The sequence below is a fragment of the Streptomyces sp. NPDC025806 genome, assembly GCF_055558275.1.
The window spans coordinates 166,163-223,012 of record NZ_JBVHMU010000006.1 but is presented as its reverse complement, the minus strand read 5'-3'; the positions used below and the strand labels follow the sequence as shown (position 1 = coordinate 223,012).

At 73.1% G+C, this 56,850-nt stretch carries 49 protein-coding genes (2 of these 49 only partly in view); 26 read left to right on the top strand and 23 right to left on the bottom strand.

Features of this window, described 5'->3' with window-relative positions; genetic code table 11:
- The 5 genes in view from ACZ4E1_RS16460 to ACZ4E1_RS16440 are tightly spaced (at most 5 nt apart) and all read right to left on the bottom strand, a layout consistent with a single transcriptional unit that may run on beyond the window.
- Positions 1–229, bottom strand: the start of a protein-coding gene (locus tag ACZ4E1_RS16460; RefSeq protein WP_467539789.1) for an acyl-CoA dehydrogenase family protein. It extends 935 nt beyond the left edge of the window; only the first 229 of its 1,164 coding nucleotides appear in the window; it begins with the start codon at positions 227–229; the stop codon falls past the left edge of the window.
- A complete protein-coding gene (locus ACZ4E1_RS16455; protein WP_467539788.1) occupies positions 229–2,097 on the bottom strand; it encodes an acetyl/propionyl/methylcrotonyl-CoA carboxylase subunit alpha in 1,869 nt (622 codons plus the stop codon). The genes ACZ4E1_RS16460 and ACZ4E1_RS16455 overlap by 1 nt, the downstream gene beginning before the upstream one ends.
- A gap of 5 nt (positions 2,098–2,102) precedes the next feature.
- A complete protein-coding gene (locus tag ACZ4E1_RS16450; protein ID WP_467539787.1) occupies positions 2,103–3,707 on the bottom strand; it encodes an acyl-CoA carboxylase subunit beta in 1,605 nt (534 codons plus the stop codon).
- Positions 3,704–5,410 (bottom strand): acyclic terpene utilization AtuA family protein, encoded by a 1,707-nt coding sequence (locus tag ACZ4E1_RS16445; protein WP_467539786.1) that lies wholly within the window; start codon positions 5,408–5,410, stop codon positions 3,704–3,706. Before ACZ4E1_RS16445 ends, ACZ4E1_RS16450 begins: the two co-directional genes overlap by 4 nt.
- A complete protein-coding gene (locus ACZ4E1_RS16440) occupies positions 5,407–6,204 on the bottom strand; it encodes a TIGR03084 family metal-binding protein (protein ID WP_467539785.1) in 798 nt (265 codons plus the stop codon). Before ACZ4E1_RS16440 ends, ACZ4E1_RS16445 begins: the two co-directional genes overlap by 4 nt.
- 386 nt (positions 6,205–6,590) lie before the next feature.
- On the opposite strand from ACZ4E1_RS16440, the gene ACZ4E1_RS16435 reads away from it, so the two are divergent.
- On the top strand, positions 6,591–6,884 hold the full coding sequence (locus ACZ4E1_RS16435) for a hypothetical protein (RefSeq protein WP_467539784.1): 294 nt from the start codon (positions 6,591–6,593) through the stop codon (positions 6,882–6,884).
- Positions 6,885–6,897: 13 nt separating this feature from the next.
- On the opposite strand, the gene ACZ4E1_RS16430 is transcribed toward ACZ4E1_RS16435, so the two are convergent.
- Positions 6,898–7,857, bottom strand: coding sequence for an EamA family transporter (locus tag ACZ4E1_RS16430; protein ID WP_467539783.1), 960 nt, complete (start codon positions 7,855–7,857; stop codon positions 6,898–6,900).
- Between the two features lie 164 nt (positions 7,858–8,021).
- Between ACZ4E1_RS16430 and ACZ4E1_RS16425 the strand changes: the two genes are divergently transcribed.
- On the top strand, positions 8,022–8,903 hold the full coding sequence (locus tag ACZ4E1_RS16425; protein ID WP_467539782.1) for a LysR family transcriptional regulator: 882 nt from the start codon (positions 8,022–8,024) through the stop codon (positions 8,901–8,903).
- Here the strand turns inward: ACZ4E1_RS16425 and ACZ4E1_RS16420 are convergent.
- Positions 8,900–11,710: an FAD-binding and (Fe-S)-binding domain-containing protein gene (locus tag ACZ4E1_RS16420; RefSeq protein WP_467539781.1), complete on the bottom strand. Its 2,811-nt coding sequence runs from the start codon at positions 11,708–11,710 to the stop codon at positions 8,900–8,902. The two genes, ACZ4E1_RS16425 and ACZ4E1_RS16420, sit on opposite strands and share 4 nt — an antisense overlap.
- A 145-nt stretch (positions 11,711–11,855) precedes the next feature.
- On the opposite strand from ACZ4E1_RS16420, the gene ACZ4E1_RS16415 reads away from it, so the two are divergent.
- The 7 genes from ACZ4E1_RS16415 (at position 11,856) to serC (ending at position 18,519) form a co-directional block, all read left to right on the top strand.
- The gene (locus ACZ4E1_RS16415) at positions 11,856–13,349 is read left to right on the top strand and encodes a sensor histidine kinase (RefSeq protein ID WP_467539780.1); all 1,494 of its coding nucleotides are present in this window, start codon (positions 11,856–11,858) and stop codon (positions 13,347–13,349) included.
- Complete coding sequence (locus ACZ4E1_RS16410) at positions 13,346–13,777, top strand: roadblock/LC7 domain-containing protein (RefSeq protein ID WP_467539779.1); 432 nt, start codon at positions 13,346–13,348, stop codon at positions 13,775–13,777. The genes ACZ4E1_RS16415 and ACZ4E1_RS16410 overlap by 4 nt, the downstream gene beginning before the upstream one ends.
- The gene (locus ACZ4E1_RS16405) at positions 13,774–14,133 is read left to right on the top strand and encodes a DUF742 domain-containing protein (protein WP_467539778.1); all 360 of its coding nucleotides are present in this window, start codon (positions 13,774–13,776) and stop codon (positions 14,131–14,133) included. Before ACZ4E1_RS16410 ends, ACZ4E1_RS16405 begins: the two co-directional genes overlap by 4 nt.
- Positions 14,114–14,767 carry a GTP-binding protein gene (locus tag ACZ4E1_RS16400; protein ID WP_467539777.1) on the top strand — a complete coding sequence of 218 codons (654 nt, stop codon included), beginning with the start codon at positions 14,114–14,116 and terminating at the stop codon, positions 14,765–14,767. Before ACZ4E1_RS16405 ends, ACZ4E1_RS16400 begins: the two co-directional genes overlap by 20 nt.
- Entirely contained in the window at positions 14,764–16,002 is a 1,239-nt protein-coding gene (locus tag ACZ4E1_RS16395; protein ID WP_467539776.1) for a cytochrome P450, read from the top strand. Before ACZ4E1_RS16400 ends, ACZ4E1_RS16395 begins: the two co-directional genes overlap by 4 nt.
- Before the next feature lie 38 nt (positions 16,003–16,040).
- Positions 16,041–17,282 carry a cytochrome P450 family protein gene (locus ACZ4E1_RS16390; RefSeq protein WP_467539775.1) on the top strand — a complete coding sequence of 414 codons (1,242 nt, stop codon included), beginning with the start codon at positions 16,041–16,043 and terminating at the stop codon, positions 17,280–17,282.
- 118 nt (positions 17,283–17,400) lie between these two features.
- Complete coding sequence (serC, locus tag ACZ4E1_RS16385) at positions 17,401–18,519, top strand: phosphoserine transaminase (RefSeq protein ID WP_467539774.1); 1,119 nt, start codon at positions 17,401–17,403, stop codon at positions 18,517–18,519.
- Between the two features lie 89 nt (positions 18,520–18,608).
- On the opposite strand, the gene ACZ4E1_RS16380 is transcribed toward serC, so the two are convergent.
- A complete protein-coding gene (locus ACZ4E1_RS16380; RefSeq protein ID WP_467539773.1) occupies positions 18,609–19,628 on the bottom strand; it encodes a WD40 repeat domain-containing protein in 1,020 nt (339 codons plus the stop codon).
- Between the two features lie 79 nt (positions 19,629–19,707).
- Between ACZ4E1_RS16380 and ACZ4E1_RS16375 the strand changes: the two genes are divergently transcribed.
- Positions 19,708–20,364, top strand: coding sequence for a GDSL-type esterase/lipase family protein (locus tag ACZ4E1_RS16375; protein ID WP_467539772.1), 657 nt, complete (start codon positions 19,708–19,710; stop codon positions 20,362–20,364).
- Between the two features lie 13 nt (positions 20,365–20,377).
- Here ACZ4E1_RS16375 and ACZ4E1_RS16370 read toward each other — a convergent pair whose 3' ends face one another.
- Positions 20,378–22,246, bottom strand: a complete 1,869-nt coding sequence (locus ACZ4E1_RS16370) for a protein kinase domain-containing protein (protein ID WP_467539771.1) — start codon at positions 22,244–22,246, stop codon at positions 20,378–20,380.
- A gap of 176 nt (positions 22,247–22,422) precedes the next feature.
- On the opposite strand from ACZ4E1_RS16370, the gene ACZ4E1_RS16365 reads away from it, so the two are divergent.
- The gene (locus ACZ4E1_RS16365) at positions 22,423–23,412 is read left to right on the top strand and encodes an aldo/keto reductase (protein WP_467539770.1); all 990 of its coding nucleotides are present in this window, start codon (positions 22,423–22,425) and stop codon (positions 23,410–23,412) included.
- Positions 23,413–23,544: 132 nt separating this feature from the next.
- Here ACZ4E1_RS16365 and thpR read toward each other — a convergent pair whose 3' ends face one another.
- The 3 genes from thpR to ACZ4E1_RS16350 all read right to left on the bottom strand — a co-directional run bounded on the left by thpR (position 23,545) and on the right by ACZ4E1_RS16350 (position 26,206).
- Positions 23,545–24,102, bottom strand: coding sequence for an RNA 2',3'-cyclic phosphodiesterase (thpR, locus tag ACZ4E1_RS16360; protein WP_467539769.1), 558 nt, complete (start codon positions 24,100–24,102; stop codon positions 23,545–23,547).
- A 251-nt stretch (positions 24,103–24,353) separates the two neighbouring features.
- Complete coding sequence (locus tag ACZ4E1_RS16355) at positions 24,354–25,700, bottom strand: MFS transporter (RefSeq protein WP_467539768.1); 1,347 nt, start codon at positions 25,698–25,700, stop codon at positions 24,354–24,356.
- A gap of 68 nt (positions 25,701–25,768) precedes the next feature.
- Complete coding sequence (locus ACZ4E1_RS16350) at positions 25,769–26,206, bottom strand: MarR family winged helix-turn-helix transcriptional regulator (protein ID WP_188337615.1); 438 nt, start codon at positions 26,204–26,206, stop codon at positions 25,769–25,771.
- A 213-nt stretch (positions 26,207–26,419) separates the two neighbouring features.
- On the opposite strand from ACZ4E1_RS16350, the gene ACZ4E1_RS16345 reads away from it, so the two are divergent.
- Positions 26,420–26,602: a ribbon-helix-helix protein, CopG family gene (locus ACZ4E1_RS16345; RefSeq protein ID WP_188337616.1), complete on the top strand. Its 183-nt coding sequence runs from the start codon at positions 26,420–26,422 to the stop codon at positions 26,600–26,602.
- Here the strand turns inward: ACZ4E1_RS16345 and ACZ4E1_RS16340 are convergent.
- Complete coding sequence (locus ACZ4E1_RS16340) at positions 26,587–27,195, bottom strand: hypothetical protein (RefSeq protein ID WP_467539767.1); 609 nt, start codon at positions 27,193–27,195, stop codon at positions 26,587–26,589. The two genes, ACZ4E1_RS16345 and ACZ4E1_RS16340, sit on opposite strands and share 16 nt — an antisense overlap.
- Positions 27,196–27,299: 104 nt before the next feature.
- Positions 27,300–28,745 (bottom strand): NCS2 family permease, encoded by a 1,446-nt coding sequence (locus ACZ4E1_RS16335; protein WP_467539766.1) that lies wholly within the window; start codon positions 28,743–28,745, stop codon positions 27,300–27,302.
- Positions 28,746–28,995: 250 nt separating this feature from the next.
- On the opposite strand from ACZ4E1_RS16335, the gene ACZ4E1_RS16330 reads away from it, so the two are divergent.
- Together ACZ4E1_RS16330 and ACZ4E1_RS16325 are read left to right on the top strand one after the other, a co-directional pair.
- Complete coding sequence (locus tag ACZ4E1_RS16330; RefSeq protein WP_188337619.1) at positions 28,996–29,271, top strand: DUF2530 domain-containing protein; 276 nt, start codon at positions 28,996–28,998, stop codon at positions 29,269–29,271.
- A gap of 30 nt (positions 29,272–29,301) precedes the next feature.
- Positions 29,302–31,701 (top strand): HAD-IC family P-type ATPase, encoded by a 2,400-nt coding sequence (locus tag ACZ4E1_RS16325; protein ID WP_467539765.1) that lies wholly within the window; start codon positions 29,302–29,304, stop codon positions 31,699–31,701.
- A gap of 16 nt (positions 31,702–31,717) precedes the next feature.
- Here ACZ4E1_RS16325 and ACZ4E1_RS16320 read toward each other — a convergent pair whose 3' ends face one another.
- The 5 genes from ACZ4E1_RS16320 to ACZ4E1_RS16300 all read right to left on the bottom strand — a co-directional run bounded on the left by ACZ4E1_RS16320 (position 31,718) and on the right by ACZ4E1_RS16300 (position 39,055).
- Positions 31,718–32,668, bottom strand: coding sequence for a hypothetical protein (locus ACZ4E1_RS16320; protein WP_467539764.1), 951 nt, complete (start codon positions 32,666–32,668; stop codon positions 31,718–31,720).
- A 126-nt stretch (positions 32,669–32,794) separates the two neighbouring features.
- A complete protein-coding gene (locus ACZ4E1_RS16315) occupies positions 32,795–33,643 on the bottom strand; it encodes a DUF5707 domain-containing protein (protein WP_467539763.1) in 849 nt (282 codons plus the stop codon).
- 192 nt (positions 33,644–33,835) lie between these two features.
- Positions 33,836–36,970, bottom strand: a complete 3,135-nt coding sequence (locus ACZ4E1_RS16310) for a sacsin N-terminal ATP-binding-like domain-containing protein (protein ID WP_467539762.1) — start codon at positions 36,968–36,970, stop codon at positions 33,836–33,838.
- Between the two features lie 395 nt (positions 36,971–37,365).
- Positions 37,366–38,055 carry a hypothetical protein gene (locus ACZ4E1_RS16305; protein ID WP_467539761.1) on the bottom strand — a complete coding sequence of 230 codons (690 nt, stop codon included), beginning with the start codon at positions 38,053–38,055 and terminating at the stop codon, positions 37,366–37,368.
- 73 nt (positions 38,056–38,128) lie between these two features.
- Positions 38,129–39,055: a DUF3027 domain-containing protein gene (locus ACZ4E1_RS16300; RefSeq protein ID WP_467539760.1), complete on the bottom strand. Its 927-nt coding sequence runs from the start codon at positions 39,053–39,055 to the stop codon at positions 38,129–38,131.
- Positions 39,056–39,435: 380 nt separating this feature from the next.
- Here ACZ4E1_RS16300 and ACZ4E1_RS16295 point away from each other — a divergent pair, with 380 nt between their 5' ends.
- The 5 genes from ACZ4E1_RS16295 to ACZ4E1_RS16275 all read left to right on the top strand — a co-directional run bounded on the left by ACZ4E1_RS16295 (position 39,436) and on the right by ACZ4E1_RS16275 (position 43,759).
- Positions 39,436–40,776, top strand: a complete 1,341-nt coding sequence (locus tag ACZ4E1_RS16295; protein ID WP_467539971.1) for an MFS transporter — start codon at positions 39,436–39,438, stop codon at positions 40,774–40,776.
- A gap of 135 nt (positions 40,777–40,911) precedes the next feature.
- The gene (locus ACZ4E1_RS16290; protein ID WP_467539759.1) at positions 40,912–41,391 is read left to right on the top strand and encodes a DUF2771 domain-containing protein; all 480 of its coding nucleotides are present in this window, start codon (positions 40,912–40,914) and stop codon (positions 41,389–41,391) included.
- On the top strand, positions 41,361–42,050 hold the full coding sequence (locus ACZ4E1_RS16285; RefSeq protein WP_467539970.1) for a futalosine hydrolase: 690 nt from the start codon (positions 41,361–41,363) through the stop codon (positions 42,048–42,050). Before ACZ4E1_RS16290 ends, ACZ4E1_RS16285 begins: the two co-directional genes overlap by 31 nt.
- Positions 42,047–42,913: a 1,4-dihydroxy-6-naphthoate synthase gene (locus tag ACZ4E1_RS16280; RefSeq protein ID WP_467539758.1), complete on the top strand. Its 867-nt coding sequence runs from the start codon at positions 42,047–42,049 to the stop codon at positions 42,911–42,913. The genes ACZ4E1_RS16285 and ACZ4E1_RS16280 overlap by 4 nt, the downstream gene beginning before the upstream one ends.
- Before the next feature lie 99 nt (positions 42,914–43,012).
- Positions 43,013–43,759, top strand: coding sequence for an SDR family oxidoreductase (locus ACZ4E1_RS16275; protein ID WP_467539757.1), 747 nt, complete (start codon positions 43,013–43,015; stop codon positions 43,757–43,759).
- Positions 43,760–44,157: 398 nt separating this feature from the next.
- Here ACZ4E1_RS16275 and ACZ4E1_RS16270 read toward each other — a convergent pair whose 3' ends face one another.
- On the bottom strand, positions 44,158–44,541 hold the full coding sequence (locus ACZ4E1_RS16270) for a cold-shock protein (protein ID WP_467539756.1): 384 nt from the start codon (positions 44,539–44,541) through the stop codon (positions 44,158–44,160).
- Between the two features lie 124 nt (positions 44,542–44,665).
- On the opposite strand from ACZ4E1_RS16270, the gene ACZ4E1_RS16265 reads away from it, so the two are divergent.
- Positions 44,666–44,923, top strand: coding sequence for a hypothetical protein (locus tag ACZ4E1_RS16265; protein ID WP_467539755.1), 258 nt, complete (start codon positions 44,666–44,668; stop codon positions 44,921–44,923).
- On the opposite strand, the gene ACZ4E1_RS16260 is transcribed toward ACZ4E1_RS16265, so the two are convergent.
- On the bottom strand, positions 44,896–45,561 hold the full coding sequence (locus ACZ4E1_RS16260) for an HAD family hydrolase (protein WP_467539754.1): 666 nt from the start codon (positions 45,559–45,561) through the stop codon (positions 44,896–44,898). The genes ACZ4E1_RS16265 and ACZ4E1_RS16260 overlap by 28 nt on opposite strands.
- Before the next feature lie 80 nt (positions 45,562–45,641).
- On the opposite strand from ACZ4E1_RS16260, the gene ACZ4E1_RS16255 reads away from it, so the two are divergent.
- Genes ACZ4E1_RS16255 through ACZ4E1_RS16240 form a run of 4 tightly spaced genes read left to right on the top strand, consistent with a single transcriptional unit; the run spans position 45,642 to position 49,547 of the window.
- Positions 45,642–46,646 (top strand): FecCD family ABC transporter permease, encoded by a 1,005-nt coding sequence (locus ACZ4E1_RS16255; RefSeq protein WP_467539753.1) that lies wholly within the window; start codon positions 45,642–45,644, stop codon positions 46,644–46,646.
- Positions 46,643–47,701: a FecCD family ABC transporter permease gene (locus ACZ4E1_RS16250; protein ID WP_467539752.1), complete on the top strand. Its 1,059-nt coding sequence runs from the start codon at positions 46,643–46,645 to the stop codon at positions 47,699–47,701. Before ACZ4E1_RS16255 ends, ACZ4E1_RS16250 begins: the two co-directional genes overlap by 4 nt.
- The gene (locus tag ACZ4E1_RS16245) at positions 47,698–48,534 is read left to right on the top strand and encodes an ABC transporter ATP-binding protein (RefSeq protein ID WP_467539751.1); all 837 of its coding nucleotides are present in this window, start codon (positions 47,698–47,700) and stop codon (positions 48,532–48,534) included. The genes ACZ4E1_RS16250 and ACZ4E1_RS16245 overlap by 4 nt, the downstream gene beginning before the upstream one ends.
- Positions 48,535–48,569: 35 nt before the next feature.
- Positions 48,570–49,547: an ABC transporter substrate-binding protein gene (locus ACZ4E1_RS16240; protein ID WP_467539750.1), complete on the top strand. Its 978-nt coding sequence runs from the start codon at positions 48,570–48,572 to the stop codon at positions 49,545–49,547.
- A 5-nt stretch (positions 49,548–49,552) separates the two neighbouring features.
- On the opposite strand, the gene ACZ4E1_RS16235 is transcribed toward ACZ4E1_RS16240, so the two are convergent.
- Positions 49,553–50,542: a hypothetical protein gene (locus tag ACZ4E1_RS16235; protein ID WP_467539749.1), complete on the bottom strand. Its 990-nt coding sequence runs from the start codon at positions 50,540–50,542 to the stop codon at positions 49,553–49,555.
- Between the two features lie 283 nt (positions 50,543–50,825).
- On the opposite strand from ACZ4E1_RS16235, the gene ACZ4E1_RS16230 reads away from it, so the two are divergent.
- Positions 50,826–53,282 carry a helicase-associated domain-containing protein gene (locus ACZ4E1_RS16230; protein WP_467539748.1) on the top strand — a complete coding sequence of 819 codons (2,457 nt, stop codon included), beginning with the start codon at positions 50,826–50,828 and terminating at the stop codon, positions 53,280–53,282.
- Between the two features lie 64 nt (positions 53,283–53,346).
- Positions 53,347–54,990 carry a DNA repair helicase XPB gene (locus tag ACZ4E1_RS16225; protein WP_467539747.1) on the top strand — a complete coding sequence of 548 codons (1,644 nt, stop codon included), beginning with the start codon at positions 53,347–53,349 and terminating at the stop codon, positions 54,988–54,990.
- A 331-nt stretch (positions 54,991–55,321) separates the two neighbouring features.
- Here the strand turns inward: ACZ4E1_RS16225 and ACZ4E1_RS16220 are convergent, their stop codons facing one another.
- Positions 55,322–56,850: the 3' portion of a heavy metal translocating P-type ATPase gene (locus ACZ4E1_RS16220; protein ID WP_467539746.1), read on the bottom strand. 736 nt of this gene lie beyond the right edge of the window; 1,529 of the gene's 2,265 nt are visible here — the last part of the coding sequence; its start codon lies off the right edge, out of view — the gene reads right to left on this strand; the stop codon is at positions 55,322–55,324.

Sequence of the window (56,850 nt, the reverse complement as noted above, 5' to 3'; positions counted from 1 at the left end):
ACTCCTCCAGGACGATGGACAGTTCGTAGATGCCGCCGCCTCCGCCGCCGTACGCCTCGGGCAGGTTCACGCCGAGGTAGCCGAGCTTGGCGGCCTCGGCCCACAGCTCCTCGGGGTGGCCGTCGGCTCCGGTGACGCGGGTCATGTAGTCGCGGCCGTACCGCTTGCCGAGTGCGGCGACGGCGGCGCGCAGGTCCTGGTGCTCCTGGCTTTCGAGGATCGTGCTCATCAGGGCGTTTCCTCCACTACGAGGGCCACTTCGGCCAACAGGGATCCCACCTCGACCTGGCGGCCGACGGCGGTGTGCAGGGCGGTGAGCGTGCCGGTGGCGGGGGCGCAGATGCGGTGCTCCATCTTCATCGCCTCCAGCCAGATCAGGGGCTGCCCCTCGGTGACGGCGCCGCCCTCGGCGAGGCCCGCAGCGATCCTGACCACGGTGCCGGGCATCGGGGCGAGCAGGGAGCCGGGGGCGCGCTGCTCACGCGGGTCGGTGAAGCGGGGCAGGGCGGTGAGGGCGGTGCCGTTCACGTACACGCGGTCGCCGTACGCGGCGACCGCGAACCGGCGCCGGACGCCGCCCGCCTCCAGGACGACGAGTCCGGGCGAGGCGGAGACGACCTGGACGCCGTCGGCCTCGAAGCCGCCCGCGCGGGTGTGCCGGTAGCGGACCTCGTGCACGGTGCCGGCGGGTTCGGTGCGGTAGGCGCGGGTCTGGGGCTGCGAGGGGACGTTGCGGAAGCCGCCGAAGCGGGAGCGGGCACGGGTCGCGGCGGCCAGGGCGGCGGCGAGCGGCGCGTACGGGTCCTCTTCGGGGGCGGTCAGCTCGTCGAGGTGCCGCTCGTAGAAGCCGGTGTCCATGCGGGCGGCGGTGAACTCGGCGTGCCGCAGGGACCGTACGAGCAGGTCGCGGTTGGTGACGGGGCCGTGCACCTCGGCCCGCTCCAGGGCGCCGGCCAGGGCGCGGACGGCGGCGGCGCGGGTGGGGGCGTGGGCGACGACCTTGGCGAGCATGGCGTCGTAGTGCACGCCGATCGTGTCGCCGTCGGTGTACCCGGTGTCGAGGCGGACGACGCCGGGCACTGCGAGGCGGTGCAGGGTGCCGGTCTGCGGGGCGAAGGCGGCGGCCGGGTCCTCGGCGTAGAGGCGGGCTTCGACGGCGTGGCCGCGCGGGGCCGGGGGCTCGGGGTCCAGGGCCTCGCCCTCGGCGATCCGCAGTTGCAGGGCGACGAGGTCAAGACCGAACACGGCCTCGGTGACGGGGTGTTCGACCTGGAGCCGGGTGTTCATCTCCAGGAAGTGGGCGGCCCCGTCGGCGACGAGGAACTCGACGGTTCCGGCGCCGACGTAGTCGACGGCCCGCACGGCGCGCTCGGCCAACACCTCCACCTCTTCGAGGAGTTCGGGACTCAGCCCGGGCGCGGGCGCCTCCTCGATCACCTTCTGGTGGCGGCGCTGGAGGGAGCAGTCGCGGGTGCCGAGCGTCCACACGGTGCCGTGCGTGTCGGCGAGGACCTGCACCTCGACGTGGCGCCCGCCCTCGACGTACGGCTCGACGAACACCTCGCCGTCACCGAACGCGGACAGGGCCTCGGCGCGGGCGGCCTCCAACTCGGCTGCCAGTTCGGACAGTTCGCGTACGACCCGCATGCCACGGCCGCCGCCGCCCGCCGCCGCCTTCACCAGCACCGGCAGATCGGCCTCGGTGACCTCGCCCAGCGGCGTGATGCCCATGAGCTGCTTGGCGCGCGTCTTGGACGCCATGGCCTCGATCGCGGCGGGCGGCGGACCGATCCAGACGAGACCGGCGTCCATGACCGCGCGGGCGAAGTCCGGGTTCTCGGAGAGGAAGCCGTACCCCGGGTGCACGGCGTCGGCGCCCGCGTCGAGCGCGGCCTTCACGACGAGCTCGGCGCGCAGATAGGTGTCGGCGGGGGTGGCGCCCGGGAGCCGTACGGCGAGGTCGGCCTCGCGGACGTGGAGGGCGTCCGCGTCCGGGTCCGAGTGCACGGCGACGGTACGGATGCCCAGGTCACGGCAGGTACGGAAGACGCGGCAGGCGATCTCGCCGCGGTTGGCCACAAGAACACTGGTGATCACGGAGGTCACATCCTGAAGACGCCGAAGCCGCCGCGGGCGCCCTCGTACGGTGCGGTGTGGATCGCGGACAGGCAGATGCCGAGGACGGTGCGGGTGTCGCGCGGGTCGATGACGCCGTCGTCGTAGAGCCGCCCGGACAGGAACATCGGCAGGGACTCGGACTCGATCTGCTGCTCGACCATGGCGCGCAGCGCGGCGTCCGCGTCGTCGTCGTACGGCTGCCCCTTCGCGGCGGCGGACTGCCGGGCCACGATCGACAGGACGCCGGCGAGCTGCTGCGGGCCCATGACGGCGGACTTGGCGCTGGGCCAGGCGAACAGGAAGCGGGGGTCGTAGGCGCGCCCGCACATCCCGTAGTGCCCGGCGCCGTAGGAGGCGCCCATGAGGACGGACAGGTGCGGGACGCGGGAGTTGGAGACCGCGTTGATCATCATCGCGCCGTGCTTGATGATGCCGCCCTGCTCGTACTCCTTGCCGACCATGTAGCCGGTGGTGTTGTGGAGGAACAGGAGCGGGATGTCGCGCTGGTTGGCGAGCTGGATGAACTGGGCGGCCTTCTGCGACTCCTCGCTGAAGAGCACGCCCTGCGCGTTGGCGAGGATGCCGACCGGGTAGCCGTGCAGGCGGGCCCAGCCGGTGACGAGGCTGGGCCCGTACAGCGGCTTGAACTCGTCGAAGTCGGAGGCGTCGACGATCCGGGCGATGACCTCGCGCGGATCGAAGGGCACCTTCAGGTCCTCGGGGACGATCCCGAGCAGCTCCTCGGGGTCGTACTTGGGCGGCTCGACGTCCACAGGCTGGGGATCGGGGTGCGCCTTGCGGTGGTTGAGGCGGGCGACGACGCGGCGGGCCTGGCGGATCGCGTCCTGCTCGTCGAGCGCGAAGTAGTCGGCGAGGCCCGAGGTGCGGGCGTGCATCTCGGCACCACCCAGCGACTCGTCGTCGCTCTCCTCGCCGGTCGCCATCTTCACGAGCGGCGGTCCGCCGAGGAAGACCTTCGCCTTCTCCTTGACCATGATCACGTGGTCGGACATACCGGGGACGTACGCGCCGCCCGCCGTGGAGTTGCCGAAGACGACGGCGACGGTGGGGATGCCGGCGGCGGACAGCCGGGTGATGTCCCGGAAGATGGCGCCGCCGGGGATGAAGATCTCCTTCTGCGAGGGCAGATCGGCGCCGCCGGACTCGACGAGGGAGATGCAGGGCAGCTGGTTGGCGTACGCGATCTCGTTGGCGCGCAGGGCCTTCTTCAGGGACCAGGGGTTGCTGGCGCCGCCGCGCACGGTCGGGTCGTTCGCCGTGATCAGGCACTCGACGCCCTCGACGACGCCGATGCCGGTGACGAGGGAGGCGCCGACCGTGTAGTCGCTGCCCCAGGCGGCGAGCGGCGACAGTTCCAGGAACGGGGTGTCGGGGTCGAGGAGCAGCTCGATGCGCTCGCGGGCGAGGAGCTTGCCGCGCTTCCGGTGCCGGGCGACGTACTTGTCGCCGCCGCCCCGGACGGCCTTGCCGTGCTCGGCGTCGAGCGCGGCGAGCTTGTCGAGCAGGGCGGTGCGGTGGGCGGCGTAGTCGTCGGACCGGGTGTCCAGGGCGCTGGCCAAGGCGGTCACAGGAGGGCCTCCGGGAGGTCGAGGTGGCGGGAGCGCAGCCATTCGCCGAGGCCCTTGGCCTGCGGGTCGAAGCGGGCCTGGGCGGCGACGCCTTCGCCGAGGAGGCCCTCGACGGTGAAGTTCAGGGCGCGCAGGTTCGGCAGCAGGTGCCGGGTGACGGTCAACTCGGCGGTCTCCGGGAGGAGTTCCTGGAGCCGTTCGACGGTGAGGGTGTGAGCGAGCCAGGGCCAGGCCGCCTCGGTGACGGCCCAGACGCCGATGTTGGCGTCGCCGCCCTTGTCGCCGCTGCGGGCGCCGGCGATCCGGCCGAGGGGGGCGCGGCGGGTGGGGCCCGGGGCCGGCGGCTCGGGCAGGGCGGGCGGGGCGACCGGGGCGAGGGGCAGGGTCGGGCCCTCGTGCGCGGACACGTCGCGGCGGGTGCCGTCGGGCAGGACGGCGACGTGCGGGACGTCGGCCCGGTCGACGTACGCGGCCTCGAACACGCCGTACGGGGCGCCCCGGCCGGGCGGCGCGGTGACGTGGAACCCGGGGTAGGAGCCGAGGGCGAGTTCGACGGCGGCGGCGCTGAGGGCGCGGCCGACGGCGTCCTGGTCCTGGTCGCGCACCACGAGCCGGAGCAGGGCGCTCGCGGTCTCCTCGGTGGGGGCGTCGGGGTGGTCGGTGCGGGCCAGCTCCCAACGGACGTGTTCCGGGCGGGACTTCGCGGCGTCGAAGGCGGCGTCTATCTGGGCCCGGACGAGCTCGGCCTTGCGGTCGATGTCGAGTCCGGTGAGGACGAAGACGACCTCGTTGCGGAAGCCGCCGAGCCGGTTGAGGCCGGTCTTGAGGGTCGGGGGCGGGGCCTCGCCGCGCACGCCGTGGATCCGGACCCGGTCGGGGCCCTGCTGTTCAAGGCGGACGGTGTCGAGGCGGACGGTGACGTCGGGGCCCGCGTACCGGGCGCCGCCGGTCTCGTAGAGGAGCTGGGCGGTGACCGTGCCGACGTCGACGAGTCCGCCGGTGCCGGGATGCTTGGTGAGGACGGCGGACCCGTCCTCGTGGATCTCGGCGAGCGGAAAGCCGGGGCGGAGGAAGAGGTCGGCGGCGTGCTCGGTGAACTGGGAGTAGTTCCCGCCGGTGGCCTGCGTCCCGCACTCCAGGACGTGCCCGGCGACGACGGCTCCCGCGTGCCGGTCGTACACGTCCGGCGCCCAGCCGAAGTGCCAGGCGGCGGGCCCGGCGACGAGCGCGGCGTCGGTGACGCGGCCGGTGACGACGATCTCGGCGCCGGCCTCCAGGCAGGCGGCGATCCCGGCGCCGCCGAGGTAGGCGTTGGCGGTGAGGGCGCCGGGGAAACGTCCGGTGGCGAGGAGGTCGTCGCCCTCGACGTGGGCGACCTGTACGGGGATCCCGAGCCGCGCGCCCAACTCCCGGATCTGCTCGGCGAGTCCGGCGGGGTTCAGCCCGCCGGCGTTGGTGACGATCCGGGTCCCGCGCTCCCGGGCGAGCCCGAGGCACTCCTCCAGCTGGCGCAGGAAGGTGCGGGCGTATCCGCGCGCGGGGTCCTTGAGGCGGTCGCGGCCGAGGATCAGCATGGTCAGCTCGGCGAGGTAGTCGCCGGTGAGCACGTCGAGCGGGGCCTCGCCGCCGGTCAACATCTCCTTCATGGCGTCGAAGCGGTCGCCGTAGAAGCCGGAGGCGTTGCCGATGCGCAGGGGGTTCACCGGGCGCTCCCCTGGGCCGGGCGCCCCTTCCCGGGCGGACCGGCGAAGGCCTGGGCGATGTCGAGCCAGCGGTCGGCGTCGGGGCCCTCGGCGTGCACGCCGAGGTCGGCGCGGTGGGCGCGCTGGGTGACGAGCAGGCAGAAGTCCAGCGCGGAGCCGGTGACGCGCTGGGCGGCGTCCTCGGGCCCGTACGTCCACGGGGTCCCGCTCGGCAGGGTCAGCTCAACCCGGAACTCCGCGTCCGGCACGGGCAGTCCGTGCGCCCCGAACGCGAAGGGGAGGGCGCGGACGCCGATGCGGGCGATGTGGCGCAGGCGGTCGGTGGGGGTGCGGGTGACGCCGAGCGCGTCGGCGACGTCCTGGCCGTGCGCCCAGGTCTCCATGAGCCGGCCCGTGGCCATCGACGCGGCGGACATCGGCGGCCCGTACCAGGGGAACTTGGCCCTGCTCCCGGCCGCGTCCCGGAGCGCCTTCTGGAGCCGCGCCCGCCCGTCCCGCCACCCGGCGAGCAGCTCGGCGGGCGGCTGCGCCGCCCCGGCCTCGGCCCCCTCGTCGACGAACGTGTCGGGCGCGGCGAGCGCCTTCTCCACCAGCCCGGCGAACGCGTCCGGGTCCTCGACGGCGAGCAGCGCGGAGTGGTCGGTCCAGGCGAGATGGGCGATCTGATGGGCGACGGTCCACCGCGGCGCGGGGGTCGCCCGCGCCCACCGCTCCTCGTCGAGCCCGGCGACGAGCCGGTCCAGCTCCTCGCTCTCGTCCCGCAGGTCATCGATCACGGACGGCTCTTCGGACACGGTGCGCTCCCTCGGGCAGGGTGGTCTGCGATGTGTGCGGGGCGGTGCGTGGGGCTGCTCGGAGCATGGCAGCGCGGACAGAAACAATCAAGCGTGCTTGCATGGAAAAATGCGAGTGACATCCCGCGGTCGGGCTTACGGGGCAGGGGCGTTGTCAGTGCCCCTCACTACGATGGGGACAACTGATCGCACTCCCGAAGGCGGCTCGGCGATGACCATGGACATACGGCGCCCCGGCGTCCAGGCCGGGTGGCAATAGGCGCGCCTGGCCGGCGCGCTCCTGTTGCACCGCCCACAGGGCGGTGACGCCGTGACTCCGCTCCGGCGGCGGGTACGCCTGCCGCGGCACGGGTCGACGGCGCTCCAGCGGAGAATCGGGAGGCCCTTTGTCCAGCACCAGTTCCCTGTCCAGCACGAGTTCCTCGCCCGGCACCAGCCCCTCGTCCGGCGGCGGCGCGAACGCCGGTGCCCCCACCCACAGCGGCTGCGACCACCGCGTCTACAAGGTGGTCGTCATCTCCCTGATCGCCGTGGTCGCCGGGCTCACGACCGCCATCGGCTGCGCGGCGCTCGGACAGCGCGCTCTCGACGCCGCCCAGTCGGGCGGCGGCGCGCTCGCCTTCGTCTTCGGCGCGGGCATGCTGATCGTGGGGTACGCGGGGCGTGGTCACCAGCCGTAGCCCCGCCCCGGGCTCAGTCCCGCGGCACCGGCACCTTCTTCGCGCCGGTCACCTGGGTGCGGACCGCGCCCATGCTGGCCGCGATCACCAGGGCGATGGCGAGGGCCTCCAGCCAGGTCAGGGCCTGACTGAGGATCAGGAAGCCCGCCAGGGCCGCGATGGCCGGTTCGAGGCTCATCATCACGGCGAAGGTGGAGGCGGGCAGGCGGCGCAGCGCCATCAGTTCGAGGGTGTACGGGAGGACCGAGGACAGGATGGCGACCGCCGAGCCCAGGGCCACGGTCTTCGGGTCCAGCAGGCGGGTGCCCGCGGTCGCGATGCCGAGCGGGAGGCAGAGGACCGCGGCGACCGCCATGGCCAGGGCGAGGCCGTCCGCCTGGGGGAAGCGGCGGCCGGTGCGGGCGCTGAAGACGATGTACAGGGCCCAGCACGCGCCCGCCGCGACGGCGAACACGACGCCGACGGGATCGAGGCCACCCAGGCCGTCACCCGCGCCGCCGAGCAGGAAGACGCCGCACAGGGCGAGTCCGGCCCACAGGAAGTTGATCGCCCGGCGCGAGGCCAGCACGGAGAGGGTGAGCGGGCCGAGCACCTCGAAGGTGACGGCCAGGCCCAGCGGAATACGGGACGCGGACTGGTAGAAGAGCAGGTTCATGCCGCACATGGCGACGCCGAACGCGAGGACCGTGCCCCAGTCCGCGCGCGAGTGCCCGCGCAGGCGCGGCCGGCACACCACCAGCAGCACGATCGCCGCCACGATCAGGCGCAGCGTGACCACGCCGACCGCGCCGGCGCGCGGCATCAGTGTCACCGCGAGCGCGCCGCCGAACTGGACGGACACACAGCCGGCCAGGACGAGGCCCACCGGGCCGAGGGCCGCGGCGCGCCGCGAGCCGGAGGGCGCCCCGTCCGTCGCGGTGCCGTCGGCCGCGAGGGCCGTTCGCGGCCGACTGTCCGTGCGCGAGCCGTTCACAAGGCCTCGTGCCTCCCCACTGACTACCTACTACCGAGCGAGTTCAATATTGTGGACTTTACCGTCCAGGAGAATGCACTGCATCCTCATTCCCGTCCTCCACGCTAGAGCCGCCGGGCATGGCGCGTGAAATGCCTCGTGTGCTCCCGTTATGCTCCACGAGCATGAGCCGGGACCACACCGTCGAACTGCGGCACCTGCGCTGCTTCCTCGCCGTCGCCGAAGAGGCCAACGTCACGCGCGCCGCCGCCCGCCTCGGCCTCACCCAGCCCGCCGTCTCCCGCACCCTCGCCGGACTGGAGACATCGCTCGGCGTGCGGCTCGTGGACCGGTCGACGCATCACCTCGCGCTGACCCCGGAGGGGCACGCGTTCCGCGAGAAGGCGATCGCCGCCGTCGCCGCGTTCGAGGACGCGCTCGCCGCCGCCCGCACCCCCTCGCGCCCGCTCCGCCTCGGGCACGCCTGGTCCGCCGCCGGCGCCTACACGACCCCGCTGCTGCGCCGCTGGCGGCAGGAGCACCCGGACGTGCCGCTGGAGCTGCTGCGCATCGACGACCGGACGGCCGGGCTCACCCGCGGCGCCGTCGACGTCGCCCTGCTGCGCGGCCCCGTCGAGACGCCCGGCCTGGTGACCGAGCTGCTGCACGAGGAGGCGCGCGTCGCGGCCGTGCCCTCCGACAGCCCGCTCGCCCGGCGCCCCGCGCTCCGGCTCGCCGACCTCCGCGACCAGGTCATCGCCCTGAACACGGTGTCCGGCACGACCGCTCTCGAACTGTGGCCGCCCGCCGTGCGCCCCACCGCCGCGCTGACCGTCGCCAACACCGACGACTGGCTCGCCGAGATCGCCTCCGACCAGGCCGTCGGCGTCACCTCGACCGCGACCGTACGGATGCATCCGCATCCCGGCGTCGTCTACGTCCCGCTCACCGACGCCCCGCCGCTCCCGGTCCATCTGGCCCGCCGCCCCGGCCCCGGCCACCCGTCCGCCCCCGACCTCCTCGCCCTGGCCCACGAGGTCACGCGGGACGGGGCCGAGGGGGCCTAGGCCGGGTCCAGGTGGTCGGCCAGCACCTCCGCGAGGTGCCGGCCGCGCACACCGCCGAGCTGTTCCAGTTGGGTGCGGCAGGAGTAGCCGTCGGCGAGGACGACCGTGCCGGGCGCCGCCGCGCGCACCGCCGGGAGCAGGGACTCCTCCGCGCAGGCCGCCGAGACGTCGTAGTGGCCGTCCTCGAAGCCGAAGTTCCCGGCGAGGCCGCAGCAGCCGCCGCTCAGCTCGCCGGTCAGGCCCGCCTTCTCGCGCAGCCGTTGGTCGGCCGCGTCGCCGAGCACCGCGTGCTGGTGGCAGTGGGTCTGGCCGGTGACGGGGCGGTCGACGCGGGGCGGCGTCCAGTCGGGGGCGAGGCGTTCGAGGGCCTCGGCGAAGGTGAGCACGCGGTCCGCGAGCAGCCGGGCCCGCGGGTCGTCGGGGAGCAGTTCGGGCAGGTCGGAGCGGAGGGCCGCGGCGCAGGACGGCTCCAGGACGATCACCGGGAGGCCCGCGTCGAGCGCCGGGCGCAGCGTGTCGAGGGTGCGGCGGAGCACGGCCTTCGCCCGGTCCAGCTGGCCGGTCGACACGTACGTGAGGCCGCAGCACACGCGGCCTTTCGCGCGGGGCGCCGGCAGCGGGGTGATCCCGGCCGCCGTCAGGACCCGTACCGCCGCGTGCCCGGCCTGCGGGGTCAGGTGCTCCGTGAACGTGTCCGGCCACAGCACCGCCCGGCGCTCCGTCCCGGCCGGGGGCCGCCCCGGGCGCCAGTCCGCGCTGAAGGTCCGCGGGGCGAGGCGCGGGATGTCCCGCCGGGCCGCGATCCCGCCCAGCTTCTTCACCAGAGACGCCCATACGCATACGGAGGAGAGGGAGTTGACGAGTCCTGCCGTGCGGGTGCGTTCCACCAGGCGCAGCCAGCGCGGCAGCCATCCGAGGGCGTAGTGCGCGGCGGGGCGGCGGCGGCCCGCGTAGTGGTGGTGCAGGAACTCCGCCTTGTACGTGGCCATGTCGACGCCGACCGGGCAGTCGGAGCGGCAGCCCTTGCAGGACAGGCAGAGGTCGAGCGCGTCCCGCACCTCTTCCGAGCGCCAGCCGTCGGTGACGACCTCGCCCGCGAGCATCTCGTGCAGCAGCCGGGCCCGGCCCCGTGTCGAGTGCTCCTCCTCCCCGGTCGCCCGGAACGACGGACACATCACGCCACCCGAACCCACCTGCTCGGTACGGCACTTGGCGACGCCGACGCAGCGCCGGACCGCCGCCGAGAAGTCGCCGCCGTCCTGCGGATAGCCGAAGACGACGTCGACCGGCTCGCGGGGCAGCGGGGCGAAGCGCAGGTTCTCGTCGAGGCGGGCGGGGCGGACGAGGATGCCGGGGTTCAGCAGGTCCGCCGGGTCCCAGGCGCCCTTGACCTGCTCGAACAGGCCGACGAGCCGCTCCCCGTACATCTTCGGCAGCAGTTCGGCGCGGGCCTGGCCGTCGCCGTGCTCGCCGGACAGGGAGCCGCCGTGCGTGACGACGAGCGCGGCGAGGTCCTCGGAGAAGCGCCGGAAGCGGCGCACGCCGGTCTCCGACAGCAGGTCGAAGTCGATGCGGACGTGGATGCAGCCGTCGCCGAAGTGGCCGTACGGGGTGCCGCGCAGCCCGTGCTCGGCCATGAGTCCCCTGAAGTCCCGTAGGTACGCGCCGAGTCGGGCGGGCGGAACCGCGCAGTCCTCCCAGCCGGGCCAGGCCTCGCTGCCGTCCTGCATGCGGGTCGCGGTGCCGGACGCGTCCTCGCGGATCCGCCACAGCGCGCGCTGCCCGGCCGGGTCGTCGACCACAAGCGCGTCCACGACGTCGGCCGCCCGCACGATCCGCCCGGCGGCGTCCCGCGCCTCGGCCGGGGTCCCGCCCCCGGTCTCCACGAACAGCCAGGCGCCGCCCTTCGGCAGCGCGGAACGGTCCGGTACGAGGTCTGCGGCCATGCCCTCCACGGTCAGCGGCAGGTACGGGAGCAGGCCCGCCGCCGCCTCGGCTGCCGCGCTCTCGTCCGCGTACGCCAACACGGCGAGGGCTGTCGCGCGTGGCTTCTCAACGAGTTTCACGGTCGCCTCGGTGACGAGCCCGAGGGTGCCCTCGGTGCCGCAGAAGAAGCGGGCCAGGTCGGTGCCGTGCTCGGGGAGCAGCGCGTCCAGGGCGTAGCCGGAGATGCGGCGCGGCAGTCCCGCGTAGGGGGCGAATCCGGTGCGGATCGTGGCCAGTTCGCGCTGGACGAGCGCGTGCAGGGCGTCCGGCGCGCCCTTCCAGCCCTGCCCGAGCCGGTACGCCGTGCCGTCGGACGCGAGGACGTCGAGGCCCGCCACGCTGTCGGCGGTCGTGCCCCAGGCCACGGAGTGCGAGCCGCACGAGTTGTTGCCGATCATGCCGCCGACGGTGCAGCGGCTGTGGGTGGACGGGTCGGGGCCGAAGCGCAGGCCGTGCGGGGCGGCGGCGGTCTGGAGCCGGTCGAGCACGACTCCCGGCTGCACCCGGGCCGTTCGGGCCTCCGGGTCGAGGTCCACGACCTGGTTCATGTACCGGGTGAAGTCGACGAGGAGGCCGGTGCCGGTCGCCTGGCCCGCGATGGAGGTGCCGCCGCCGCGGCCCACGACCGGGACGGCTCTGCGCCGGCACACCTCCAGGGCCGCGGCCACGTCGTCGCCGTCCCTCGGGGCGACCACCCCGAGCGGCACCCGGCGGTAGTTGGACGCGTCCATCGTGTTCAGGGCCCGCGCGGTGACGGAGAAGTCGACCCCGCCGCGCACGGCCGCCCGCAGTTCCCGTTCCAGGCCGTCCAGATCGTCCATGCCCTCCAGGATGCAGCCCCCATGTGCCCTCGGCACGGCAGGACTGCGCCCACTTTTTCACCATACGGACATACACGTTCCCAAACCGATCACCAACTCTCCTATAGTGACCGGAAATTGACCCCCTCCCCCGAGGACCCGACCGATGACCGCGCCCCACCGGCCGCCCGCACGCCCGGCCGCGCTCACCCTGCTGGCCGCCCTCCTCGTCACCGGAGCGCTCGGCACGGGGGCGGTCGCCCTCGCGCCGGACTCCGTGCGCACCCCGCTCGGCTGGGGCGCCGCCGTCGCCGCGCTCGCGTTCTCCGCCCTGGCCGGATACGCCGCCCACGCCCGCCACAGCGCCGACGCGCTTCGCCGCCGCGTCACGGAACTGCGCCACGCCGCCGACCGGAGCGCCGCCGAACAGGCCCGCCTCATCGCCGAACAGGCCCGCACCGCCGCCGAACTGACCCAGGCCAGGGACACCCACGCCGCCGACGCCGCCGAACTCGCCGGGCAGCTGCGCACCGCCCGCGCCGAACGGGCCGCCGCGCTCGCCGCCTGCGCCAACGCGGCCGGACGCATGCAGGCCCTCGCCACCGGCATGCTCGCCGACCTGCGCGAGATGGAGCACCGGCACACCGACGAGGACGTCCTCGCCGACCTGCTCCACCTCGACCACCGCACCGCCCAGGCCGGCCGGCTCGCCGACTCGGTCGCCGTGCTCACCGGCGCCCGCTCGGGCCGCCGCTGGGCCCGCCCCATCGCCATGGAGTCGATCCTGCGCGGCGCGATGGGCCGCATCGGCGGCTACCAGCGCGTGCGCGTGCACGCCAACACCGCCGCAGCCGTCGCGGGCCACGCCGCCGAAGGCGTCATGCACGCCCTCGCCGAACTCCTCGACAACGCCGCCAACTTCTCGCCGCCCACCGCCGAGGTGCACGTCTACGTCGAGGAGGTGCCGGCCGGCGTCATCGTCTCCGTCGAGGACTCCGGGCTCGTGATGGGGCCGGTGCAGCTGCGCCGCGCCGAGCACGCGGTGTCCGGCGAGGCGGCCGGGGCGACGGGCCTGGGCGGCCTGTCCGGCACCCGGCTCGGGCTCGCCGTCGTGGGCCGGCTGGCCCGCAAGCACGGACTGACCGTGTCGTTCCGGCCGTCCGCGCGGGGCGGCACGGGGGTGCTGCTGCTCATCCCCCAGGAACTGCTCTCCCGGACACCCGAGCCGACGCCGACACCGACGCTTCAGCTCAAGGTCCCGTCGCCCGCCGCCGCGCCGGACGCCGCCCCCGAGCCCGTGGAACACGAGGCCCTGGCGCACGCGCCCGCCACCCAGGACGCCCTGCCCGTACGCGGCGAACGCGAGGCGGCGACGACCGGTACGGCCACGGATCCGGAACCGGCCCCGGGTGACAGCGGGCTGCCCAAGCGGGCGCGCGGCCGGACCCTCGCCGCCGCCGAGCGCGCGCAGGCCCGCGCCGCCGAGGCCGCCGCACCCGACGAGCGCACCCGGGCCACCGGGGCGGCCGGCGCCGAGCCCGGGGCCCCGGCCTCCGCCGCCGCCCGCTTCAGCAGCTTCCGCCAGGCGGTCCGCGCCACCGCGCCCCGCGCCGAAGACCCCGTAGAACACCAGCAGGAAGAAGAGGACACCCCCCGATGAGCGGGACCACCACCGGCACCGGCCTGACCTGGCTGCTCGAAGGCCTTCTCAAGCGCACCCCGGGCACCCGGCACGCCCTGGTCCTGTCGCGCGACGGCCTCAAGCTGTGCCACACCCCCGAGCTCTCCACCGACCAGGCGGACCAGCTCGCCGCGATCGCCGCCGGGATCCAGTCCCTCGCGCACGGCGCGTCCGCCGAGTTCGGCGACGGGACCGGCGGAGTGCGCTCCTCGATGACCGAGTTCCACGGCGGCACCCTGTTCATCGTCGGGGCCGGCGAGGGCGCCCACCTCGCGGCGATCGCCGACGAGGACGCCGACGCCGGCCTCGTCGGGCACACCATGTCCGAGCTCGTCGAGCAGCTCGGCGAGCACCTGCGTGCCGAGGCCCGGCAGCCGGACGCCCCGGCCGGGCTCCCGGCGTCATGAGCCGCCCCGGCCGGGACGACGCCCCCGACCGCCTCTACACCCTCACCGGGGGCCGCAGCCGGCCCGCGAGCGACGTGCCCTTCGACCTGGTGTCGCTGATCGTCGCCGAGTCGGACCCGGGGCCCGGCATGCCGTCCGAGCACGCCACGATCCTGCGGATGTGCGGCCGGCCGACCGCGGTGGTGGAGGTGGCCGCCGAGCTCGGCCTGCCGGTCAGCATCGTGCGCGTCCTGCTCTCCGACCTCCTCGTGCAGGGCCGCATCAGCGTCCGTCACCCGCGGATCGCCGCGTCCCCCCACCGCCTTCCCGATCCCGACATCCTGGAGCAGGTGCTCGTTGGACTCCGCAACCTCTGAACCGCCGCGCGCCCGCCGGGAGCCGGCGGCCGGCGCCGACAACGGCCTGAAGGTCGTGATCGTCGGCGGCTTCGGCGTCGGCAAGACCACCCTGGTCCGCTCCGTCAGCGAGATCCGTCCCCTCAACACCGAGGAGACGATGACGCAGGCCGGGCAGGGCGTCGACGACCTCGCCGACCTCGACGGCGTCCGTACGAAGACCTCGACGACCGTCGCCTTCGACTTCGGCCGCATCACGCTCGACGAGCACAACGTCCTCTACCTGTTCGGCGCCCCCGGCCAGGAACGCTTCTGGTTCCTGTGGGACCGCCTGTTCTCCGGGACGCTCGGCGCGGTCGTCCTCGTCGACTCGCGGCGCATCGAGGACTCCTGGTACGCGATCGACCGCCTGGAGCACCACGGCACGCCGTTCATCGTCGCCCACAACGACTTCGGCGGCCCCCACCACACCCTGGACCAGCTGCGCGAGGCCCTCGACCTCGACCCCGAGGTGCCGCTCGTCCGCTGCGACGCGCGCACCCGCGCCTCCAGCAAGGACGTCCTGATCACGCTCCTCGAGCACCTCAGGACGCTCTACGCCCCGCACGCCACTCAAGCCCGTCAGCCGCACGTGCCTCAGGAGACCGCCCCGTGACAAGCCCCGGCTGCCCCGCGTCCGAGCACGGCACCGCGCCCGTACCCCTGTCCGGCCCCCGCTTCGCGACCGAACCCGCCACCCTCTACCGGGAGATGCGCCGCGACCACGGCGCCGTCGCCCCCGTCGTCCTCGACGGCGACATCCCGGCCTGGCTGGTCCTCGGCTACCGCGAACTGCACCAGGTGACCGGCGACCCGACCCTGTTCAGCCGCGACTCCGACCTGTGGAACCAGTGGGACAACATCCCCGCCGACTGGCCGCTGCTGCCGATGATCGGCCGCAAGCAGCCGTCGATCCTCTACACGGTCGGCGAACGGCACCGCCGGCGCGCCGCGATGATCAGCCACGCCCTCGAAGCCATCGACCCCTTCGAACTCAAGGCGCACGCCGAGCAGTTCGCCGACGAGCTGATCGACGGCTTCTGCGGCAAGGGCGAGTGCGACATCGTCGCCGACTACGCGATGCTGCTGCCCGTCCGCGTCCTGGCCCGCATCTACGGCTTCTCCGACGCGCAGGGCCCGGGCCTGGTCACCGCGATGAACGACATGATCGACGGCCGGGAACGCGCCCTCGCCGGCCAGCAGCACCTCGCGCAGTCCATGGTCGGACTGCTCGCCGCCAAGCACACGGCGCCGGGCGAGGACGTCGCCTCGTACATGCTCCAGGACCCCTCCGGCTTCACCGACGAGGAGGTCGCCCAGGACCTCATGGTGATGATGGCGGCCGGACACCAGCCCACCGCCGACTGGATCGGCAACTCGCTGCGCCTGATGCTCACCAACGACCGGTTCGCCGCGTCCCTGTTCGGCGGGCGGCACAGCGTCGCCGAGGCGATGAACGAGGTCCTGTGGGAGGACACCCCGACGCAGAACGTCGCCGGGCGCTGGGCCACCCGCGACACCCGGCTCGGCAACCGTCACATCCGCTCCGGCGACCTGCTCCTGCTGGGGCTCGCCGCGGCCAACGCCGACCCGCAGGTCCGCACCGACGCCTCCGTCCTCACCGGCGGCAACAGCGCCCACTTCTCCTTCGGACACGGCGAGCACCGCTGCCCGTTCCCCGCGCAGGAGGTCGCCGAGGTCATCGCCCGGACCGCCATCGAGGTCGTCCTCGACCGGCTGCCCGACATCGACCTCGCGACGACGGCCGACGCGCTCACCCGGCGGCCCTCGCCGTGGCTGCGCGGCCTCACCGACCTCCCGGTCCGCTTCACGCCGACGCCGGCCCTCTGACGCCACCCACTCCCGTCCAGGACTCTTGGAGACCACCCATGACGACTTCCGCTTCCGCGTGCCCGCACGCCTCCGCCGGCCGCATCGCCCTCGACCCGTTCGTCACCGACCTGGACGGGGAGAGCGCCAAGCTGCGCGCTGCGGGGCCCCTGGTGGAGGTCGAACTGCCCGGCGGTGTACCCGTCTGGGCGGTCACGCACCACGCCGAGGCCCGCCAACTCCTCACCGACAAGCGCCTGGTGAAGGACATCGAGGTGTGGGGGGCCTGGAAGCGCGGCGAGATCCCCGCCGACTGGCCGCTGATCGGCCTCGCCAACCCGGGCCGCTCGATGCTCACCGTCGACGGCGAGGACCACCGCCGGATGCGCGCCCTGGTCGCCCAGGCGCTGACCGTGCGCCGCGTCGAGCGGATGCGCGAGCGGATCGAGGAGCTGACGGCCGGCCTGCTCGACCAGCTCCCCACCGAGGGCACCGTCGACCTGAAGGCCGAGTTCGCCTACCCGCTGCCCATGTACGTCATCAGCGACCTGATGGGCATCGACGAGGCCGACCACCCGCGCCTCAAGGTCCTGTTCGACAAGTTCTTCTCCACGCAGACCCCGCCGGAGGAGGTCGTCGCGACGCTCATGGAGCTCGCCGCGATGATGGGCGCCGTCGTCGCGGCCCGCCGTGCCGAGCCGGGCGACGACCTGACCAGCGCCCTGATCCAGGCCTCCGAGAACGGTGACCACCTCACCGACGAGGAGATCGTCTCCACCCTCCAGCTGATGGTCGCCGCCGGCCACGAGACGACGATCTCCCTCATCGTCAACGCGGTCGTGAACCTGTCCCGGCACCCTGAGCAGCTGGCCCTCGTCCTCGACGGCAAGGCCACCTGGGAGCAGGTCGTCGAGGAGACCCTGCGCCACTCCACCCCGACCTCGCACGTCCTGATCCGGTTCGCCGCCGAGGACGTCGAGGTCGGCGAGAAGACGATCCGCGAGGGCGACGCCCTGATCGTCTCCTACGGCGCCATCGGCCGCGACGAGCAGGCGCACGGCCCGACCGCCGGCGACTTCGACATCACCCGCACCTCGCCGACCCGGCACATCTCCTTCGGCCACGGCCCGCACGTGTGCCCCGGCGCGGCCCTGTCCCGCCTGGAGGCGGGCGTCGCGCTGCCCGCGCTGTACGCCCGCTTCCCCGGCCTGCGGCTCGCGGTCGAGCCGGGCGAGCTGCGCAACAAGCCGGTCGTCACGCAGAACGACCTGTTCGAGCTGCCGGTCGTGCTCGGCGGCTGACCCCGCGGCGGCGCCTTCACGGGCCGAGGCCGGGTGGCCGTCCGCCACCCGGTCCCGGCCCATCTCACCGGACGGACAACGCGCAGGTCGGCCGGAACCACCCGCTACTCTCCCTTTCGTGGCTGAGATCCAGATTCCCGCTGACATCAAGCCCGCCGACGGACGTTTCGGCGCGGGCCCCTCCAAGGTGCGGACGGAGGCGCTGGACGCCCTGGCCGCGACCGGCACCTCCCTGCTCGGTACCTCCCACCGCCAGGCCCCGGTCAAGAACCTGGTCGGCCGCGTCCGCGAGGGCGTGAAGGACCTGTTCTCCCTCCCCGAGGGCTACGAGGTGATCCTGGGCAACGGCGGCTCCACCGCGTTCTGGGACGTGGCGACGCACGGCCTGATCGAGAACAAGTCCCAGCACCTGAACTTCGGCGAGTTCTCCTCCAAGTTCGCCAAGGCCGCCAAGCTGGCCCCGTGGCTGGCCGAGCCGACCGTCATCGCCTCCGAGCCGGGCACGCACCCCGAGCCGCAGGCCGAGGCCGGCGTCGACGTGTACGGCCTCACCCACAACGAGACCTCCACCGGTGTCGCCGCCCCCATCAAGCGCGTGGCCGGTGCCGACGAGGGCGCCCTCGTCCTGGTCGACGCCACCTCCGGTGCGGGCGGCCTCCCGGTCGACATCGCCGAGACGGACGTCTACTACTTCGCCCCGCAGAAGTCCTTCGCGTCGGACGGCGGCCTGTGGCTGGCGGCGTTCTCGCCCGCCGCCATCGAGCGCGCCGAGCGCATCCACGCGTCCGGCCGCCACATCCCGGAGTTCTTCAGCCTCCCCACGGCGATCGACAACTCCCGCAAGAACCAGACGTACAACACGCCCGCGCTCGCCACGCTCTTCCTGCTCGGCGAGCAGCTGGAGTGGATGAACAGCCAGGGCGGCCTGTCGTTCACGACGGCCCGCACCAAGGACTCGTCGGACCGCCTGTACAGCTGGGCCGAGGAGTCGAAGTACGCGTCGCCGTTCGTCACCGACGCCGCGAAGCGTTCGCAGGTCATCGGCACGATCGACTTCGACGAGTCGGTCGACGCGGCGGCCGTCGCGAAGGTGCTCCGCGCCAACGGGATCGTCGACACCGAGCCCTACCGCAAGCTCGGCCGCAACCAGCTGCGCATCGCGATGTTCCCGGCGATCGACCCGTCGGACATCACGGCCCTGACGCACTGCATCGACTACGTCATCGGCCAGCTCTGACCCCAGAGGGTCCAGCTCTCCTGCGGGGGGCTGCACACCGGCTCCGGCCGGTGCGCAGCCCCCCGTGCCGCTTTTATCGGGGCGCGAACTCAGCCCCGCTTCGACTTGCGGGTCAGGCGCCCTATGCCGACCGCCACGATCAGGAGCACCGCCGCGCCCACCGCACCGGCCTTGCCCGTGATGCCGGTGTCGCTGCTGCCACCGCTCTCGTCCGAGCCCGTCCCGGGAGTCCCCGTACCGTCGCCCGATCCGGCGCCCTCCACCTCGACCGGCCGTACCGAACTGCCCTTGCCCTCGCTGCCGTACAGCAGCGTGCGGCCGTCCGGCGTGTACGTCACCGACTCGCCCTGCGGCTGCATCGGGACGCTCAACTGCCCCTGCCGCTTCGGCCTGCCGTCGTTCCACGCGTACGAGACGCCGCCGAAGTACCCGCGCACCGCCAGCTGCTTCCCGTCCGGGGAGAACGCCGCGTCCGTGGCCCACAGGTCGATGTCGGCGATGCGGCGGAAGGTGTTCGTACCCGCCGTGCTCAGCCGCGCCGGGCCCTCGTACAGCCCGCCCCCGTCCTCGCCCTTCTCCACGATGTAGACCCGGCCGGTCTTCGGATGGACCATCAGCGACTCGGCGTTGCGCGGCCCGTCCGCGTACTTCACGACGTACTGCGTGGCCCGCACGGTCTGGTCGCGCAGCTCCTTCGGCTCGGGCAGCTTGTAGATCCAGACGTGGTCCCAGGTGCCGCCCAGGTTGTCGCCGATGTCACCGACGTAGAGGTCGCCGTCGGGGCCGATCGAGATCGCCTCGACGTCCCGCGGGGAACCGATCCCGGTGAGGGTGAGCGTGGCCAGGGTGCGGCCCGTCCGCCCGTCGATCGCGTACAGGTACGCGCCGTCGTCGCTGTCGTTGTGCGTCCAGTACACGCCGGGGTGGGCCCGGGAGGCGGCGAGCCCGCTGGACTCCGTGATCCGCGGGTCCCTGATCGTGAACCCGTCCGAGCCGGGCGAACGCCCGTCCGCCCCGGCCGGCACCACGGCCGCCCCCGTCACCAGAACGGCGGCGGCCAGCACCGCACCGATCCGCCCCGTCCGCGACCACGCCTTGTCCGCACGCATGCCCCCAGCTTGCCAGGCGTGTCCGGTCTCACACGCACCTGACCGGCGTGATCTCCGCGGCATCGACCATGATGAGCGGATGCTCAGGTTCATGTTTGTCGGTGACTCCATGACCATCGGGAGCGCCGGTGAACACACCTGGCGCCTGCGCATGTGGCAGCACCTGCGCGCCACCGGCACCGACTGCGCCGTCGTCGGCCCCCGCACCGCCCTGTACGGCGGCACCCACGACTACGCCGACCCCGACTTCCCGCAACGGCACCTGGCCGGCTGGGGCGAGGGCTGGCAGCACATGGCCCCCGTCATCGGCGACGCCGTCACCGCCGCCGGAGCCGACACCCTGCTCATCTCCCTCGGCCTGATAGACCTCGGCTTCTACACCGACGCCGAGCAGACGGCCGAGAACGTACGCCGCTTCGTCGCCGCCGCCCGCGCCGCCAACCCCACCGTCCGCATGGTCATGCTGCCCGTCATCCCCAACGTACGGGCCGAGACCGACGCCCCCTTCGCCGCACAGGTCTCCCACTTCAACACCCTGCTCGCGAAGGCGGTCGCCGACCTCTCCGAACCCCGCTCCCCGCTGCTGCTCGCCTCGGTCCCGGAGTCGTACGACATCCACCGCGACACCTACGACGGCACCCACCCGAACGCCTCCGGCGAGCACAAACTCGCCGGCGCGTTCGCGGACGCGCTGCACCAGGCCTGGGACATCGGCGGCCCCTACCCGCACTCCTAGTACGGCACGGTCCCTAGTACGGCACCGTCCCGCACCAGGTCTGCGCCCACGCCGACGGGCCGTAGCTGTTCGCCGCGCGGACCTTGATGCAGATCTCGTCGCCGGAGTACGGGCCGGTGATCGTGTAGCTGGTGCCGGACGTCGAGTACGTCGTGTTCACGTTCTTCGCCGTGAACTGACTGCCTTTGTTGACGTAGTTGATGTCGTAGCGGGTCGCCCGGGACACCGGGGACCAGCTCACCTTGATGGGCATCGAGCAGGCGCCGACACAGGAGTTCGTGTAGTCGAGCCGGTACTGCGTCATCGCGGGCGGCGGCGAACCGGCGGACGTACCGCCTCCCGAACCCGAACCCCCGCCGGAGGACCCGGAGCCCGAGGAGCCGCCGGAGGTGTCCGTGCCGCTCCCGGAGTCGGCCGCGCCGCCCGACGCCGTGCCGGAGCCACCGTCCTTGTCCTGCGCCTGCTGCCCGTCGGCGCCGTCCGGGGCGGCCGTCTCGCCCCCGTCGTCCTTCTTCTTCCCCGCGTCCGCCCCGTCGTCCTTCTTCTTGCCCTTGGGCTTCGCCGACCTGGACGGGGACGCGGACACCGAGGCCGTCGGGGACGCGCTCACCGTCGCGCTCGCGCTGCTCGACGGGCGGCGGGCCTGCGCGTCCCCGTCGTCGCGCACGTACGGGAGCAGCGCCATCGTCCCGCCGCCGACCGTGAGGACGACCGCGACGGGGAGCACCACGAACGCCTTCCGACGCCGCTTCGGTTCCTCCTCCGCCTTCTTCGCCCTCTTCGTGGACTTCTTCGTGGACTTGCCCGCGCCGCCGCCCGCCGTCACCGCCGCGAGCGCCGGCTCCTGGCCGGCCCGCAGCCCGACCGTCGCCCGGTCCACCGGCTCCTCGCGCAGCGGCACCGCCTCCGCGTCGAGCAGCCGCGCCGACTGCTGCGCGAGCCGCGCCACGACCTCGGCGGGCAGCCAGGCGGCCCCGCCCGCCACCGGGCGCACCCGGTCCGGGTCCGCGAGCAGCTCGTCGACGCCGGGCCGCTCGTCGACCTCCTTGGCGAGGCAGCGCAGGACGAGCGCGCGCAGCGCCGCGTCCTCGATCCCGGTCAGGTCCGGCTCGTCCTCCACGATCTGGAACATCACCGCGTGCCCGCTGCTGGCACCGTGCCCGAACGGCAGCCGGCCCGTCGCCGCGTACGTCAGCACGCAGCCCAGCGTGAACACGTCGCTCTTGACCCCGGCGCTGCGCCCACGCACCTGCTCGGGCGACATGAACCCGGGCGACCCGACGACCATCCCCGTACTCGTGAGCAGCGACTCGACGGACGCTTCGAGAGCCCGCGCGATGCCGAAGTCGATGACCTTGGTGCCGTCGACGGTCAGCATCACGTTCGACGGCTTCAGGTCGCGGTGCACGATGCCCGCGTCGTGGATGTCCTTCAGGGCGTGCAGCAGCCCGTCGGCGAGCGCGTGCACGGAGTCCACGGGCAGCGGCCCGTGCCGGCGCACCACCTGTTCCAGCGACAGACCCGGCACGTACCCGGTGGCGACCCACGGCGGCTCGTCGTCGGGGCCCGCGTCGAGCACCGGCGCGGTGAACCGCTCGCCGACCTTGCGCGCCGCCTCGATCTCGCGCCGGAACCGGGCTCGGAAGCGCGCGTCCGACACGTGCTCCTCGTGCACGACCTTGACCGCGACGGTGCGCCCGCTGTCCGACCGCGCGAGGAACACCCGGCCCATGCCGCCCGCCCCGAGCCGCCCGAGCAGCAGATACGGGCCGATGCGCGCCGGGTCGAACACGGTGAGCGGCTTCACTCCCCCGTCGACGCCCCCGTCGAGCTCCTCCGCACTCCCGCCGCCGTCGCCCGCACCCTGATTGGTCCCGCTCATGCCGATCTGGCTCCCCCGCCTTTTGCCGCCTGGTCACCGGCGTAACGCCGTTGAGGATAAAGGGCGTTGGTGACCGGGTGAAAGCGAGGACGCGTGGGGCGAACGCGCGGTTCTGGTGAAGGGCGCGGGCGGAGACGCTTGCCTAGAGCGCACTCCACGGTCTTGGCTGGTTCGACATGAAGTACACGCAGCTCGGACGCACGGGACTCAAGGTCAGCCGGCTCGTCCTCGGCACCATGAACTTCGGACCGCAGACCGACGAGCCGGACAGCCACGCCATCATGGACGCGGCGCTGGCCAGTGGCATCAACTACTTCGACACCGCCAACGTCTACGGGTGGGGCGAGAACAAGGGCCGCACCGAGGAGATCATCGGGACCTGGTTCGCCAACGGGGGCGGGCGGCGGGACAGGACCGTGCTCGCCACCAAGGTGTACGGGAACATGGCGGGCGACGGCGACGTATGGCCCAACCACGACCGGCTCTCCGCGGTGAACATCCGCCGGGCCGTCGAGGCGAGCCTGCGGCGTCTGCAGACGGACCACATCGACATCTACCAGTTCCACCACATCGACCGCCGCACTCCGTTCGAGGAGATCTGGCAGGCGGTCGACGTCCTGATCCAGCAGGGCAAGATCCTCTACGCCGGGTCGTCGAACTTCCCCGGCTACAAGATCGCGCAGGCCAACGAGATCGCCGCCCGCCGGGGCACGATGGGCCTCGTCAGCGAGCAGTGCCTGTACAACCTGGCCGAGCGGCGCGCCGAGATGGAGGTCATCCCGGCCGCGCGGGACTACGGCCTCGGTGTCATCCCGTGGTCGCCGCTGCACGGCGGGCTGCTCGGCGGCGTCCTGAAGAAGGAGGCGGAGGGCAGCCGGCGCCGGGACGGGCGCAGCGCGAGCGCGCTGGAGAGCACGTCGATGCGCGAGAAGGTGCAGGCCTACGAGGATCTGCTCGACAAGCACGGTCTGGAGCCGGGCGAGACGGCGCTGGCCTGGCTGCTGACCCGTCCCGGGGTCACCGGGCCGATCGTCGGCCCGCGGACGACGGGGCAGCTGGAGTCAGCGCTGCGGGCGGTCGAGCTGGAGCTGGGCGAGGAGCTGCTCACGTCCCTGGACGAGATCTTCCCGGGCCCGGGACCGTCCCCGGAGGCCTTCGCCTGGTAGTCCGGCGATCGGGGAAGGGGCGGCCGCGCGGGCTCACCTGCCGGCGGCCGCCGCGACCACCACGACGACGAACATCAGCACGAGCACACCGGCCATGATCCGGTTTCGGGTCTTCGGGTCCACGCGTCGAGCCTAACGCGGCGCCGCGAGCGGCCACGCGGCGACCTTCTCGTACCGGGGCCGCTCGCCCGGCACCCCCGACGTGGGCAGGTTGCTGCGGACGAAGGCCAGCTCGGACACCGTCCAGGCGGGCCCCTCGAACGGGGCGAGCGCCTCGACGTACGGGCCGAAGTCGACGGCGTGGCGGCTGCGGGCCAAGGTCAGGTGCGGCCGGTAGCGCCGGTGCTCGCCGGGCAGTCCGGCCCGGCGCCCGGCGGCCTCGGCGCGCTCGGCCAGCCGCCCGAGGGCGGCCGTGTCGCCGCTCACCCCCGCCCACAGGGCCCGCCCGCCGAACTGGCCGCCCCCGCGCAGGGCCAGCGCGAACTCCGGAGTACGAGCGGCGGCCCGCCCCAGCCGCTCCTCCAACTCCGCCACGCTCTCCTCGGGCACCTCCCCGTAGAACGCAAGCGTGAGATGCCACCCGCTCCGCCCGGTCCATCGCACCCCATCGGTATCCGGCATCCCGTCGACGACGGCCCCCAACGGGGCGAGAGCGGATTCCGGCGGCAACACGGCAGCGAAAAGTCTCACGGGTCACAGTGTGACGGACCGGCCGGCTTCTGGGGCGGGCGCGATGCGGTCGGCTTCGGCTACGGCGTCGCCGCCGTAGGGGCTGAGGATCGTCGCCGCGTGCTGCGCCGTCGTGGCTGATCGCGCAGTTCCCCGCGCCCCTTCAGGGGCGCGGGGAACTGCGCGAGAAGCCCCACCGGGCGGGCGCCGGCGACGGGCCTCGGCCCCTACGGCGGGAGGCGCTTCCCGCACACCCGGCACCCAGGGCCGGGTCAGGCCACCGCCAGCTCGCGGGGCTCGCGCGGTACGAACTGCAGGTGGCGCTCTCCGCGCCGAAGGTCGACCTTGAGCCGGAGGTTCGCGGCGCGGGCGAGCATGAGCCCGACCCCGGCCGCCGCAACCGCGCAGATCACCCCGCCGAGCATGAAGCTGACCCGCACCCCGTACTGGTCGGCGAGCCAGCCGAAGAGCGGCCCGCCGAGCGGGGTACCACCGGTGAACACCATCATGAACAGGGACATCACCCGCCCCCGCATCTCCGGCTCCGTACCCATCTGGACCGTGGAGTTCGCGGTCACGTTGACGGTGAGGCCGAGGATGCCGAGGAGGACGATCAGCGGGGCGAAGGCCCAGACGCCGGGCGCCCACGCGGCCAGGATCTCCAGCGCGCCGAAGCCGATCGCGGCGCCCGCGAGGACCCGCAGCCGGGTGGAGCGGCGACGCGCGGCGAGCAGCGCGCCGGCGAGGGAGCCGAGCGCCATGAGGGTGTTGAAGACGCCGTACATGCCGACGCCGCCGTGGAAGACGTCGTCGGCGTAGGCGCTGAGCCAGATCGGGAAGTTGAACCCGAAGGTGCCGACGAATCCGACGAGCACGATCGGCCAGATCAGTTCGGGGTGCCGCGAGACGTACCGCAGGCCTTCCTTGAGCTGGCCCTTGCCGCGCGGCGCGAGCTTGGTCTCGTGCAGCTCACTGGTGCGCATCAGCAGCAGGCCGGTGAGCGGGGCGAGGAAGGACAGGCCGTTGGCGAGGAAGGCCCAGCCGGGTCCGACGGCGGCGGTCAGGACGGAGGCGACGGCGGGGCCGATGAGCCGGGCGGACTGGAAGTTGGCGGAGTTCAGCGAGACCGCGTTGCGCACCTGGTCGGGGCCGACCATCTCGGAGACGAAGGACTGCCGGGTCGGGTTGTCGACGACGGTCACGAGTCCGGTGAAGAACGCGGCGACGTAGACGTGCCAGACCTGCACCTGGCCGGACAGCGTCAGCGCGGCCAGGAACAGACCCGACAGGCTCATCGCGCCCTGGGTGCAGAACAGCAGGCTGCGCTTGTTGAAGCGGTCGGCGATGACACCGCCGTACAGGCCGAAGAGCAGCATCGGGAGGAACTGCATGGCCGTGGTGACACCGACGGCGGCGGAGGATCCCGTGAGGGAGAGCACCAGCCAGTCCTGGGTGATGCGGGCCATCCAGGTACCGGTGTTGGAGACGACGGCTCCGGTCGCGAACAGGCGGTAGTTGCGCACCTTGAGGCTCGCGAACATGGAGGTCTTGCGGGGGCGGGCGGTTGAGTCGTGGGCGGCTGGTGCGGGGGCGGAGTCTGCTCCGGGTCCCGTACTCAAAGTGGGTTCGCCTCCTCGGCGTCGTGGTGCTGAGCGCGACTCAGCGGTGGTCGTTCAACGTGCGGACTTCAGAGGTGGGCGAGCTTCTCGAGGACGGGGGCGGCTTCGCGGAGCTTGGCCCAGTCCTCGTCGTCGAGCCCGGCGGCGAGGTCGGCCAGCCAGGCGTTCCGCTTGCGGCGGCTCTCCTTGAGCATGGTCTCGGCCTGCTCGGTGGAGGTGACGACCTTCTGGCGCCGGTCCTCGGGGTGCGGCTCCAGCCTGACCAGTCCCTTGGCCTCCAGGAGCGCGACGATGCGGGTCATCGACGGCGGCTGCACGTGTTCCTTGCGGGCGAGTTCACCGGGTGTGGCGGATCCGCATCCGGCGAGGGTGCCGAGCACCGACATCTCGGTGGGGCTCAGCGACTCGTCGACCCGCTGGTGCTTGAGCCGACGGGACAGGCGCATCACGGCGGAGCGCAGGGAGTTCACGGCGGCTACGTCGTCGCCATGGGAGAGGTCCGGCATGTATTTAGCGTAACTCATTACCGTGCCTAACGACCACCGGAAACACGCCACCCTCCCGTGATCCACACCACGGGACGACCGCCCCGGCAGGGCCACCGAAGGGTCACCGAAGAGCCGCCGATCTGACGGGGCGAAACCTTACGTCACTCAAACGAGTGAGCCACTTCCGGAAAGTGACACGCCCGGGCGGACGGCGCGGCAACCCTGTTCGTCATGGGATCGACAGTGCTCAGCCTGCGGATAGACGGTGAGCTCCTCGACCGGCTCAAGGGACACGCCGCGAAGAGAGGGATGAGCGTCCAGGACTACGTGGTCCGGACGCTGACACGCGACGACTTCGACGAACGCTTCAAGACGGCCGTCGAGGAGACGGAACGGTTCTACGGAGCGGCCTGAGGCTCCGGAGAACCGTTCCGGCTCCGTACGGCGCCGGAACCGGCCCGGTTCCTCGCGACGTTCCGCGTCCTGCGGCGCCGGCCCGACGCGGCGAGCAGGGCGAGTACCGCCGGTGACGTGGCCTCCCCGGCGAGGACGCGCTGCATCCAGTCGGTGACCGTCGCCAGTTCCTCCGGTGCCGGCACGTGACCGGCCCGGACGGACAGGCGGACCAGCCAGTCGTGGACGCGGCTGCGGACGAACGCGCGGTGGCCCTCCGCCTCCAGGCGGTCGGTCTCCGGCAGCACTCCGTCCGCCCACCGCCGGAACGCGGCGGGACCGGCCGTCTCCGGCGCGATCGCGTCCACGAGGGCGACCACCGCCGTCTTGGCCGCCATGCCGTCGAGGTCGCGCACGAGGACCGCCACGAGCGCGCGGTCCCGGTCGCGGTTCGCCGAGGCGGCGATCGCCGCGACGACGCGCTGGTACGCGGCCGAGCGGACGTGCGGGTCCGCGACGGCGCCGCCGGCGTCCAGGTCCACGTCGTCCAGGCCCAGGTCGTCCAGGATTCCGGCCTCCGCCAGGAGCGCGGCCACATCGGTGCGCAAGGTCATCGCCCCACCCTTCCCCCCGGCGCCCACCGGCGGTCCAGCCGGAAATGCGCTGCGGCCCCGCCCGGGAGATCCGGGCGGGGCCGAAGCGGGGGCGACGGGGCGCGTCAGGTCAGGCCCAGCGCCGGCATCAGGTAGTAGAAGCCGAAGACCGCCGAGACGGCGTACATGGCGACGGGCACCTCCTTGGCGCGGCCCGCGACGACGCGGAGCACCGTGAAGGTGATGAAGCCCATGCCGATGCCGTTCGTGATCGAGTAGGTGAACGGCATCATCAGCATCGTCACGAAGGCGGCGATGGCGACCGTCCAGTCGTCCCAGTCGATGGCCCGGATGCTGCCGGCCATGATCATGAAGCCGACGGCGAGCAGCGCCGGGGTGGCGGCCTGGGACGGGACCATCGTGGCGACGGGCGTGAGGAACAGCGCGACGGCGAAGAGCCCGCCCGTGACGACGTTCGCGAGGCCCGTACGGGCGCCCTCGCCGACACCGGCGGTGGACTCCACGAAGCAGGTGGTGGCGGAGGAGGACGAGGCGCCGCCGGCGGCGACGGCGATGCCGTCGATGAACAGGACCTTGTTCATGCCCGGCATCTGACCCTTCTCGTCGGTCAGGTGCGCCTCGTCGCTGATGCCCATGATCGTGCCCATGGCGTCGAAGAAGCAGGACAGCAGCACGGTGAAGACGAAGAGGATGCCGGTCAGGACGCCGACCTTCTCGAAGCCGCCGGTCAGGCTGACCTGGCCGACGAGGCCGAAGTCCGGGGTGGAGATCGGGTTGCCCGGCCACTCCGGGGTGGTCAGACCCCAGGACGGCACGTCGGCGACCGCGTTGATGATCATCGCGACGACGGTCATGGCGACGATGGAGATCAGGATGGCGCCCGGCACCTTGCGGACCAGGAGCGCGAGCGTCAGCAGCGTGCCGAGCACGAAGACGAGGACCGGCCAGCCCATGAGGTGGCCGCCGACGCCGAGCTGGAGCGGGACCGTGGTGTGCGCGGCGTCCGGGATGCGCGAGACGAAGCCGGAGTCGACGAGACCGATCAGCATGATGAACAGGCCGATACCGATCGCGATGCCCTTGCGCAGGCTGAGCGGCACGGCGTTCATCACGCGCTCGCGCAGGCCCGTGGCGACCAGCGCCATCACGACGAAGCCCGCGAAGACGACCATGCCCATCGCGTCCGGCCAGGACATGCGCGGCGCGAGCTGGAGGGCGACGACGGTGTTGACGCCGAGGCCGGCGGCGAGCGCGATCGGCACGTTGCCGATGACGCCCATGAGCAGGGTGGTGAACGCGGCGGTCAGCGCGGTCGCGGTGACCAGCTGGGCGTTGTCGAGCTGGTGCCCGTACATGTCCTTCGCGCTGCCGAGGATGATCGGGTTCAGCACGATGATGTAGGCCATCGCGAAGAAGGTGGCGAAACCACCACGGACCTCACGGACGACCGTGGAACCGCGCTCGGTGATCTTGAAGTAGCGGTCGAGACCGCTCTTCGGGGCCGGCGGCGGCTCGACGGCATCGACCTTGGGGGTGGCCGAAGTGGACATGGATTTCCTCAGCGCTTTCAGTGGTGCGGGGGTGCCTGTGTGCCGTCGTGTGCGGTGCGGCGCTGGTGTTTCCTACGAACATAAGGAGCCAGAGTCAGGCCGTTTCAGTATGAACATATGAACGGGAATGCGCTATCTCCGCGCGTAGACCCTTGGGGCGTCCGGGGCCCCGACCGGGCTCGGGGCGCACCCCGACCGGGCTCGGGCAGGGCCCGTGCGGGCGCCGGGGCGGGCCTCGTAAGCTGTGCCCATGGCGAAGTGGACCCCGCAGCACGAGGCACCGGAACCCCTGGAGGGTCCCGTGGTCGCCACCATCACCGGCGGCACGATCCTCTGGTTCGTCCTCTTCCTCGTCCAGCTGCCGTTCTACGGCTGGTTCGACGACCGCGGCCACACCTGGTGGATCTGGACCTGCCTCGCCGGCGCGGGCCTCGGCCTCATCGGCATCTGGTACGTCCGGGGCCGCGACGCCGCCCTCAAGCGGGCCGCGGCGCAGAGCGCGGAAGGTGCCCCGCTCGACGGGTGAGTGCCCGGTTTCGCCCGTACCGTCGAACCCATGACCCCTATCGACGCGGGCGCCGAACTCGATCCGGTGCATCCGATACCCGTCCCCGCGCGCGCGACGGGCCTCACCTCCGCCGAGGTCGCGGAGCGGACCGCCCGCGGCGAGGTCAACGACGTCCCCGTGCGCAGCTCCCGCTCGCTCACCGAGATCGTCCGCGCCAACGTCTTCACCCGCTTCAACGCGATCATCGGCGTCCTGTGGATCATCATGCTGGCGGTCGCGCCGATCCAGGACAGCCTCTTCGGCTTCGTGATCATCGCCAACACCGGGATCGGCATCATCCAGGAGTGGCGGGCCAAGAAGACCCTGGACTCCCTCGCGGTGATCGGCGAGGCGAAACCCACGGTGCGCCGCGACGGGGCCGCCGTCGCCGTCTCCACCTCCGAGATCGTGCTCGGGGACCTCATCGAGATCGGGCCCGGCGACAAGATCGTCGTCGACGGCAGCTGCGCCGAGGCCGACGGCCTGGAGATCGACGAGTCGCTGCTCACCGGCGAGGCCGACCCGGTCGTCAAGAAGCCCGGCGACGAGGTCATGTCCGGTTCGTTCGTCGTCGCGGGCGGCGGCGCCTTCACCGCGACGAAGGTCGGCCGCGAGGCCTACGCGGCCCAGCTCGCCGAGGAGGCCAGCCGCTTCACCCTCGTCCACTCCGAGCTGCGCACCGGCATCTCCACCATCCTCCGGTACGTCCAGTGGATGATGATCCCCACCGCGATCGGCCTGGTCATCAGCCAGCTGGTGGTCAAGGAGCACGGCTTCAAGGACTCGATCGCCCGCACCGTCGGCGGCATCGTGCCGATGGTGCCCGAGGGGCTCGTCCTGCTGACCTCCGTGGCCTTCGCGATCGGCGTCATCCGGCTCGGCCGAAAACAGTGCCTGGTGCAGGAGCTGCCCGCCATCGAGGGGCTCGCCCGCGTCGACACGGTCTGCCTCGACAAGACCGGCACCCTCACCGAGGGCGGCATGGACGTCGCCGAGCTGCGCCTGTTGGACGGCACCGACGAGAGGTACGTACGCAAGGCGCTCGGCGCGCTCGGCGAGTCCGACCCGCGGCCCAACGCCTCCCTCCAGGCCATCGTCGACGCCTACCCCGACAGCGTGGACTGGCGCTGCACGGAGGCGCTGCCGTTCTCCTCGGCCCGCAAGTACAGCGGCGCCTCCTTCAGCGAGGGCGACGGCGCGGTCAGCACCTGGCTGCTCGGCGCGCCCGACGTGCTGCTGCCCCCGGCCGACCCCGCCCTCGACGAGATCGACGCGCTGAACCGGCAGGGCCTGCGGGTGCTGCTGCTCGCCAAGGTGACCCGCGACCTGGAGGACCCCGGCGTCCGGGAGGGCGCCGAGCCCGCCGCCCTCGTCGTCCTGGAGCAGCGGCTGCGCCCCGACGCCGCCGACACCCTGCGCTACTTCGCCGAGCAGGACGTCAAGGCGAAGGTCATCTCCGGGGACAACGCGGTGTCGGTCGGCGCCGTGGCCGGAAAGCTCGGTCTGCCCGGCGCCGAGAACACCGTCGACGCCCGGACCCTGCCCACCGATCAGAGCGAGATGGCCGACGCCCTCGACGCCGGCACGGTCTTCGGCCGGGTCACCCCGCAGCAGAAGCGGGACATGGTCGCGGCCCTCCAGTCCCACGACCACACCGTCGCGATGACCGGCGACGGCGTCAACGACGTACTGGCCCTGAAGGACGCCGACATCGGCGTCTCGATGGGCTCGGGCTCCGAGGCCACCCGCGCGGTCGCCCAGATCGTGCTGCTCGACAACAGCTTCGCGACGCTGCCGTCGGTGGTCGCCGAGGGCCGCCGCGTCATCGGCAACATCACGCGCGTGGCGACCCTGTTCCTCGTCAAGACGGTCTACTCGGTGCTGCTCGCGCTGCTCGTGGTGTGCTTCCGGGTGGAGTACCCGTTCCTGCCCCGGCACCTGACGCTGCTGTCGACGCTGACCATCGGCGTCCCCGCGTTCTTCCTGGCGCTCGCCCCCAACAAGGAGCGGGCGAAACCACACTTCGTGCGGCGCGTGATGCGGTACGCGATCCCCGGCGGCGTCCTCGCGGGCCTCGCCACCTTCGTGATGTACATGGTCGCCCGGCACTACTACACGGGCTCGGGCTCGCTCGGCGCGGAGACCAGCTCGGCGACGCTGACCCTGTTCCTGATCTCGATGTGGGTGCTCGCCATCATCGCCCGCCCGTACACGTGGTGGCGGGTCGCCCTGGTGGCGGCGATGGGCGCCGCGTTCCTGCTCGTCCTGGTCGTGCCGTGGCTGCAGGACTTCTTCGCGCTGAAGCTGGTCGGCGCGGTGATGCCGTGGACGGCGGTGGGGGTGGCGGCGGTGGCGGCGGCCGCCCTGGAGTTCCTGTGGAAATGGGTCGACCGCCGCTTCCCCGCCTAGGCGGTGCCGGCTGTGCTTACTGGACGTCGACGAAGTCGCTGGTGGACGTCACGGCCGGGGTCGTGGACGTGCCCGCGAACTTGTAGCGGAAGTAGCCGTCGGCGGAGGCGGTGACCGTCGTCTTCAGGCTGCCCGTCGAGGACGAGGTGACCGTCTTGACGTTGGTGTACGTCGTGGCGGACTTCTTGCGGTACTGGAGCGTCACCTTCTGGTTGGTGTAGCCCGCGTACTTGTGGGTGTCCCAGTTGGCGCGCGAGAGCAGGCCGGTGACCGTGATGGTCCTGCCCTTCTTGACCGGCTCCGGCGACGCGTTGGTGGTGAGCTTCGAGTAGCGCTGGAAGGCGATCTTCGTCAGGAGCGCGTCCTGGTCGGCGACGCCGACCTTGCTCCAGTCGGCGCTGTCCGAGGAGATGTCCTGGCCGTTGGGGGCGATGGCGACGCCCTCGGCGGTCCACTTGGCACCCGCGTCGCTGTTCAGCAGGTTGTCCTGGGGGACGACCGTGATGGTGTCGGTGCAGGTGGCCGTCGTGTCCGAGACCAGGTTGCAGGTGGCGCCGTCGGTGAAGACCACGTTGCCGTCGTCGGTGCTGTTCCAGTACAGGGCGACGAAGATCATGAAGTCGTCGGCGAAGATGCCGGCGTCGTTGCCGTGGGTGACCGTGTAACTCACCGGGACCTTCACCGCGTTGGTGGTGCCGGCGACGATCGGCTTGCCCTTGTTGACCGAGAGCTTGGAGAAGGTCAGGTCGAGGGCGTACGGGTCGCCGGGCTCGGCGGCGAGGGCGGCGCGGTCGGTCGCCTTGGGGGCGGCGGCCGGGGCGTCGTGACCCTTGACGAGGTCGACGAGGGCCTTGTCGCCCGCCGGACCGGTCCAGTGCCCGTCGGCCTGCGCCGCCGGGACGGCGAACGCGGTGAGGGCCAGGGCGCCGGAGACGGTCAGGGCGGCCGCGGTGGCACGAATGCGCATGTGTTCCCCATGGTGGACAAGGGGTCCAGCAGGTGGCGTCCTGCTGGACCCAAGTCATCGAGGAGTCTGTTGACTCGCTCCGTCAGACCGCTGCCCCAATGAAGAGGTTGTGCAGGATGTGAAGATTTACTGAACGTCGATGAAGTCGCTGGTGGACGTCACGGCCGGAGTCGTGGACGTGCCCGCGAACTTGTAGCGGAAGTAGCCGTCGGCCGAAGCGGTGACGGTCGTCTTCAGGCTGCCCGTCGAGGACGAGGTGACCGTCTTGACGTTGGTGTACGTGCTCGCCGACTTGGCGCGGTACTGCAGGGTCACCGACTGGTTGGTGTAGCCCGCGTACTTGGACGTGTCCCAGTTGGCGCGGGACAGCAGGCCGGTCACCGTGATGGTGGCGCCCTTCTTGACCGGCTCCGGCGACGCGTTGGTGGTGAGCTTCGAGTACCGCTTCATGCCGAACGTCTTGGCGTTCTCGCGGACCGTGTAGTCGGCGTCCTTGCCCGAGGCGATCGCCCACACCTTCCAGGAACCGGCCGCGTAGTTGGCGAGGTCCACCTTCGGGTCGATGGAGAAGGTCAGCGTGCAGGTCGCCGTGGTGGCGTTGACCGTCGTGCAGGTGGTGGCGCCCGGGTCCTGCGTCGGCGCGGCACCGGCGTCCGAGTTGTCCAGGTCCGTGCCGTGGTACAGGACGGCGTACCCGGAGGTGTTGTCGATACCCGAGTTGTCCGTGGCCGTGAAGGTGACCTTGACCGGGACCAGGTTGCTGATGCCGGCGACGACGTCCTTGCCGCCGTTGACGACCACGTTCGAGATGGCGGTGTCGCCGTACTGCTCGTCAGCACCGGCGGAGGTGCCCGCCTCCGCGGCGGCAGCCGCGGCCTGCGGGCTGTCCGCCGCCTGCGCGACGGGCACGGTGAACGCGGTGAGAGCCAGGGCGCCGGTGGCGGTCAGAGCGGCGGCGGTGGCACGAATGCGCATGTGTTCCCCATGGTGGAGAAGGGGTCCTGCGGATGGCTTCCCGCGGGACCCGAGTGATCTAGGGGTCTGTTGACCCGCAGGTGAGACATGCGCCGGGTGGGGCGGGTTGTACGGCTTCCGCGAATTTTGCGATCACCATACGAACCCGGCCCGAGCCCTTGACCTGCCGGAAGCCCCCGCCCCGCGCCGGGGTCAGTCGAACCAGCGGTCCCGGGCCAGCTCCGCCGTGCGCGACGGGTCCTCCAGGAGGGCCGCCACCTCGAAACGGCGCGGCCACTGACCCGCCGCCCACGCGAGCCCCGCCGCCACGCCCTCCAGGGTCGCCGCGTGCACGGTGCCGTCCGCGGTGCGCCGCCAGTCGGCCTCCTGCCCGGCGACGTACAGCTCCTCGTGCTCGACGTACGTCCGCGGGGTCGCGGCCCCGAGCAGGACGCGCACCGAGTCCGGTACGGGGTGCTCGACGCCCTCGGAGCCGGTGAGTTCCCCGTCGACGGCCTCGCTCAGTCGGCGCACCTGGAACAGCTCGGCGAGCTGCCCGGCCCGGGCCGGGGCCACCGGCAGCAGGGGGCGGCCGTCGGCGAGCGGGATCAGGTCGGGGGCGTCGGCGACCAGCGCGTCGGCCGCGTCGACGACGACCACCTCGCCGTCCCGCACCGCCCGCAGGTCGTCGGGCAGCGTGACCTGCTCGGGGTCGAGGCCCGCGAGCAGCCCGTACAGCGCGTGCAGCTGGGCCGCGCCGACCGTCAGGTCCGGGTCGGCGAGCCGGTCGAGGAGCTCGGCGGCGCCGCCCGGCTCGTCGAGCAGCGCGGCGGCGGAGGTGCGCACGCCGAGGGCGCGCAGCACCTGCTCGTCCTCGAACCCGGAGGCGTCGGCCGCCTCGTAGAGCCCGGCGAGCAGCGGGTCCCCGCCCGCGGCGCGCAGTCCGGCGGGGCGGCGGCCGTCGAGGACGGGGTGGCCGCGCAGCCACCACGCCGTGTACGGGCGGACGAGTTCGTGCGTGCCGTCGGGCAGCAGGACGCGGACGGGCTGGGTGAGCGCGTCACGCAGCGGCGGCCGCGACAGCAGCGCGAGCGCCTGCGGCCAGCGGTCCTCGTCGACCAGGTCCAGATCGCGTACGGCGACGAGTTCGGTGGCGACGGGCGGCACCGGCGAGTCGGGCAGCCGGTCGAGGACGTCCTCGCACCACACGTCGACGGCGTCGAGCAGGCCCGCGTCGTCCGGCTCGGGGAAGTCGCCCTCGCGCGGGTCGAGTTCGTCGGGGTCGAGGACCACGTCGGTGGCGCGGACCAGGGCGAACGTCGCGAGCACCCCGCAGGCGGCGAGCGGCTGCTCGCCCCAGCGCTCGGCCAGCTCCTCGTCCACGTACGGGAGTTCACCCTCGCGCAGCACGTCGGCGATCGGGCTGCCGGGGAGCAGCAGCTCGGCGGCGGGGGCGAGTTCGCCGTCCTCGTCGGTCAGGGCGAGGGCGCCGAGCCAGGGTTCGTCGCCGACGTCGAGACCGGCGTCGCGCACGAGGGTCAGGACGACGTCGGCGAGCTCCTCGGCACCGAGCGCGTCCTCGTCGTCCCAGGCGGGCTCGTCGTCGAGGGACGCGGCGACCGCGGCCCGCACCTGAGGCGTGGTCAGGACGGCGCGGGGCGTGGCCGGGAGCGCGCCGAGCTTCTCCAGGAGGGGGTGGGCGGCGTCGGCGTGTGCGACCTTGAGGCCGAGCCGGGCCAGCGCCTCGCCGGGCAGGCTCGCGGCGTCGGCCGCCGGGAGCAGCACCTGGCGCGGGCCGATCGTGGTCCGGCCGCCGGCCAGCGGCACGGGCAGCCCGCTGAGCCGGTCCGGGTCGACGCCGGCCAGCGACTCGTAGAGGCTGCGCCACCAGCCCGGGTCCTTCTCCAGTCCGGCCAGCCGGTCGATCGCCTCGGTCAGCGGGACGCGGGCGACACCGAGCGTGCGCAGCTCGACGCGGCGTTCGAGCCCGGCGGGCAGCAGGCTGGGCAGCACCTCGGCGAGGACCCGCACGGTGTCGGCGCCGGCGCCCTCGACGACCTCCGCGTCGCGGGGCCGCAGCGCGGCGGGCCGGTCGTCCTCCTCCGACACGGGCGGCAGCGCGGGCGGCAGGAACGCGACGCGGGGCAGCCGCTCCAGGAGGGCGGCGCGCAGGGCGCCGTCCAGTTCGCTGCGGCCGAGCGGACCGGGCACGAGGTCGAGCACGCCGGGGCCGACGGGCTGCCACTCCCCCAGGAGTTCGGCGTACGCGTCGGCGGAGCGCTGGGTGAGGAAGTCGGTCAGCGGGCCGGGCGCGACGTGCCGGCGGGCCGTGTCCAGCGGGAACGAGGCGATGAGCAGCGCGGGCACGCCGAGAGCCTCGTCGCTGGGGGTCGGGGCGTGCAGCACGGGGGCGCTGCGCGGCTTGTCCGGGGCGCCGTCGGCGTCCACCGGGACGGCCCAGGTGACGTTCCAGTGCGGGCGCAGCCGCTCCTCGACGGGCCGGTCGGCGAGCAGCTCGGCGCCGAGGGCGCCGCTGCGCGTCACGGTCCGCCAGCGCAGCTCGGCCGGGGCGCGCCCGTCGTCCTCGATCACGATGTACGGGCCGTCGGCGCGCCGTCGCAGGGCCCGGGTGCCGGCGTCGGTGGTCACGGTGACCTCGGCGAGGCCCGGCAGGGCGAGCAGCAGCGTGTCGTCGACGGCGTCGAGCAGCCGCGCCGCGAGCGCCTCGGCGGCCTGGTCGCGCAGCGGCAGCACGACGACCGTGTCGTACGGCTCCGGGGCCTGGCCCTCGGCCGCGAACGGCAGCCGGAGCAGCGGCACGTGGCCGTCGCGGCGGCGCAGCTCGTCGCCGAGGGCGGGGCTGTGCCGGGCGGTCTCCTGCGCGGCGATCCGCGCCTCGGCGAGCGACCAGCGCACGCCGCCGGTGCGGCCGAGGACGGCGGGCTCGTCCGACACGGCGAGCACGGCGGCGAACCCGACGCCGAAGCGTCCGACCGTGCTCTCCGCGCCGGCCCGCTTCGCGGAGGCGCGCAGCGTGGACAGGGACTCGACGCCGGCCGCGTCCAGCGGGGCGCCGGTGTTCGCGGCGACGAGGACGCCGTCCTTGAGGGTGAGCGCGAACCGGCCCGGCGCTCCCATGCGGGCCGCGGCGTCCGCGGCGTTCTGGGCGAGCTCCACGACCAGGCGGTCACGGTAGCCGCCGAGCGCGAGGTCCTCCTCGGCGTTGGCGTCCTCCCGGAACCGGGCTCCGCTCGCCGCCCAGGCATCGAGCACGCCACGCCGCAGGCGGGCGGTACCGAACGGGTCGATGCCCTCCGGTGCGGGCCGGGCGATCTTGCTGGCGCTCACGGTGTCTCCTCTGGCCGCACTTCATCGGTCGGCCCGAACCGTATCGCGGCGCATGTGGGGGGACGTGCCGGTACGTCGCCGGGTGCGGGAGGGCGGGGGCTGGTCGCGCAGTTCCCCGCGCCCCTGGAGATGCGCACTTCGTGCGCGATCTCCATAGGGGCGGGGCCCCATCGGGGCGGGGCCCCATCGGGGCGGGGCCCCATCGGGGCGGGGCCCCATCGGGGCGGGGCCCCATCGGGGCGGGGCCCCATCGGGGAAATGCGGCGCGAAGCGCCATGCATTTCAGGGGCGCGGGGCTGTGACCTCTGCGGCTCTGCCGCGGGGCGCGACCAGCCACGACGTACTGGCAGCCGCTCACGAACGAGAGACCCCGCAGCCGGTGGTCGCCGGTCGCCTCACTCGGCTCGCGGCAACTTTTCGATCTGGGCCCGCACGACCCGATCCAGAGACTCCCGTACGGTCCGCACCGACGCCGCCTTCGTATCCACGGCACTGCCTGACGCGACCATCACCACCGACCCGGCCCGCACCACTGCGAAGACAGTCGCTTGGTCCCGCTTCACCGTGGCGTCCCGGGACACGAGCCGGTACCCCAGGGACTCGTCCCCGAGCCCCTCTGCCACCGTGTCCCGCACCACCTTCGTGGGCCGCCCGGCCTGGGAGGTGTAGGGGGCGCAGTCCGCCACGTCCTTGCGGAAGTTCCGCATCAGGTCCCGGGCGCCCGCCTGGCTGTGTGCCTGGACCCGAAGGTGCAGCAACCCGTACCGCGCCGTGGCCGGCATCCGCTCGTCGATCCCCATGGTGAGCAGCCGCGCGGCAGGCTCCGGCCGGGTCCGGTTCACGAGCACGGAGCTGATGTTCCCGCATCCCGGCTTCCCGCTCGTACCGGGGATCTCCGGCGGGTTCTCCACCACCCGGAAACCGAGCCCCTTCGCCTTCACCTTCTCCCCGAGCGTCACATCCGCCAGCTCGGCCCGCGAAAGGGTCTTCGTCGTCACGCCCTGCGAGCCGCCGCCGCACCCCGCGAGCAGCCCGGCCGCCGCGACCGCCATGACGGCACGTCTGACCCCGGCACCACGCTTCATGTTCCCCACCCCTGGAGTAGTCCTACGAGGACCGGAACATAACCCGGGGGCAGGGAGACCGGGACGGCAAGGGCTAGGAGTGGCCCAGATCGTCCGCCGCCGTGTCGGCGACCGCGCCGACCGAGCCGGCGTCCTGAGCCGGGTGCAGCGGCATCGGCTCCACGATCGTCTCGTCGATCACCGGCGGGGCGGGACGCGGGGTCTTCGGCATGATCGCGGCCTCGGAGTGGCCGCCGCAGCCGTAGGAGAGGGAGACGACGCGGCCGTCGGCCGGGGCGAACTCGTTGGCGCAGACGCCGAAGGCCTGGCCGAGGGAGCCGCCGATGGGCGTGAGGAAGCCGCAGGAGACGCACGTGGCGGGGGCCGCCTGCGCCATGGGCGTCTTCGCGCCGAAGGACTCCTCCCAGCGGTCGGCCGCGACATGCAGGCCGTAGCGGGACAGGACCCGGGCGCGGCGCAGGCCGAGCTCCTCGGCGACCGCGCTGATGGAGCCCCGGGACGGCGCGACCGGCAGGTCCGCGACGGGCCCCTCGGTCACCTCGACGTCCTCGGCCTCGACCAGCTCGGCCATCTCCTCGGACACCGCCGAGTTCGGCGGCGGCGCGTCCTCCCCGGTGAAACCGGGCTCCAGGCGCAGATCGTCCGCCTCCGTGGGCAGCAGATCGCCCGGCCCCATGTCCCCGGGCCGCAGCCGCTCGCTCCAGGGCACCCACTCGGGGGCGAGGAGGGCGTCCGGGCCGGGCAGCAGCACCGTCTCGTCGAGCGTGACGTGCTTGGCGCGGGAGGCCCGGGCCACGGTGACGGCCCAGCGCCAGCCCCGGTAGCCGAACTCCTTGCACTCGAAGAGATGCGTGACGACGCGGTCGCCCTCGACGACCATCTCGACGTGCTCGCCCACCACCCCGGGCGCGGCCGCCTCCTCGGCAGCCGCCCGTGCGAGGCCGACCGCCTCGGCGCACAGACGGTCGGGGGTGCGGCTTCGCGTTGTCGCTGCGCTCACAGGTATCGCTTCTCTCCTACGCCGTCTCACGAGTGCGCCGTCCTGTGTGCGGGAGCGCGGGCGGAGCGGACCAGGGGGCCGCGTCGACGTCCGCGCCCGACGTTCCGGGCGCACCTACGTCACCCATTCTGCGGGATGGCCGAGAGGCGCGCGGCCGAGAACAACCACCGCGGGCGCGCTACGCACGCTACCTCTTCCTGCGCCCCGCGCCCACACCGACGTACGAGCGGCACCGCACGCGAAACCAGACCCGCATGCCCATATCGGCACTAGTACACCCGTTCACGGGGCACTATGGCTGAGTGGCCTCCGGGAAGTCGTCGTCCGCTTCGTCGCGTTCGTCCGGCGCGACGCGGTACGAGAACAGCGGTGCGGGCCCGGTGAGCGGGATCGCCCGCCGCATCGGGCGCGCCTTGCGATTTCCGTTCACGGGCACCGCCCGCGGCATCCGGAAAGCGACCCACGCGCACGGCGCCGGCGAGTCGGGGCTCGGAAAACTCATCGAGCTGCACGCGGTGAACGGCGCGGGCGACGTCATGATCACCGTCGCGCTCGCCTCCACGGTCTTCTTCTCCGTCCCCACCGACGAGGCCCGCGGGCGCGTCGCCCTCTACCTGGCCATCACGATGGCCCCCTTCACGCTCCTGGCCCCGGTCATCGGCCCACTGCTCGACCACCTCCCGCACGGCCGCCGGGCCGCGATGGCCGGCGCGATGCTGGCCCGCGCCCTGCTCGCCCTCGTCCTGTCCGGCGCCGTGGTCACCGGCGGCATCGAGCTCTATCCGGCGGCTCTGGGCGTCCTCGTCTCCTCGAAGGCGTACGGCGTGGTGCGCTCGGCGGTCGTGCCGCGCCTGCTGCCACCCCGCTTCTCCCTCGTGAAGGCCAATTCCCGGGTCACGCTCGGCGGGCTGCTCGCCACCGGCATCGCCGCGCCGATCGGCGCGGGCCTCCAGGCCCTCGGGCCGCGCTGGCCGCTCTACGGCGCCTTCGTCATCTTCATCTGCGGGATGTTCCTGTCGCTGTCCCTGCCGCACAAGGTGGACTCGGCGAAGGGCGAGGCCAGGGCGCTGCTCGCGGCCGACGAGGCGCATCTGCACGGGCCCGCGCGCAAGCAGCGCAAACCGGGGCTGCGCACGGTGGGGCCCGCCGTCACCCACGCCCTGCTGGCCAACGCGACGCTGCGCTGGCTGTCCGGGTTCCTGATCTTCTTCCTGGCGTTCCTGCTGCGCGAGCATCCGCTGACCGGGGAGAGCGCGGCGGTCTCGCTGGGCCTCGTCGCGGTCTCGGCGGGGGTGGGGAACGCGCTGGGGACGGCCGTCGGGGCCGCGCTGAAGGCCCGGGCGCCGGAGCTCATCATCGTCAGCGCCGTCGCCGTGGTGGGCGGCGTCGCGGTCGTCTCGGCGCTGTTCTTCGGGGCGTTCATGACGGCGTGCCTCGCGGCGGTCGCCGGGTTCGCGCAGGCCCTGTCGAAGCTGTCGCTGGACGCGACGATCCAGCGGGACGTGCCGGAAGGGGTGCGGACGTCCGCGTTCGCGCGCTCGGAGACCCTGCTGCAGATGGCCTGGGTCGTGGGCGGCGCGGTCGGGATCGTGCTGCCCCTGAACGGGACGGTGGGGCTGTCCGTGGCGGCGGCGGTCGTCGCGACGGGCTGGCTGTGCACGGTGCGGGGTCTGCTGTCCTCGGCCCACCGCGGCTCGGGACGCCGCACCCGGGTGGCCTAATCGGGTGCCGCTTTCTGTGACAGGGGCGGCCGGCGGCCGGTGACGAAACGCGCAGCCCGCGACGAAAGGGCACGCGCACACGCCGACGTACCACCCACCCGGCACACCCTCGCGCCGCCCAGATAGCCTTCCGCCATGACCTCCCAGCGTTTCGTAGTGCGCCACAGGCGCACCGTGGCCGCCGTCGGTGCCGTCGGCGCCGGACTGCTCGTCCTCTCCGCCTGCGACAAGCCGACCCCGCTGGCCACCGTCACGGTGGGCCGCAGCACGGCGAACACCGAGGCCTCCTGCTACGACGACGGGAAGTCCATCCCGCTGTCCAAGCTGCAGGGCTGCCTCAAGAAGACCGAGGACGCCGAGAAGATCAAGGTGGACCCGGACGAGACCGTCCGCTTCGGTGTCGACCCCGACATCGCCGACAAGGGCTGGACGATCCTGATGAACGGTCAGCCGCTCACGGACTCCAGCAAGAAGACCTACCGCACGGTTCCGGGCAGCGTCTTCTTCAACCAGCAGTACGGCGCCACCGGCTCCTCGACCACCGTCACGATCCTCGAGGGCGGCGACGCCAAGGCGTACGGCACCTGGTCGTTCAAGCTCGAGAAGGACTCCTGACGGACACCGCGCGCGTCCTCGTCGCCACCGCCGTCCCGGCCGAACGGGACGCGGTGGCGCGCGGGCTCCAGGGGCACCCGGCGATCGACGTCGTCGCGGTCGGGGTCGGCCCCGCCGCGGCGGCGGCCGGGACGGCCACCGCGCTCACCACCGCGGCCCTCACCGGCCGCCCGTACACGCTCGCCGTCTCGGCGGGCATCGGCGGCGGCTTCACCGCCCCGCCCGGCGCGCTCCTGGTCGCCGACGCGATCACCGTCGCGGACCTGGGCGCCGAGACCCCCGAGGGTTTCCTGCCGGTCACCGAGCTGGGCTTCGGCACCGTCACCCACCGTCCGCCGGATTCCCTCGTACGAGACCTCGCCGCCGCCGTCCACGCCGCCGTCGGCACCGTGCTCACCGTCTCCACGGTGACCGGCACCGCCGACCGCGCCGCACTCCTCGCCCAGCGCCACCCCGGCGCCGTCGCCGAGGCCATGGAGGGCTTCGGGGTCGCCGAGGCCGCCGCCGCGCACGGTGTGCCGGTGGCCGAGCTGCGCGCCGTCTCCAACGCCGTCGGGCCCCGCGACCGCGCCGCCTGGCGCATCGGCGACGCGCTCGCCGCGCTCACGGAGGCGTTCGGGAAGGCGGCACCCGTCCTCACGAGTTGGAAGACGACATGACTGCTGAAGCCACCGGCCCCGTCCGCATCGCGTACTCGCCCTGCCCGAACGACACCTTCGTCTTCGACGCCTGGGCCCACGGCCGCGTCCCGGGCGCCCCCGCGCTCGACGTGACCTTCGCCGACATCGACATCACCAACGGCGTCGCCGAGCGCCGTGACCCCTCGTACGACGTCCTGAAGGTGTCGTACGCGGTCCTGCCGTACGTCCTGGACGACTACGCCCTGCTGCCGTGCGGCGGCGCGCTGGGACGCGGCTGCGGGCCGCTCGTGCTGACCCGGGAGCCGGGGGTGGACCTGTCGCGGAAGACGGTCGCCGTACCGAGCGAGACCTCCACCGCGTACCTGCTGTTCCGGCTGTGGGCCGCGGACACCGTGCCGGGCGGGCGGGTCGGCGAGATCGTCGTCATGCCGTTCCACGAGATCATGCCCGCCGTGCGCGACGGGAAGGTCGATGCCGGACTCGTCATCCACGAGGCCCGCTTCACGTACCAGGACTACGGCCTGCACAAGCTCGCCGACATGGGCGAGCACTGGGAGGCCACCACCGGCCTGCCGATCCCGCTCGGCGCGATCATCGCGCGGCGCTCGCTGGGCGCGGAGACGCTGCGCGGGTACGCGGACACGATCCGCCGCTCGGTCCGCATGGCCTGGGACGACCCCGAGGCGTCGCGCCCGTACGTGATGGAGCACGCCCAGGAGATGGACCCGGCGGTCGCCGACCAGCACATCGGGCTCTACGTCAACGAGTTCACGGCGGACCTCGGCGAGGACGGCTACGCGGCGGTGCGCGGGCTGCTGACCCGGGCCGCGGCCGAGGGACTCGTCCCGGCGCTCGCCCCGGACGCGCTGGCCTTCCCCTGAAATTGACCCACGTTCTCCCGCACTGAATGCACCTCTCGCGAGGTCGATTCCGCTCCTAGATTGGACGCAGTCGAAGTCGAGAGAGAAGAGAGTGCGGACATGAGCAGGATCGCTGTCGCGGGCGCCACCGGCACCGTCGGTTCCCTGATCACCGGGCGGCTCACGGCGGCCGGCCACACCGTGGTGCCGGTCTCCCGGTCCGCCGGGGTCGACCTGCACACGGGGGCGGGGCTCGCGGAGGCGCTCGCCGGGGTGGACGTGGTCGTCGACGCGTCCAACGCGTTTCCGACTGACCCGGAGGCCGATGTCGTCGCCGCGATCGTCGCGGCGACGCGGCGGCTGCTCGACACGGCGCGGGAACAGGGCGTCGGCCGGTTCGTCGCCGTCTCCATCACCAACATCGAGGACCCGGTCTTCGACCGGCACGCGTACTACCTCGCCAAGCGGGCGCAGGAGCGGGTCATCGCGGAGAGCGGGTTCGAGGCCACGGTCGTGAAGACGACGCAGTGGCACGAGTTCGCGGAGAATCCGGCGGCGGTGTGGTTCGCGGAGGACTCCGTCACGGTGGCGGACTGGCTGGTGCAGCCGGTTGCGGCGGACGCGGTGGCGGAGGTCGTGGCCGAGGCGTGTGTCGGGGAGTTCGCCGGGGCGCGGGTCGAGTTGGGCGGGCCCGAGGCGATCCGGCTCCCCGAGCTGACGGCGCGTCTCCTTGAGGCCCGCGGGGATCAGCGCCCCGTGAAAACGGTGCCGCCGGTGCTCCCCGCGCTGGGCGAGGGAGTTCTGCTGGCCCCGCCTTCGGCTCGGCTCGTCGGTCCTACGGTCGCGGAATGGCTCGATCGCGCCTGAATCGTGGGCGGCTGCGGGCCCGGTGGGGGCTGGTCGCGCAGTTCCCCGCGCCCCTGGAAGGCATGCGGCTTCGCCGCGCCTTCCCCCGATGAAAGGCCCCCCGCACCTGGATCGGGGAAATGCGACGCGAAGCGTCTGCATTTCAGGGGCGCGGGGCTGTGTCGATTTGCGGCTCCGCCGCGGGGCGCGACCAGTCTGGCTGGCCCCTGGGGCGCACGGAGTGTGCCTTCCAGGGGCGCGGGGAACTGCGCGACCAGCCACGACGGCGCGGCAGTCGAGCGGCGACCGCCCGTGGCAACCACCCAAGGGGCGCGGGACTGTGTCCGTACAGCGGCTCCGCTGCGGGGCGCGACCAGCCCCCACGCACCCGCACCCGCACCCGCACCCGGCGACGAGACCTAGACGTCCAGTTGGTCGGCGACCGCGCGGAGCAGGCCCGCGATCTTCTTGCCGGCCGCCTTGTCGGGGTAGCGGCCCCGCTCGAGCGCGGGCGTGATGTTCTCGAGGACGGTCGTCAGGTCCTGGACGATGGACGCCAGTTCGTCCGGCTTGCGGCGCTGCGCCGCGGCCACGGAGGGCGTCGGGTCGAGGATCGTCACCGAGAGCGCCTGATCACCGCGCTGGCCCGCGACCACCCCGAACTCGACCCGCTGGCCGGGCTTGAGGGCGTCGACGCCGGCGGGCAGGACCGAGGAGTGCACGAAGACGTCGCCGCCGTCGTCGCGGGAGAGAAAGCCGAAGCCCTTCTCGCTGTTGAACCACTTGACTTTGCCGGTAGGCACGTGAAGTCCTCGTCCCCGTACTCGAAGTGCTCGAAATCGCTCTGGACAGCAGTACAGCGGGTCGCGACCGACCCGCCTCCACCAAGACTATGAGTCCCTGTGCGCTGGGAACTACCCTGGCCGGGTGCGTGACAAAACCCAAACCAATTCCCGTTCGAGCCAGTCGGGGCCCGGCGACGGCCTCGTGAAAGCGGGCGGCATCGTCTTCGTCGTCGGCGCGCTCGCCACGCTCGTGACGATGGCCCCGCTGTTCCTGCACAGCGACCCGTTCCCGCCCGTCGCCTACGCGGTGTGCATGCTGATGGGCGTCGGCTTCCTGCTGGCCGGTGCCGGGGTCCTGAAGGGCATCGCGGCTCAGCGGCGCGCGGCCCGCTCCGTGTAGCTCTCCAGCCACGCGGGGAACGCGGCGAGGTCGGCGAGCACGACGTCCGCGCCGGCCGCCCGCAGCTCGTCGGCCGAGCAGGGCCCCGTCGTCACGGCGACGGAGAGGGCCCCCGCCGTACGGGCGCCGCGCACGTCGCCGGTGTGGTCGCCGACGTAGACGCTCGCCCCGTGCTCGCGCAGCGCCTCCCCCTTGCCCTCGGCCCACAGGTCGCCGATGACGGCGTCCGCGTCGATGCCGAGGTGCTCCAGGTGCAGCTTGGCGTTGGGCTCGTACTTGGCCGTGACGACGATCGCGCGACCGCCCGCCGCGTGCACCGCGGCGATCGCCTCGTGCACGCCGGGCATCGGCAGCGTCGGCGCGATGGCGTGTGTGGGATACATCTCACGGTAGAGCTCGGCCGTCTCCTGGATCCGCTCGGCCGGGAACCAGTTCGCCAGCTCCTCGACCAGCGGCGGCCCGAGCCGGCTGACCGCCAGGTCCGCGTCCACGTACGTGCCGGTCCGCTCGGACAGGGCGAGCCAGGTGGCGTGGATGCCGGGCCGCGAGTCGATCAGGGTCATGTCGAGGTCGAAGCCGACGACGGGGCCGGCGGTCACGGGGTTCGCGGAGTTCTCAAGGGCAGCCATGGGGGCCATTGTGCCCGGGCATACGATGTGCCAGGCATCCCATACTTAGCCAAGCCTTACCAATCACGCCGTCCGGAGAGAGCCCGCCCATGCCCGTCAGACGCCGCGCCACCCGGGTCGCCGCACTCGTGGCGGCCGCCGCGGCGCTGGCCCTCGCGGTGCTGCTCAGCCTCGCGGTCGGGGCCCGCCCGATCGCGCCGTCCGCCGTGTTCGACGCCCTCCTGCACGGCGGGCACAGCAACGCGGCGGAGGTGGTGCGCGGGCTGCGGCTGCCGCGCACGCTCGTCGGCCTGATGGTCGGCGCGGGCCTCGCGCTGGCCGGCACCGTCCTCCAGGGCATCACCCGCAACCCCATCGCCGACCCCGGCATCCTCGGCATCAGCCAGGGCGCCTCGGTCGGCGTCGTGCTCGCCATCGCGTATCTCGGCGTCCACACGCTGACCGGATACGTGTGGTTCGCGTTCGCCGGGGCGGGCATCGCGGCCGTCGCCGTGTACGCGATCGCGTCCAGCGGGCGCGGCGGGGCGACCCCGGTGAAGCTGGCGCTGGGCGGCGCCGCGATCAACGCGCTGCTCGTCTCCGTCACCACCGCGATCCTCACGACGAAGGCCTCCGCGCTGGACGAGTTCCGGTTCTGGCAGGTCGGCTCGCTGTCCGGCCGGGACGCGGAGCTGGTCGGCCAGGTGTGGCCGTTCCTGCTGGTCGGCGTCGTCCTCGTGCTGTCCGTCGCGCGCGGGCTCGACGCGCTGGCGCTCGGCGAGGACGTCGCGAAGGGGCTCGGGCAGCGGGTGGCGACCGTACGGATCGTCGGCGGGCTCGGCGCGACCGTGCTGACCGGGGTCGGCGTGGCCGCGGCCGGGCCCATCGCGTTCATCGGGCTGGCCGTGCCGCACATCGCCCGCGCCCTCGTCGGCTCCGACCACCGCTGGCTGCTGCCCATGGCCGCGCTCGTCGGTCCCGTGATGCTGCTGGTCTCCGACACCGTGGGCCGCGTGGTCTTCCCGCCGAGCGAGGTGCCGGCGGGCGTGATGACGGCGCTCATCGGGGTGCCGTTCCTCGTGGCGCTCGTGCGCCGGAAGGCGGTGCCCGCGTGAGCGCGATCGCCGGGGTCCGCCCGGCCGGATACACGGTCGTCCGCGCGGGCCGGGCCCGATTCCTGCTGCACCGCAGGGCGGCGGTCACGGCCGTCGTCCTCGTGCTGCTGCTCGCCGCGGCCTGTCTCGCGTACCTGTGCGTGGGCGAGACGTTCACCAGCCCCGTCGAGGTCCTCAAGGTCCTCACCGGGCAGCCGTCGCCGGACGAGCTGGTCGTGGGCACGCTGCGCGAACCGCGGATGGTCGTCGGCCTGCTCGTCGGCGTCGCGTTCGGCGTCGCGGGCGCGCTGATCCAGACCGTCGCCCGCAACCCGCTGGCCAGCCCCGACATCATCGGCATCAGCCAGGGCGCGAGCGCCGTCACCGTCGCCGCGATGACCTTCGGCCTCACCTCGTACACCGTGCTGCCGTACGTGTCCGTGGCCGGCGGGCTGCTCGCCGCCGCGCTCGTCTACGTGTTCGCCTGGCGCGGCGGGCTGCACGCGACCCGCTTCGTCCTCATCGGCATCGGCTTCGCGATCGCCCTGCGCTCGGTCACGACGCTGTTCATGACCAAGGGCGACTACCTCGTCGCCCAGCAGGCGCAGATCTGGATGACGGGCTCGCTCAACGGGCGCGGCTGGGCGGAGGCCGCGCCGCTCGCCTGGACCCTGCTGGTTCTCGCCCCCGGCGTGGCGTGGGCGGCGCGCGCCCAGCGGACCGTCTCCCTGGACGACGACACCGCGACCGCGCTCGGCGTACGTCTCGGCCGGGTGCGCCTCGGGCTCGTCGCGCTCGGCGTCGTCCTCGCGTCCGTCGCGACCGGCGCCGCCGGACCCGTCGACTTCGTCGCGCTGCTCGCCCCGCAGATCGCCCGGCGCCTCACCCGCACCGCGCAGATCCCGCTGCTGTGCTCCGGGCTGCTCGGCGCGCTGATCGTCGTCGTCGGCGACCTGCTCGCCCGGCGCCTGTTCTCGCCGACCGAGCTGCCGGTGGGTGTGCTCACGGCCGCGGTCGGCGCCCCGTACCTGATCTGGCTGATCATCCGCTCCCGTCGTCCCGGAGGCACTTCATGAGCCGGCTCTCGGCCCGCGACCTGACCCTCGCCTACGAGGACCGCACCGTCGTGCACGACCTCGACCTGGCGGTGCCCGACGGGCAGGTCACGGTGATCGTCGGCCCGAACGCATGCGGCAAGTCGACGACGCTGCGCGCGCTCGGCCGGCTCCTCAAGCCGGCCGGCGGCTCCGTCCTCCTCGACGGCAAGGCCCTCGCCGAGCTCCCCACCAAGAAGATCGCCCAGCGCATCGGGCTGCTCCCGCAGAGCCCCGTGGCGCCCGAGGCGATCACCGTCGGGGACCTCGTCTCGCGCGGGCGCCAGCCGCACCAGAGCTGGTGGCAGCAGTGGTCGGAGGCGGACGAGAAGGCCGTCACGGAGGCCATGGAGCGCACGGACGTCGCCGCCCTCGCCGAGCGGAACGTCGACGAGCTGTCCGGCGGGCAGCGCCAGCGGGTCTGGATCGCGATGGCGCTGGCCCAGGAGACGGACATCCTGCTCCTCGACGAGCCCACGACGTTCCTGGACATCGCCCACCAGGTGGAGGTCCTGGACCTGGTCCGTCAGCTCAACCACGACCGGGGCCGCACGATCGCCGTCGTCCTGCACGACCTGAACCAGGCGGCGCGCTACGCCGACCACCTCGTCGCGATGAAGTCCGGCCGCATCGTCGCCGAGGGCCCCCCGGCGGAGATCGTCACGGAGTCCCTGGTGAAGGAGGTCTTCGGCCTGACGTGCGTCGTGGTCCCCGACCCGGTCACCGGCTCCCCGCTGGTGGTGCCCGGGACGCCGTGGAGCGCGGCGTCCCCCTCGCGACCCACCCTGAAGAAAGCGGTACCCGGCAACAATTGACCGACCGGCAACGGCGCTGACCCGAAAGGCACTCCATGTACGCCTCCCTCACGCACCGCGGCACAGTCATCGGCACCCTCGTCCTCGCCACGGCCCTCGCCGTGAGCTCCTGCACGTCCTCCGACCCGGCGCAGAAGAAGAAGCCCGGCGCGGACCCGAACGGCACCCACACCGTCAAGACCGCGATGGGCCCCGTCAAGGTCAAGAACACCCCCAAGCGCGTCGTCGTCCTGGACACCGCCGAGCTCGACTCCGCGATCACGCTCGGCGTCACGCCCGTGGGAGCCACCCGCGCCGGAGCCGAGAGCACCTTCCTGTCGTACCTCCCGAAGGCGCGGACCAAGGGCATCGCCGAGGTCGGCGAGATCGCCAACGCGAGCCTGGAGAAGATCGCCGGGCTCAAGCCGGACCTGATCCTGAGCAGCAAGGTCCGCGACGCCCAGCGCTACAAGCAGCTCAGCGCCATCGCCCCGACCGTCCTCACCGAGTCCACCGGCTACCCGTGGAAGCAGAACTTCCTGGTGCACGCGGACGCCCTCGGCAGGAAGCCCGAGGCCAAGGCGGCGGTGAAGCGGTACGACGAGCGGGTCGCCGCCGTCACGAAGTCGCTGGGCGGCAAGGCGAAGGCGGCCCGCACGGACGTGAACGTCGTCCGGTTCGTCGAGGGCGCCGACATCCGGATCTACGGCAAGAAGAACTACATCGGCACGATCCTGGCCGACCTGGGTCTGGGCCGCCCCGCGATCACCGGCAAGGCGAAGGACGGGTTCGCGTACGAGGTGAGCCCCGAGCAGATCGACAAGGCGGACGCGGACGTCGTCTTCACGTCGACCTACGGCAATCCGGGCAAGGCCAAGGTCACGCAGACCACGACGAGCGGCCTGTGGCAGAACCTGAAGGCCGTCAAGAACGGCAAGGTGTTCCAGGTCGACGACGAACTGTGGATCCAGGGCATCGGCTACACCGCCGCGAACCAGATCCTCGGCGAACTCCAGTCGGACCTGGCGGCCTAGGGGTTTCAGCGCTGACGCTGGGAACGCCACAGCAGGTACAGCGCGGAGGCGATCGCCGCGCCCCGCAGCACCCACGGCCAGGTCTCGCCGAGCGCCACGCTCATCCGGCCGTCGGCGACGGGATCGCCCCAGCGGCCCTCGGTCCGGCCCCAGAGCCAGACGATGCCGGCGGCCGCGGCGGTCCCGGGCAGCACGAACACCGCCCACTTCTTCTGGCCCTCGGTCAGCCGCCGGGACAGATAGACGACCGCCCAGCCGATCAGCAGGACGATGATGTTGCCGAGGACGGCGCCGGCGACGAGGACGAGCGCGGCGAGCAGCAGCACCGGGTTGGCGAGGCCCCCGGCGGGCGCGGCGAGCCGGGGCAGCCCGCGCCGCTTGCGCGGGGCCGCCTCCTCCGCCTCCGCCTCGTCCTCGGCTTCCGGCTCCTCGTCCGCTACGGGCTTCTTCCGCAGGTCGGGGCGTTTGTCGCCGGGCTCGGGGGGTGGTTTGAGGAGCTCCGGGATCTCGACGCCGCCGACGAACCCGGGCACGCTGTCCGACTCGCCGAGCGGCATCGCGCCGCCCTCGCCGAGCCGCCACCAGTCGGTGTCGCCGCCGGACGTGCCGAGTTCGTCGGCGCCGGCGAGGTGCGGGGGCGACGGGGCGGGGGCCTCCGGCTCGGGGGCCCGGGTGCGGCGCGGGCGGGGCGTCCTGCGGCGCGGGGCGGCTGCGCCGCGCTGTTCGGGGACGGGGCGGGTGAGGGTTTCGGCGGGGTCGGGGGCGGTGCCGTCCTGGGCGCCGGTGACGATGTCGTCCGGGCTGCCGAGGCGGTCGATGATGCGGCGCACCGCGGCGGGGCTGTCGACGGTCACCTTGGCGCGCCGCTTGTCGATCTCGCCGCGCAGCTCCGACACCAGTCGCATCCGGGTCGACGACGGCAGCTGACGCTGCTGGGCCAGGTCCCCGACCCGGCTCAGATAGTCGAAGACGATCTGATCGCTCTCAATCCCCACGAAGTCCCCTCCGGGGTCCGCACTTTGACGCCCCGACGGTACCTGTTCCCGGGGCTTGATTTCGGCTCTCCCGCCGCCGTGGCTGGTCGCGCAGTTCCCCGCGCCCCTGAAATGCAGACGCTTCGCGTCGCATTTCCCCGATGAAGGCTGAACGGCGAAGCCGTTCGCCTTCAGGGGCGCGGGGAACTGCGCGAGAAGCCCCACCGGCCCGCACCCGGCGACGAAACCGCAACCCGCACCGGCGTAGACCCGCGGAGCGACCCGTCCCGCTAACGTGGGTCAGATGAGCCCGAACGCGCAGACCCCGGCGACCACCAGTCCCCGCTCCCTCGCGGAGGCGCTGCGCGCCGGGACGGACGAGGACCTGGCCCGCCTGCTGCGCGCCCGCCCCGACCTCCTCGGCCCGGTGCCGAACGACCTGACCCAGCTCGCGACCCGCGCAGGGACCCGCGCCTCCGTCATCCGCGCCCTGGACCGCCTCGACCGCTTCACCCAGCAGGTCGCCCAGGCCCTGGCGATCGCCCCGGACCCGGCCCCGTACACCGCCCTGCGCGACCTGCTGCCCGGCGACGACGCCTCCGCCGCGCTGCCCGGCGCCGTGGCGACGCTGCGCGAACAGGCCCTGGTGTGGGGCGGCGACGACCAGCTCCGCCTGGTCCGCACCGCCCGTGAACTGCTCGCGCCCAGCGCCCAGCACCCCTCCCCCACGGGGCTCGGCCCGACCGTCGCGGAGGCCACCTCGGGCATGTCGCCGACCCGCCTGCAGGAGATCGTGGCGACGGCCGGGCTGCCGTCCACGCACGACCCGGTGTCGGCGGTGGCGGCGCTGACGGAGCTGTTCACGGCGCAGGACCGGATGGGCGCCCTGCTGGACGAGGCCCCGGCCGAGTCCGTCGACGTACTGAACCGGCTGGTGTGGGGACCGCCGTACGGGCAGGTCACGGCCCGCCCGGCCGCGCATCTGCGCTGGCTGCTGGACCGGGGCCTGCTGCTGCCGACGAGCCCCGGCACGGTCGTGCTGCCGCGCGAGGCGGCGCTGCACCTGCGCGGCGGTCGGGCGCACCGGGTGCTGGAGCCGCTGCCGCCCGAGATCGCGGTGAAGGCCGAGCACCGTCCACAGGTTGTGGACGCTACGGCGGCGGCCGAGGCGTACACGGCGCTCGCGACCGTCGAGGAGCTGTTGAAGGACTGGGACGAGGGCGGCCCGGCGGTGCTGCGCGCGGGCGGTCTGAGCGTGCGGGACCTCAAGCGCACGGCGACGGCGCTGGACACCTCGGAGCAGACCGCCGCGTTCTGGGTCGAACTGGCCTACGCGGCGGGCCTGGTGGCCTCCGACGGCGAGGCCGACGAGCGGTACGCGGCGACGCCCGCGCTGGACGAGTGGCTGGAACTGCCGCCGGCCGAGCGCTGGGTGCCGCTCGCGGCGGCCTGGCTGACGGCGACCCGTACGGCGGGCCTGGTCGGCGGCCGGGACGGCAAGGACCGCACGCTGTCGGCCCTGGGCCCGCACCTGGACCGTTCGGCGGCACCGGAGGTCCGCCATCGTGTCCTGGCCCTGCTCGCCGATCTGCCGGAGGGCGCGGCCCCCGACCCGGACTCCGTCGTCGCCCGCCTCGCCTGGGAGCGGCCATCCCCCGGCGCCCTGGAGCTGCGCGGCAACCTGGTCCGCTGGACCCTCGCCGAGGCCGAACTCCTCGGCATCACCGGCCGCGGCGCCCTCTCCACCCACGCCCGCGCCCTGCTCACCCGCGAGTCGGCGGACGGCCCGGGGCACACCCCCCTCACCCCCGCCGAGGCCGCCGTCACCGCCGCGCGGGCCGGGAAGGTGCTCGCCCCGCTGCTGCCCGAGGCGCTCGACCACGTGCTGCTGCAGGCCGACCTGACGGCCGTCGCGCCGGGCCCGCTGGAGCGTCCGCTCGCCGACGCGCTGTCCGTGCTCGCGGACGTCGAGTCGAAGGGCGGGGCCACCGTGTACCGGTTCACGCCGGGCTCGGTACGGCGGGCGCTCGACTCCGGGCGGACCGCCTCCGACCTGCACGACTTCCTCACCGCGCACTCCCGCACCCCGGTCCCGCAGCCGCTCGCGTACCTCATCGACGACGTGGCCCGGCGCCACGGCCACCTGCGGATCGGCGCGGCGAGCGCCTACGTGCGGTGCGACGACGACGCCATGCTCGGCGAGATCCTCGCCGACAAGCGCGCCGCGGGCCTGCGGCTGCGCCGCCTCGCCCCGACGGTGCTCGCCGCGCAGGCCGACCCGGGCACGCTCCTGGAGGGCCTGCGCGCCATGGGCTTCGCGCCCGCCGCCGAGACCCCCGAGGGCGATGTCCTGATCACCCGCGCGCACGCCCGCCGCACCCCGCCGCGCACCGCCCCCGAGCCCGTCCCGGACGGCCCGCCGCTGCCCGACGGCACGCTCCTGGACGCGGCGATCCGGGCCATCAGGGCGGGCGACCGCGCCGCGACGACCCCGCGCAAGACCGCCCCGGAGCGCCCCGCGGACGGCGAGCTGCCGCGCACCGGCGCCGCCGACACCCTCGCCACGATGCAGGCCGCGGTGATGACCGGCGAGGCCCTGTGGATCGGCTACGTGAACGCGGAGGGCGCCGCCAGCCAGCGCGTCATCGCCCCGATCCGGGTCGAGGGCGGCTTCGTGACCGCGTACGACCACACCGCCGACGAGGTCCGCACGTACCCCCTGCACCGGGTCACGGGCGTGGCCGAGCTTTCCGGGGAATGAGCCGGGTGCGGCACACTGGACGTTTGGCCACACCGGGCCACGCCCTTCCAGAAAGGTGCCGCGCGTGAACGGACCTCTCATCGTCCAGTCGGACAAGACGCTCCTGCTGGAGGTCGACCACGACCAGGCCGACGCCTGCCGTCGTGCGATCGCCCCGTTCGCCGAGCTGGAGCGGGCGCCCGAGCACATCCACACGTACCGGGTGACCCCGCTCGGACTGTGGAACGCGCGGGCCGCCGGGCACGACGCGGAGCAGGTCGTCGACGCGCTCGTGCAGTTCAGCCGGTACCCGGTGCCGCACGCGCTGCTCGTCGACATCGCCGAGACGATGGACCGCTACGGGCGGCTGACGCTGAGCAAGCACCCGGCGCACGGGCTCGTGCTGTCCACCACCGACCGGCCGGTCCTGGAGGAGATCCTGCGCTCGAAGCGGGTCGCCCCGCTGGTCGGCGAGCGGATCGACCCGGACACGGTCGTCGTGCACCCCTCGGAGCGCGGCCAGATCAAGCAGACCCTGCTGAAGCTGGGCTGGCCGGCCGAGGACCTCGCCGGGTACGTGGACGGCGAGGCGCACCGCATCGACCTGGCCGAGGACGGCTGGGCGCTGCGCCCGTACCAGAAGCAGGCCGTGGAGGGCTTCTGGCACGGCGGCTCCGGTGTCGTCGTGCTGCCCTGTGGTGCCGGCAAGACGCTGGTCGGCGCGGGGGCGATGGCCGAGGCGAAGGCGACGACGCTGATCCTCGTGACGAACACGGTGTCGGCCCGCCAGTGGAAGCACGAGCTGGTGAAGCGGACCTCGCTGACCGAGGACGAGATCGGCGAGTACAGCGGCACGAAGAAGGAGATCCGGCCCGTCACGATCGCGACGTACCAGGTCCTGACGACGAAGCGGAAGGGTGTCTACCCGCACCTGGAGCTGTTCGACTCCCGCGACTGGGGTCTGATCGTCTACGACGAGGTGCACCTGCTGCCCGCGCCGGTCTTCAAGTTCACCGCCGACCTCCAGGCCCGCCGCCGGCTCGGCCTCACCGCGACGCTGGTGCGCGAGGACGGCAAGGAGGCGGACGTCTTCTCGCTGATCGGGCCGAAGCGCTTCGACGCTCCGTGGAAGGAGATCGAGGCGCAGGGGTACATCGCCCCGGCGGACTGCGTCGAGGTCCGGGTGAACCTGACGGACTCCGAGCGGCTCGCCTACGCGACGGCCGAGGCCGAGGAGAAGTACCGCTTCTGCGCGACGACCGCGACGAAGCGGAAGGTGACGGAAGCGCTGGTGAAGAAGTTCGAGGGCCAGCAGATCCTCGTCATCGGCCAGTACATCGACCAGCTCGACGAGCTGGGCGAGCACCTCGACGCGCCCGTCATCAAGGGCGAGACGTCGAACAAGGAGCGCGAGCGTCTCTTCGACGCGTTCCGCAACGGCGAGATCAACGTCCTCGTCGTCTCCAAGGTCGCGAACTTCTCGATCGACCTGCCGGAGGCCACGGTCGCGATCCAGGTGTCGGGCACGTTCGGCTCCCGCCAGGAGGAGGCGCAGCGGCTCGGGCGCGTCCTGCGTCCGAAGGCGGACGGTCACCAGGCGCACTTCTACTCGGTCGTCGCCCGCGACACGATCGACCAGGACTTCGCGGCGCATCGTCAGCGGTTTCTGGCGGAGCAGGGGTACGCGTACCGGATCGTCGACGCGGACGATCTCCTGGCCGGCAAGTAGGGCACCCCGCACCTACTCGGGGCTCCGCCCCGGCCCCCGCTCCTCAATCGCCGGAGGGGCTTGATTTCGGCTTTCCCGCCGCCGTGGCTGGTCGCGCAGTTCCCCGCGCCCCTGAAATGCAGGCGCTTCGCGCCGCATTTCCCCGACCTAGGTGCGGGGCGCCTGTGGTCGGGGGAAGGCGCGGCGAAGCCGCAGCCTTTCAGGGGCGCGGGGAACTGCGCGACCAGCCACGACGCACCCGCACCCGGCGACGAAAGCGCGACCCGTAACGGCGCGAAGCCCGGGGGCGCGGTCATGTGGACCGCGCCCCCGGGCTTGCTCAAGCACCCGGTCAGAACCCCGGCTTGAAGCGCCGCAGGCGGAGGCTGTTGCCGACGACGAAGACCGAGGAGAAGGCCATGGCCGCTCCGGCGATCATCGGGTTGAGCAGCCCCGCCGCGGCGAGCGGAAGCGCCGCCACGTTGTAGGCGAAGGCCCAGAACAGGTTCGAGCGGATCGTGCCGAGGGTCTTGCGGGAGAGACGGATCGCGTCGGCCGCGGAGCGCAGGTCACCCCGGACCAGCGTGAGGTCACCCGCCTCGATCGCCGCATCCGTACCCGTACCCATCGCGAGCCCGAGATCCGCCTGCGCGAGCGCGGCCGCGTCGTTGACCCCGTCGCCGACCATGGCGACCGAACGGCCCTCGCCCTGGAGGCGCTTGACGACGTCGACCTTGTCCTGGGGCAGGACCTCGGCGATGACGTCCTCGGGGGCGATGCCGACCTCGGCGGCGACGGCGCGGGCCACCGCCTCGTTGTCCCCGGTGAGCAGGACCGGGCGCAGGCCCAGCTCACGGAAGCGGCGGATCGCGTCGGCGCTGGTGTCCTTGACCGCATCGGCGACCTCCAGGACGGCGCGGGCCTCGCCGTCCCAGGCGACCGCGATGGCCGTACGTCCTGCCGCCTCGGCCTCGGCCTTGGTGCGGGCCAGTTCGACGGGCAGGTGGATCTCCCACTCCTTGAGCAGCGCCTCGCGGCCGACGAGGACGGCGTGGCCCTCGACGACGCCCTGGACGCCGAGTCCGGCGATGTTGGCGAAGTCCTCGGGGGTGGGGAGCTTGCCGACCTTCTCGGCGGCGCCGGCGGCGACGGCCTGGGCGATGGGGTGCTCGGAGGAGTGCTCCAGGGCGCCGGCGAGGCGCAGGACGTCGTCCTCGGTGACGCCGTCGGCGGTGTGCGTGGCGAGCAGGGTCATCTTGCCGGTGGTGACGGTGCCGGTCTTGTCGAGGACGATCGTGTCGACCTTGCGGGTGGTCTCCAGGACCTCGGGGCCCTTGATCAGGATGCCGAGCTGGGCGCCGCGGCCGGTGCCGACCATGAGGGCGGTCGGGGTGGCGAGGCCGAGGGCGCAGGGGCAGGCGATGATCAGGACGGCGACGGCGGCGGTGAACGCGGCGGTCCAGCCCGAGCCGTTGCCCAGCCAGAAGCCGAGGGTGGCGACGGCGAGGGCGATGACGACGGGGACGAAGACGGCGGAGATCTTGTCGGCGAGGCGCTGGGCGGCGGCCTTGCCGTTCTGCGCGTCCTCGACGAGCTTGGCCATGCGGGAGAGCTGGGTGTCGGCGCCGACCCGGGTGGCCTCGACGACGAGCCGGCCGCCCGCGTTGAGCGTGGCGCCTGTGACGGGGTCGCCGGTCGCGACCTCGACGGGCACGGACTCTCCGGTGAGCATGGAGGCGTCGACGGCGGAGGAGCCCTCGACGACGATGCCGTCGGTGGCGATCTTCTCGCCGGGGCGGACCAGGAAGCGCTGACCGACCTTCAGCTCGCTGACGGGAATGGTCTGCTCGTGCCCGCCGTCGTGGAGGACGGTGACGTCCT

Excerpts from the sequence above, each read along its gene's own strand:
- ACZ4E1_RS16370 (WP_467539771.1), bottom strand. The coding sequence starts at position 22,246 with ATGAGCGGGACCAATCAGGGTGCGGGCGACGGCGGCGGGAGTGCGGAG.
- ACZ4E1_RS16290 (WP_467539759.1), top strand. The coding sequence starts at position 40,912 with ATGACCTCCCAGCGTTTCGTAGTGCGCCACAGGCGCACCGTGGCCGCC.
- ACZ4E1_RS16315 (WP_467539763.1), bottom strand. The coding sequence starts at position 33,643 with ATGCGCATTCGTGCCACCGCCGCCGCTCTGACCGCCACCGGCGCCCTG.
- ACZ4E1_RS16255 (WP_467539753.1), top strand. The coding sequence starts at position 45,642 with ATGCCCGTCAGACGCCGCGCCACCCGGGTCGCCGCACTCGTGGCGGCC.
- ACZ4E1_RS16350 (WP_188337615.1), bottom strand. The coding sequence starts at position 26,206 with ATGCCGGACCTCTCCCATGGCGACGACGTAGCCGCCGTGAACTCCCTG.
- ACZ4E1_RS16340 (WP_467539767.1), bottom strand. The coding sequence starts at position 27,195 with ATGACCTTGCGCACCGATGTGGCCGCGCTCCTGGCGGAGGCCGGAATC.
- ACZ4E1_RS16240 (WP_467539750.1), top strand. The coding sequence starts at position 48,570 with ATGTACGCCTCCCTCACGCACCGCGGCACAGTCATCGGCACCCTCGTC.
- ACZ4E1_RS16330 (WP_188337619.1), top strand. The coding sequence starts at position 28,996 with ATGGCGAAGTGGACCCCGCAGCACGAGGCACCGGAACCCCTGGAGGGT.
- ACZ4E1_RS16230 (WP_467539748.1), top strand. The coding sequence starts at position 50,826 with ATGAGCCCGAACGCGCAGACCCCGGCGACCACCAGTCCCCGCTCCCTC.
- ACZ4E1_RS16390 (WP_467539775.1), top strand. The coding sequence starts at position 16,041 with ATGACGACTTCCGCTTCCGCGTGCCCGCACGCCTCCGCCGGCCGCATC.
- ACZ4E1_RS16260 (WP_467539754.1), bottom strand. The coding sequence starts at position 45,561 with ATGGCCCCCATGGCTGCCCTTGAGAACTCCGCGAACCCCGTGACCGCC.
- ACZ4E1_RS16345 (WP_188337616.1), top strand. The coding sequence starts at position 26,420 with ATGGGATCGACAGTGCTCAGCCTGCGGATAGACGGTGAGCTCCTCGAC.
- ACZ4E1_RS16415 (WP_467539780.1), top strand. The coding sequence starts at position 11,856 with ATGACCGCGCCCCACCGGCCGCCCGCACGCCCGGCCGCGCTCACCCTG.
- ACZ4E1_RS16325 (WP_467539765.1), top strand. The coding sequence starts at position 29,302 with ATGACCCCTATCGACGCGGGCGCCGAACTCGATCCGGTGCATCCGATA.
- ACZ4E1_RS16425 (WP_467539782.1), top strand. The coding sequence starts at position 8,022 with ATGAGCCGGGACCACACCGTCGAACTGCGGCACCTGCGCTGCTTCCTC.
- ACZ4E1_RS16380 (WP_467539773.1), bottom strand. The coding sequence starts at position 19,628 with ATGCGTGCGGACAAGGCGTGGTCGCGGACGGGGCGGATCGGTGCGGTG.
- ACZ4E1_RS16365 (WP_467539770.1), top strand. The coding sequence starts at position 22,423 with ATGAAGTACACGCAGCTCGGACGCACGGGACTCAAGGTCAGCCGGCTC.
- ACZ4E1_RS16405 (WP_467539778.1), top strand. The coding sequence starts at position 13,774 with ATGAGCCGCCCCGGCCGGGACGACGCCCCCGACCGCCTCTACACCCTC.
- ACZ4E1_RS16275 (WP_467539757.1), top strand. The coding sequence starts at position 43,013 with ATGAGCAGGATCGCTGTCGCGGGCGCCACCGGCACCGTCGGTTCCCTG.
- ACZ4E1_RS16305 (WP_467539761.1), bottom strand. The coding sequence starts at position 38,055 with ATGAAGCGTGGTGCCGGGGTCAGACGTGCCGTCATGGCGGTCGCGGCG.
- ACZ4E1_RS16335 (WP_467539766.1), bottom strand. The coding sequence starts at position 28,745 with ATGTCCACTTCGGCCACCCCCAAGGTCGATGCCGTCGAGCCGCCGCCG.
- ACZ4E1_RS16420 (WP_467539781.1), bottom strand. The coding sequence starts at position 11,710 with ATGGACGATCTGGACGGCCTGGAACGGGAACTGCGGGCGGCCGTGCGC.
- ACZ4E1_RS16245 (WP_467539751.1), top strand. The coding sequence starts at position 47,698 with ATGAGCCGGCTCTCGGCCCGCGACCTGACCCTCGCCTACGAGGACCGC.
- ACZ4E1_RS16375 (WP_467539772.1), top strand. The coding sequence starts at position 19,708 with ATGCTCAGGTTCATGTTTGTCGGTGACTCCATGACCATCGGGAGCGCC.
- ACZ4E1_RS16410 (WP_467539779.1), top strand. The coding sequence starts at position 13,346 with ATGAGCGGGACCACCACCGGCACCGGCCTGACCTGGCTGCTCGAAGGC.
- ACZ4E1_RS16280 (WP_467539758.1), top strand. The coding sequence starts at position 42,047 with ATGACTGCTGAAGCCACCGGCCCCGTCCGCATCGCGTACTCGCCCTGC.
- ACZ4E1_RS16320 (WP_467539764.1), bottom strand. The coding sequence starts at position 32,668 with ATGCGCATTCGTGCCACCGCGGCCGCCCTGACCGTCTCCGGCGCCCTG.